This window comes from Gaoshiqia sediminis, from assembly GCF_025907915.1.
GTDB classification, from domain to species: domain Bacteria; phylum Bacteroidota; class Bacteroidia; order Bacteroidales; family Prolixibacteraceae; genus Gaoshiqia; species Gaoshiqia sediminis.
Map to the genome: position 1 here is coordinate 1 of NZ_JAPAAF010000027.1, position 57,125 is coordinate 57,125.

Genomic DNA, 57,125 nt, shown 5'->3' on the forward strand with positions numbered 1-57,125 from the left:
CAGGCGTCATTGCGAATGAAGCGCAGCGGAATGAAGCAATCTGCAATGAGGAAGGAAATTAGGACACAGACATTTGGAAGGATGAATGATGAATGTCGAATGATGAATGGGGCGCGTTGCACCGAAGAATGGGACGCAGATGACACGGATTTATTTTAATCATTATGATTTAAAACTGGCCACTGGCAATTGGCAACTGGCGACTGAAAACTGAAAACTGAATACTCCCGTTGAAGCCTGATCCCCAAGGGTATTGAACCATTCATCACCCCCAATCGAATTGGGGGACGGCGTAAAATGAGAGCGCTTTCCCCAACCCCGAAGCGGGTTGAACTGATCGGAAATCGTTGATCGGCAATCAATAACCGGAAATATTTCCGCCAGAAACACATGATGGGGCTTTGCCCCAAATTATTTCTTCCGTACACTTTGCCGGAAACAGCGGAAATACCAGGGGCTTTGCCCCTTAAACCCCATTTCATTTCTTTTCCTGGATGAAAAGAAACGAAACAAAGAAAAATCAAGAAAATTTAATCCTTCCTCCCGCAAGGCCTTCGCCGGCCCGGGCCAAATTTTCGGGCCCGCCCACTTTTCGCCTCACGGCAAATTGGGGGGAAGTGACTTTGCACAGCCAACAACAACAATCCGGATCCACTTGACAATTAGCACCTTCCCTTACCGCCAGTACCACTGACGGTGATGAACGTGTAACTCCTTCGGAGTAGGTTAATGGTCACGACATGTCGTAACTGTACGGGCCGCTGCGATTCGGAAATCGGAAATCCGCGATTAAAAATCGCGGCGCCCGAGCTAAAATTCGCCGTTGATCAGCACGGAGGGGCACACGTAGTTGGGGATGATGCCCGAACTGGTGATGCGCACCTTGGCCATTTCGGGAAGGGTATTCCCCGAAAGTACCAGGGCGGTATCCATGCCAAACTTGTTACCGCCGATGATGTCGGTGAACAAGGTGTCGCCCACCATCAGGATCTCGTCGCGGCGCAGTGGTTTTACCTCGCAGGCTTTTTCGTAGGCAAACATAAACATCTGAGCATCAGGCTTCCCAAAGCGGATGAAATATTTGCCCAGGATTTCTTCCACCATATCGGAGAGTCCTCCCACAGCCACAGCAATATCGTTTTTGCTGACGGGATAGTTGATGTCGGTGTTGGCCACCACGACGGGCATGTTTCGCTTTCGCAACAGGTTGATCACCTTGTTGATATCATGGTTCCAGTCGAAACCTTCATCATCCAGGAACACGAGGCACTTGATGTGTTCCACGTCATCCAGGTTGATCTGGCTGATAGGCAAGGTATCCAGTCCGGCCGTTTCGATGTAGTGGGCTGATTGGCGGGTGCCCAGGTAGGCCACGGTGCCTTCCTTGATTTTCAAGGCCAGCCAGTCGCGCGCCAACATGCCCGAGGAAATAATCTTATCGGGGGTGATGCTTTTGATGCCGCGACTCCGGTATCCCTCGGCCAGGGCTTCCGGCCCGCGCGAAGCATCGTTGGTCAGCACAAAATAGTTGATCCCGTGATCATCCAGAAAGTCGAAGGTTTTATCAATACCGGGAATAATTCCTTTGTGGTTTTTCAAGACCCCGAAGGCATCAAAAAATACGGTTTTGTATTTGGTGACGATGTTTTTAAATTCTTTGGTTCTCATATCAGAGTTTTAAGGCTTTTAAAATTTTTTCGACCTGGTAGTTGGTATCGATGGTTGGCAGATAAGCTTCGTAGGCTTCCTTTTGCAGTTTCCGCGCATAGGCCTGCCTGAAGAAATATTGTCCGTCTTTGATGACATAGTTCAGGATAAAGAAACGGTATGCCTCCTGGATCAGGCGCACTTCGGGCTCGGTGAGCGGGTAAATACGGTGGTACTCTTTCAGGAACATCAGAAAGCGATCTTCCATCAGGTTATCAATCAGGTAACTAAATACGGTGCGGTCGCCAATATCCGACACCACGCGGCTAAAAAAGTAAAAATCCATCACCCGGGTTGACTCGCGGAACCAGTCGTAGTCCCAACGCGAATAAAACTTACCGTCGGCGGTCACCGAAAAATTGCCGATATTCCAGTCCACGAAAACGGGGATGGTTTCAATATCGGTCATGTAGTTTATCTTGTCGGCATTGTTCAGAAAGGTATCGCACTGTCGCAAAATCAGGTCGCGTTGCTCTTGGGTGGCGCAAAACTTTCCGGTCTGCATGGTCTTCATCAAGGAATGAATATCAGTCACCACACTTTTGGAGGCCCGGGGCAGCTGGTTGCTCACATTGGAACAAGCTCTATGAAAGCGGGCCAGCTCGCGCCCCATCTTCTTGATGTGCTTTTCTTCAAGCCGACGGGGCAGCTTGTGCTTCACCTTGATGGGGTTATAAAAAATGACCCAGGCGCAATGTTTTTGCTCGTAATAGCGGTAAATAAACAGCTCGTTCCGTTTCACCAGCGAGCGGGCCAGGAAGTTTTCGTAAGGCCATTCCAGGTTGTTGGCCAGGTTATTAATGATGATGTGGTCTTCCTTGAAGTCGTCAAACTTGCCGTAATCCGACAGTTTGGCAAAAACGGGCTCCCGATCGTAAAACGATACCTTGTACACCTGGTTGGTCGAAACATGGGCACTCACATCAAATATCCCTTTGATTTTATGCCGGTCGTCAAACTCCTCCCAGGCTTGTCTGATTATCTGAAAATAATCCAGCGTGTGCATAGCATTCAAATTAAGTCTGTAGTTTGCCAAAAATATCAAATGATCTCGAAGTAGCGTTTGGTTTCCCAGTCGGTGACTGCGCGGGCAAATTCGCGCCACTCCCATTCGCGGGTTTGGGTGAAGTGCCGGGTAAACGCTTCTCCGAACAGTTCGTTGGCAATTTCCGAGTTGGCCATCACACGGGTGGCATCCAGCAGGTTGGCCGGTAATTTCTGCACATCGGCCGAAGTATAGGCATTGCCAATCACCGGCGGGATATCCAGTTTCAGCTTGTTACGGATGCCGTACAGACCCGATGCCAGCGAAGCCGCCATGGCCAGGTAAGGGTTCGAGTCTGCCCCGGGCACACGCATCTCCAGGCGGGTCGATTTCTCGTCGCGGCTGATCATGCGGATGGCAGTGGTGCGGTTGTCCTTTCCCCAAGTGACGGTGGTAGGCGCCCAGGCCCCGTCGCGCAGGCGTTTGTAGCTGTTAATGGTAGGCGCGTACATGGGCAGGATTTCCGGCAGGCAGCGCAGTTGTCCGGCCAGGTAGCTTTCCATCAGTTCGCTCATCGGTTCCTCCGGGCTGCCCGAGAAGAACAGGTTCTTGCCCCCGTCGCTGCTCCAGATGCTTTGGTGGATATGGCCGCTGCTGCCCGGCAGCTGTTCGTTCCATTTGGCCATGAACGTGGCCACAAAACCATGTCGGTAGGCAATCTCCTTCACGGCGCTTTTAAATAAGACAGCCTTGTCGGCAGCCGACAGGATTTCGTCGTAAAAGATGCAGGCCTCGTACACCCCGGGGCCAGTTTCGGTGTGCATCGATTCGAGTGGAATGTTGAACTGCGCCAACAGGTCGAACAGTTCGTTGTAATAATCGGCATGCTGACTGGGGCGCAATTGTGAGTAGCCAAACATGCCGGGCGTGATGGGCTGCGGGTTGCGATAGCCGGTTTCGGCCAGCTGGTTGGGCGTTCCGCAGAAGTTGAACCACTCAAACTCTTCGGAGAAGATGGCTTTGTAGCCCATATCCGCGCCCTGCTTCCTGATTTTCTTGAGCAGACTACGCGGGCAGGCGGCCACTTCCTGGCCAGGCACATCAAAATCGGCCAAAAAGTAGGGAATGCCATTGTCCCAGGGGACCGTGCGGAAGGTGTTCAGATCGAGCGCAGCCTTTTTATCGGGATAACCGGTATGCCATCCGGTAAGTTCCACGTTGTCGTAACAACGGTCGTTGGAGTCCCAGCCAAAAACTACATCGCAGTAGCCCACCGTGTTGCCGGCCACCTCCAGGAACTTATCCACATGTATATTTTTTGCCCTTAAGATACCGTCGATGTCACAAATGGCGAACCTGACTTTCCGGTGGCCTGATTTTTCTATCTTTTTTATAATTTCTTGTTTTTCCATCACTTTCAATGCTAACGTTGCTTCTATTCAAACGGAATCCTCAAATTACGGATATTAAGCGATTTTTACCAAGTCATTTTAAAATATTGATGTAAAGAAAAATTGGAGCCCGGTGATCGCGGATCAACGATTAACGATTGCAGATTAACGAATAAGGATTTTAGATGTAGGGGTTGGCGCATTCAGCCAGTCGGGTGCCGTAATCTTATAATCGCGGATGAACGATCTCCGGCTCATACCGCCCCGTATGGTCACGGCATGCCGTGACTTTCCATCTGAAAGAGAAAAGGCACGCCCATTAAATTGCGATTCGGAACCTGCTGATCAATGATGAATCCAAAAACCTAATTGCCATATTCATGTAAACACAGTTTAAATAAGGGAATAAGGTTGGCAGGAGGTCGGGTATAGTGCTTTTTCTACTAAGGTTGGCCAGATCGATAAGGTTTTTATTAGTCGCAATCCTCCAATCCGATTGGGGGTGATGAATGGTTCTATCCCCTCGGGATCCGAGGCTGCTCGGTATGGCGTTGAGTCGTTGAAAGCTTGCCCGGCTTTGACGGAAGTTCTCTATGCACAAAAGATTGCTTCATTCCGCTGCGCTGCTTTCGCAATGACGCCTGCCTGCAGCGCCCCATTCGACATTCAACATTCATCATTTATCCTTCCAAAGGACCTCAACACCCGGGAGCGAAATTTATTCCGGATACCAAGACCATCCCCTGAAACAAGGCCATCATTTCGCCGTAGAACCAGTTGTTCCGACGAGGCCGGAAACCCGTTGCCCCCTTTACGTGCATGGTACCGATTTCATGTATTGCCAGGTATTCCTGCGACCACACTAAAACGAAAAAGGATGAAACGGACTTACATTACCGGAGAGGATGATAACACAATCAGTTTAGGAGTTAAGGTCCAGACCGCTGGTATTGCCTGTACTACGGTATATTCGGCACGGAGTGGCGGCCAGCAACTGAAGATCAATGATTCGGCCGATGACAGCGGGGCCATCCGGGAAGCGGTCATTGGGAAAGCCTCGGAGCTGAGAAACAGCTATCTGCTAATAATCACCATGATCGACCGGGCAGTGATCGACCCAACAGAATGGGACAACCTGCTGATCCGCTATCATATCAACGGTGGATATTCCGGCAGTCAGGTTTTCAACCACGATATTGATGACACCAAGCTGTTGCCCAACGGAAAGATGCTCATCATTAAGCCGATCGAGATGAAGTAGTGCCGGGCGGCCATAAAAAAAACCCCGGCTGCATGGCCAGGGTCTTTATGTTTTTAACTATCCGGTTACTTTCCTATGTGTGAATTTGTTACGGTCATTGATTGTCATTTGATTGTCATTCATTGTCTTCTGCCACTAAATGATCAAGAATGACAGCTTCCTCCTTCAACCAGGTAACATACCGTAACTCCACTAACACTTCATATACCTCTTTCCGGTAATTAATCCAGTTTCTTGATCCGTTCCATGGCTTCGATCACGTTGGCACGATCGGCAAATGCAGAGAAACGGAAATAGCCTTCACCGGCAGGGCCAAACCCGGAGCCGGGTGTTCCCACCACGTTGGCTTCGTTCAGCACCTTGTCGAAAAAGTCCCACGATTTCATGTTGTTTTTGGTTTTCACCCAAATATAGGGGGCATTTACCCCGCCAAAAACAGTGTATCCGGCAGCAGACAGGCTTTCGCGCATGATGCGGGCATTTTCCATGTAATAAGCTACCACGTCACTCACTTCTTTCTGACCTTGCGCGGTGTAAACGGCAGCAGCTGCTTTTTGTACCGGGTACGACACGCCATTGAACTTGGTGGTGTGACGGCGCAGCCACAATTTTTTCACCGAATGGGCATTGCCATTGCTATCGTAGGCTTTCAGTTCCTCGGGAATGACCGTAAAGGCGCAACGAGTACCGGTAAAACCAGCTGTTTTGGAAAAACTGCGGAATTCGATGGCCACTTCCTTGGCGCCTTCAATTTCGTAAATCGAACGCGGAATGCCGGGTTCGGTGATAAATGCCTCGTAGGCAGCATCAAACAGGATGATGCTCTTGTTATCGCGGGCGTATTTTACCCACTTGGCCAACTCTTCTTTGCTGGCCACGGTCCCGGTAGGATTGTTCGGGTAGCAAAGAAAAATCAAGTCGGGGCGCTCGGCCGGCAATTCGGGGATAAAGCCATTTTCGTCGGTACAAGGCATGTAAATGATGCCGGCATAATAGCCGTTGGCAGCACATTCGCCGGTTTTTCCGCTCATCACGGTGGTGTCGGCATAAACAGGGTACACCGGGTCGCAGATGGCAATCTTATTCTCACTGCCGAAGATTTCCTGAATGTTGCCGGTGTCGCATTTCGAGCCGTCGGACACGATGATATCGTCAGCCGAAATATCGATCCCATTTGCCTGATAAGCGTTTACGGCAATAGCCTGGCGCAAAAATTCGTACCCTTGCTCGGGGCCATACCCTTTAAAACTTTCGGCTTTGCCCATTTCGTCAACGCCATCGTGAAAGGCCTTTAAAACCGAGGGAGCCAGGGGTTGTGTCACATCGCCAATCCCCATGCGGATAATATTCTTTCCGGGGTTGGCATCGGCAAATTCCTTTACCCTGCGGCCAATCTCGGGAAACAGGTATCCCGCTTTCAACTTCAAATAATGCTCGTTAATTAATGCCATGTATTGTTTTTTTATGAATGAATATTCCTTTAAAACCGTAATTTACAGGGACCACAAAGTTAAAAAATTGCCCGGATTTGCCTAAATTCAAACCGTCAGAACATCCAATTTAATACAACTGCTTATGAAAACAATTAATCGACTTTTTATCTTGCTGACTGTACTTTTTCTAAGCTCCTGTGAAGGAGAACAGGGGCCACCCGGGATTCCCGGGCAAGACGGGATAAACCTGTTGGGCAGCGTGATCGAAATTGAGGGAACTTTCAGCGCTCAGAACGATTATTCGCTGTATTACGAATTTCCGAATAACCTGGAGATTTACGACAGCGATCTGGTGCTGGTATATATCCTGTGGGACCAGACAGATGACGGAAACGGGAATGTCCTGGATATATGGCGCTTGCTGCCGCAAACAGTGGTGCTTCCTGAGGGCGTGCTGCAATACAATTTTGACTATACCGTGGCCGATGTGGAGATTTTCCTGAACTACACGTCGGATTACAGCGAGCTGTTACCGGCTGAAACCGATAACCAGGTATTTCGGATCGCTGTACTGCCGGCAGCCTACGCAGCCAACAAATCCATTGACCTGGCGGATATGAATGCGGTGATGAAGTCGTTGAAAAAGGATATCTCATCCGTTAAAAGATACGGGCTGCAATAGCCGGTAACCGGATATTTACTGCCCCGGGCCACCGAGCTTTTTCACCGTCAGGTGGTCCGAGCAGTTTTCCAGCAACTCGATAATGCTCAGTTTAAAAACGGGGTGAACCTTGTCGGCTGCCACCTCGGCCAGGGGTTCCAGCACAAAACGCCGGTCGATCATGCGGGGGTGCGGAAGCTCCAGGTTGGGTTCGTGATACACCAGGTCATCATAAAAAAGCAAGTCGATATCGATCAGGCGGGAACTGTACCGTTCGGCCTTTCGTTCGCGCCCCAGCTCCAGTTCCACACGCTTGGTAACGGCCAAAACCGCTTCGGGGTCCATCTCCGTTTCGAGTACAACTACCTGGTTCCAAAACAAATCGTCGGACTGAAAGCCCCAGGGCTCTGTTTCGTACATGGATGACAGCTGAACAATTTCGCCCAATTCTTCTGCCAACCGGGTACGTGCATGCCGAAAAATTTGTGCCTTGTCGCCCAGGTTTCCACCCAACAATAAAAAAAGCCTCGCCATCTTTTGAACAAAATTGTAATCAAATAAGTAAATTCGTACAAATAAAAAATTGAAGCTACAAAGCTAAAAACACAAAACAATAAATCACTACTATGAAAGACTTTTTAAAATTTACGCTGGCATCGGTCATAGGCGTTCTGTTGGCAGGTTTCGTGGGCATGTTGTTGCTCATTGTCACCTTCTCGGCCATCCTGTCCTTATCGGAACAGCCGGTAGATGTGAAAGATAAAACGTTGCTGATGTTGAAACTCGACCATAAGATTGTGGAGCGATCGGATAAAAATCCGCTGAACGACTTGGAACTGCCCGGCATTTCCGGTCCCCGGCAAACCGGCCTGGACGATATCCTGGCCTGTATTGAAAAAGCAAAAACCGACGACCGCATCCGGGGCATCTACCTGAACCCATCCGAAATTGATGCCGGCCTGGCGACCCTGGAAGAAATCCGCCATGCACTTGCCGACTTTAAAGAATCGGGCAAGTTTGTGTATGCCTATGGGGAAGCGTGGTCGCAAAAAGCCTTTTACCTGGTGTCGGTAGCCGACAAGGTGGTACTTAACCCCAAGGGAATGATCGACTTCAAAGGACTCAGCGCCCAACGTAGTTTTTTCAAAAAAGCCCTGGAAAAAGTTGGCGTGGAGGTGCAGGTCATCCGCCACGGAAAGTTTAAGGCAGCGGTGGAGCCCTTCATGCTCGAAAAGATGAGCCCGGAAAACCGGCTGCAAACCGAAACCTATATGGGCAGCATCTGGAACCAATTGCTGGCCGACATCTCGGCATCGCGCCAGCTGAGCATAGATGAGCTGAACGATCTGGCCGATGGCGTGACTACTTTCCAACGAGCTGACTACCTGATGGCGCAAGGGCTGGTGGACACCCTGCTATACAAGGATGAAGTGATCAACGACCTGAAAGAGCTGACCAGCATCCGAGAAAACAGCGACCTGCGGGTGATTGACGTGAAGAAATACGCGCAGGCACCCGTGAAAACAGACGGGAAAGGGCTGGCACGCGATAAAATTGCCGTGATTTATGCCAACGGCGACATTGGCATGGGCACCGATGGAAGCGGCACGGGCATCGATCCCGAAGAAATTTCGCGCACCATCCGCGAAGCCCGCCGCGATTCATCCATCAAGGCCATCGTGCTGCGTATCAATTCGCCGGGAGGCAGCGCTTACGGTTCGGAAGTGATTTGGCGCGAAGTGAAACTGGCGGCAGAAACCAAACCGGTCATCGCCTCCATGAGCGATGTGGCGGCCTCGGGCGGTTACTACATTGCCGCCGCCGCCCATACCATCATGGCCGACCGCACCACCATCACCGGCTCCATCGGTATTTTCGGGCTCATCCCCAATGCCGGGGAACTGCTCAACGATAAACTCGGGATCACGCAGGATGTGGTGAACACGAACGAACATTCCGACATCCTCTCGCTGACCCGCAAACTGACCGATTTTGAGCTGGAACTGCTCCAAAATTATATCGAGGACGGCTACGACACGTTTATCGGGCGCGTGGCTGAAGGACGGAAAATGACCAAGGAAGAGGTGGACGCCATTGGCCAGGGCCGCGTTTGGTCGGCCGAAAACGCGTTGGACAACCGGCTGATTGACTTGTACGGCGGTGTGAACGACGCCATCAAACTGGCCGCCGACATGAGCGAAACGGAACGCTACCGCGTGATTCAACTGCCCAAAATAAAAGACCCGCTCGAAGAATGGCTGAAAGAACTTTCGGGAACAGCACGTATGCGCTTGCTGAAGTCTGAGCTGGGCGACCACTACCCGATCTACAAACAATTAAAGTCCCTGACCCGGACGCGCGGCATCCTCACCCGGCTTCCGTATGATATTCAGATCAACTAAGGTCACGGACCTATTTAAATCGCTTTAATACCCTAAAAAGAAGTTGTCTTTCCCGGACAGCTTCTTTTTTTATGGTCGATTTTTGGTAACTTCGTATCTCAATTCCACTTTATGCTGAAACCATTTTTATACCTGCTTTCGCTTGGTTACGGGCTGGCAGTTTATCTGCGAAACGCCTTTTACGACTACAACCTGCTGAAATCAACCGAATTTGAGATACCGGTAATTTCAATTGGCAACATTACCGTTGGCGGAACCGGAAAAACCCCCCATACCGAATATCTGGTGGAGCTGCTGAAAAAGCATGTGCGGGTGGCCACCCTGAGCCGCGGGTACAAACGGAAAACGAAGGGGTTTCTGCTGGTGCAACCGGAATCGGATGTGGCCAGCGTGGGCGACGAACCGCTGCAAATAAAACGGAAGTTTCCGGAAGTAACCGTGGCCGTGGATGAAAAACGGGTGCATGGCATACAAACCTTACTGAACGATGAAAACCAAACCCCCGATGTTATTTTGCTGGACGACGCCTTTCAGCACCGCAGCGTCACTCCTGGCATCAACATTCTATTAATTGACTACAACCGCCCGATCGATAAGGACCACTTGCTCCCCTGGGGGCGCCTTCGCGAGCGGAAATACCAGCGACGACGGGCCAACGTAATCATCTACACCAAATGCCCCGATGAGATCACACCCATTACCCGGCGCATCATCATGAAAGATGTGAACCTTCGCCCGTATCAATCGCTGTATTTCACGACGATGATATATGGCACACCCCAGCCGGTATTTCCCGCCCTGGCCAGGCCCATGCCCGATTTTCACGAAAAACGGGTTTCCACGCTGATGCTTTCGGGTATCGCCAATCCGGACCAGTTCCGCAATTACCTGTCGTCCAAGACAAATTTGCTGGATGAACTGGTTTTTGAAGACCATCATGAATTTACCGCAAAAGACTTTGGCCTGATTGCTCAAAAATATGATCAGCTGAAAAACCGCGAAGCCTTTGTTTTGACCACGGAGAAAGACGCGGTGCGGCTGCAAAACGAGAACGCTTTGCCCGACGAGCTGAAAGCGAGCCTGTATTTTGTGCCGGTGAAGATTAAATTTTTGGACAGTGAAGGAAAAAGTTTTGACAAAAAAATAGTAGGCTATGTTAAAGACAATCGAAGCAACCGCGCGCTATATCACCGAAAAGATCAAGCAACAACCTAAGGTTGGCATTATCCTCGGTTCCGGGCTGGGTGGCCTGGTCAACGAAATTAAAATTGAACAGGAAATTCCCTACAGCACGATACCTAACTTTCCGGTTTCGACAGTTGACGGGCACAACGGCCACCTGATATTTGGCGAATTGGGCGGCAAGAAAATCCTGGCCATGCAAGGCCGGTTTCATTATTACGAAGGATATACGATGAAAGAAGTCACCTTCCCGGTGCGGGTCATGAAAATGATTGGGATCAACCACCTGTTTGTATCGAATGCGACCGGCGGGCTCAACCCCGACTTCAAAATCGGCGACCTGATGATCATCAGCGACCACATCAACATGTTCCCGGAACACCCCCTCCACGGAACCAACCAGGACGCCTTGGGGCCACGTTTCCCCGATATGAGCCAGGCTTACAATAAAGAATTGCGGCAAAAAGCCAAGTTTATTGCCCTGAAAAACAAGATCGAAATCAAGGAAGGCGTGTATGTCGGCGTGCAGGGGCCTACCTTCGAGACACCCGCCGAATACAAAATGTTCCGCATTCTGGGCGGCGATGTCGTGGGCATGTCCACCGTGCCCGAAGTGATCGTGGCCCGCCATATGGACATGAAGGTGTTTGGTATTTCCATTGTTACCGATAGCGGTGTGCCCGGCGAAATCGTTGAAATTTCGCACGAGGAAGTGCAGGAAGTGGCCATGAAATCGGAACCCCAAATGACCCTGATCCTAAAAAATTTGATTGCCGAAATTTAACCGACCATGAAACTACCGGAGTTTACCGACATTGAAAAAGCGCATGAGCTGATCAAACCGTTTATCCACCGCACCCCGGTGCTCACCTCGATTTCCATCAACGAAATGACGGGTGGTGATTTGTACTTCAAATGCGAAAACCTACAAAAGGTGGGCGCTTTCAAGTTTCGAGGGGCGTGCAATGCCGTGTTTTCGTTAACCGATGAGCAGGCGGCCCACGGAGTGTGTACCCATTCGTCGGGGAACCACGCGGCGGCGCTGGCATTGGCGGCCCGTATGCGCGGCATTCCGGCTTATATTGTGATGCCCGAAACAGCCCCCGAAATTAAGAAGAAGGCGGTGGAAGGCTACGGGGCAGAAATCACTTTTTGCCAGCCTACGTTGGAAGCCCGTGAGACTACTTTGGCCCGGGTGGCCGAAAAGACCGGCGCCATCGAGATTCACCCGTACAACAATATCCAGGTGATTTGCGGACAAGGTACAGCAGCCAAAGAGTTGATCGAAGATGCAGGCCGGTTCGACATCCTCCTGTGCCCCATTGGCGGCGGCGGCTTGCTCAGCGGGACTGCCATCACCGGACGCGCAATGAACCCGAAAGGGTTGGTGATTGCCGCCGAACCCGAAGGGGCCGACGATGCCTGCCGATCGTTTCATGCCAACAAACTGATCCCTTCTATCAACCCGAAAACCATTGCCGACGGTCTACTGACCTCGGTGGGCGAAATTAATTTCCGCATCATCCGTCGCAAGACCGACGAAATTGTCACCGTGTCGGAACGAGGCATCGTGCGAGCCATGCGACTGGTTTGGGAACGCATGAAAATCATCATCGAACCTTCATCGGCTGTCCCGCTGGCTGCCATTCTTGAAAATAAAGTGGACGTGCGCGGCAAAAAGGTAGGTATCATCCTCAGCGGCGGCAATGTGGATTTGGAGAAGCTGCCGTTTCACGAGCTGCTGTAATCTGTAAAACAAGTTGTTGCCATACCGGGCCTCCCAGTTTAATTTCGGGCCTTGACATCCGGGTGCTGGCCTCCCCGGGTATTTTTGCGGTCATTTACGGTCGTTTGATCGCCATTCCTTTCTTTTTATGCCACCCAATGACCCTGGATGACTTAATGATACATTCTACCTTCGGTTTAGTAATACACAGGGTATTCATTTTCGGTTTTTTTCAGAAAAGTCACCCTACCTTTTTCCGCATCAGCAGGGCCTTGCTGCCATTTTTATAGTAGGCGGGGCGTTCGCCAAAAACTTCAAAACCCTGCTGTTTATACAAACAAACTGCCGGTTCGTTAAACGCACTTACTTCCAACGTCAGGTAGCTAATTCCGTAGGTCTGGGCACGTTTCCCGGCTTCGGCCAATAGCAGGCGGGCCAGTCCTTTTCCCCGGTGGCGTGGCGAAACAGCCAGTGAGTAAATGCGCAAGCCGGAGCTGTTTTTTCGTTTCAGCAAAACAATAAAGGCAGTGATTTCGCCGGCTTCTTCCGTGAGCAAAAAATCAGCCTTGGCCCGGGTGGACAAATAGCGAAGTTGTTGCCGGGAAAAGCTTTCTTCGTTGAAACACAATTCTTCCAAGTGGAGAAGCTGCTCCAAATCCTGGCTGCGTGCCTGCCGTATTTGTGTTGCCCCTTCCATTACTTCCGTCCTTTCTGTTCCATGCGGGTGGCGAATTCGCGTAAAATGCGGCGGTACAGTTCATCGCCCAAAATATCATCTTCCACCCCCTGATCGATGGATGGATTATCGTTTACCTCGATGACCACCGACCGGCCGTTCACCTCTTTCAGATCAACACCATAAAGCCCTTTACCAATCAACGATGCGGCTTTTACAGCATTGCGAACCACATGTTTGGGCACCTTGCTGATCGGGACCGATTCGTACGCCCCGGATTTCGGCTTGCCGGGATCCTGATGATTATAAATCTGCCAGTGTCCGCGTGCCATATAATATTTGCAGGCATACAACGGTTCGCCATTGATGATACCGATGCGCCAATCGAAACTGGTGGGCACAAACTCCTGCGCCAGGAAAACCGAGGTTTTTTCGGAAAGCAGTTCGAGCGCCCGGACATATTCCTGTTCGTTGCCCACCTTGTGCATCCCGATGGAAAAAGAGCCATCCGGGACTTTCAGTATGATAGGCGTTCCCAGAAACCCGCTGATCTCGGCAAAGGAAGCCAGGTTATTTTTAAAAATGAGCTTCGACTTGGGCGTGGGAATTCCTTCCCGCTCCAGCAATTCTTTCAGATAAACCTTATTGGTGCAGCGGATAATCGACAGCGGATCGTCGATCACAACCATGTCGGCCTGCCAGGCCTTTTGCGAAAGGTGGTAGGTAATATGATTCAGTGCGGTGGTTTGCCTGATGAAAAGTCCATCGAACTCCAGCAGGCGCGTGGTGTCCTCTTCCGTAATCAGCTCGGCGTTGATGTTCAGCTTTTTGGCCTGGCTGATGAATTTATTGAGAGCAGCCTTGTTACTTGGCGGCAGTTGTTCGGCAGGATCGTGCAAAATAGCCAGATCGAAACGGCTGGCTTTATGATGGCGGGGTTGCCGCCAAATTTTCTGGCTGAAGTTGTCCAGCGCCTGGGCAAACAAATCCTGCCGGGCATCGTCCAGCTCGTTCAGGCTAAGTAAACGCACCGAATCAATCTGGTTGCGGGAGCGGTTGGCAAAAGTTACCCGCAGCAACGGACAGGGAAACTGCTCGAAAATAAAGCGGGCAATCTTGTTCAGTTCCGGTTCTTTGGTGGTCCCGAAATAGATGTCAACCTCATAAAAGTCGCGGTCGTTGGATTCGCGGCCTTGCATCCATTTGTAACAGATTTTTTGCAGCGAGTCGTCCATCCGGGTCAGGGCGCCACTTTCCAGCCGGTTCAGGATATCTACATCCGGCAACACCTTATGACCACGGGCCTGCGCCAGTAGTGAACAATAATAACCTTCGGAATGATAATCAAGCTTGCTGCACAAATTGATGACCAGCAGCGGGTGTTTACTCAGATGTTCATTCTGCAGGTAGTCAGCGGCAGTTGCCAGCGATTCCGTTTCGTAGTATGGTTTCCACTGTGCGAATGAATCCAGGAGGATCAGAGTTGATTGCATTACAAATTTTCGTCAAAAAAAAATAATTGATGCTCTATTTACATGATTTTCTTATTTCCGGCAGATCGCCTCCCCGTATTTCCCGGGAACAGCAATACCCGCACAGAATACTAAATTACAGCAACTTACAAAAGAACAAAACCTTGTATTTCTGCCGTACAATTGTACGCAATTTATTGAAAGGTTGTCCTGTTGCAGCATTTTTTTTCCAATAAAATGATGTATCAAAGATTCTCTGAAATTACTCCCTGAATTATTTGGTTTGCATTGCAAACCTTATTAAGTTTGTAGTACAAACCAAATAAAACCAACTTGTCATGAATACAAATCAACACACCGAGGAGAGCTTTGATGAGAAGCAATCCCTTCTCCTGATCCGGGAGATGATCCAGGTTTCTCAAAACAAACTGAAAAATGACGGTATCCTGTTTATTCTGTGGGGCTGGCTTTTGTTTTCCATCAGTTTCTTGACATTTCTGCAATCAAAAATCGACATACCATACCCGGCAAAGCAGATAATGAGTTATGTGATGGCAGCCATTTTCTTCCTGATTGTCATTTACAGCGTTTATTACATCCTGAGGCAACGTAAAAAAGTCCAGACTTACATCGGGATTTCCTTACGCTATGTATGGATAAGCCTGGTGGTTTGCCTGGTACTGATCAATGTCATCCTGTTCAACGTCCTGGGCACGTTCAATGTCAGGCTGCAACACGCGGTGTTTATGGTTTTCATGGCTTTTGCCGTGTTGGTTACCGGGGGTATCCTTCGCTACGACCCGTTGATTTTTGGCGGGGTCATCTTCGGGTTCCTGGCATTTTTTTCGTCCTACCTGAGCATAGAAAACCAACTGCTCATGGAGTCCATTGCCTGGCTTATCGCTTTTATAATCCCCGGACATGTTCTGTATTCAAAACGAAACAAAACTCCAAATCATGTTTGACGAATTGGATCCGGTATTGCATTCACAGGTCAGGCTGGCGATCATGTCGGTGTTGATCCATGTTGAATCAGCTGAATTTGCTTATCTTCTGGAAAACATCAACACGACAAAGGGGAATTTAAGTTTTCAGCTTGGCAAGCTAAAAGATGCCGGATATATTGAGGTGATAAAATCGCTCAAAGGAAACTATCCGCTCACGACCTGCAAAATCACCCAGGCAGGTGTTGATGCCTATGAAACATACGTAAGCGCCATTACTTCTTATTTTGAGAAGTTTAACCCAAAAACTGAAAATGATTAAAGCACCGGGCTGAGCAGGCGGGCAAACGATTCTTTGGCCTTGGCCGACCAGTGCCGTTTTCGCCAGTCGTCGAGCAGGATTTCCCGGCTTTGTCCCAAATCCTGAAAAAACTGTCGCTCAAGTTCGGTGGCAACCACTTCGTCATAAATCATGGCATTCACTTCGAAATTTGTTTCCAGGCTTCGGAAATCGAAGTTGGCCGTTCCTACCGACGAGAAAACGCCATCCACCACAATCAGCTTGCTGTGCATAAACCCCGGCTGGTAAAGATAGATTTTTACGCCTGCTTCCAACAGTTCGCCCACGTACGAGTCGGTGCTCCATTTGGGGGTGATGGCATCGGATTTTTGGGGCAGCAGGATACGGACATCAATGCCGCCCAGCGCAGCTACTTTCATCGCATTGGCAATTTCAGTAGTGGGGATCAGGTAAGGCGTAGCAATAAACACCCGTTCGCGGGCGGAGGCGATTGCCGAAAAATAAGCCTGTCCGATGCTTTCCCAGTCCGAATCGGGGCCACTGGCCACGATCTGTACCAATTTTCCCTCCCCGTGCGTCAGGTAGCGGAAGTATTTTCGGCCTTTCAAAATCTCCTTGGAAACAAAAAACCAGTCGGCCATAAAAATTACCTGCAAGCCGGTAGCAGCACCCCCTTTAAGCATCAGGTGGGTATCACGCCAGCTGCCCAGTTTTCTGGCGCCATGCAGGTAGCGGTCGGCAATATTGAGGCCGCCCACAAAAGCCACTTCCCCATCCACCACAATAATCTTCCGGTGATTACGGTAATTGACGCGCGAGGTCAGCATCGGGAAACGCACTTTCATGAAACAGTCGATACGGACACCCGCTTGCTCCAGCGAACGGATATATTTTTTCGGGAGCTGCCAGCTGCCCACATCATCAAAAATCACCCGCACCTCCACCCCTTCCCGGGCTTTGCGGATCAGCAAATCGCGCAACTGGTTACCAACCGTATCGTTTTCAATGATATAAAATTCGACATGGATATGATGGCGGGCCTTCTCCATGGCCTGAAACATGGCGGGGAAAGCCTGCTCCCCGTTTTTCAGGATTTTCACCTCATTGTCGTCGGTAAGCAAGGCATTGGAGTTGGACAACATCAGCTTGATCAAGTGACGCTTCCGGTAAACCGCATCGCTAAAACCCTCGTAATTTCGGGGCAACAAGTCCAGTTGATCCTGGGTAAGCTTACGGAGTTTCTCCAAGTCACCCAAGCCCTTCCTCGAGAACATTTTCTTTTTCCGGTATTCCTGCCCGAAAAACAGATAAAAGATCATCCCGGCAACAGGCAGCAGCACCAATACCAACACCCAACTAATGGTTTTTAGCGGACTGCGGTTCTCCAAGACAATCAGGACAGCAATAAAAATAACGGTCAGCAGGTACAACAAAAAAAACACCGAAGGCAGATGTTCGAGTAATTGAGGAAAAAATCCTGTCATAGCAACCAGTTAAGTTCGTTTTATTAAAATTCGCCAATTTATGGGTGATTAACAAACCAAAATGAATTTCGTAGAAAAATAAAAAATAAAAGCCATGAAGAGCTGGATCGTATGTATTTTTTATGTGTTGATTGGACTGGGTTGCAGCACGCAACAAGCAGTAACCATTCAGGAAAAAACAGCAGAAGCAGAAGAGGACAGCGTAAGCTATGAATTAGTGGTTTTTGACACTGGCTTTGAAACCTGGTTTATCACCCGAGCCAAACCGGCCAATTTCCACGAACAGCGCTACTATGAATTTTGGAACCAGCGCTATGTTCAGGCATGGAACTACCATGAAATGGGCTACCGTCACGCCCGGCTGATTGACGGGAACATCAACTATGACGCTAACACGGACTATGGGCTGGAAATCAACCACAAGCTTTTTTATTATTTCATGTATGTTGAAAACGTCCTGCGCATCCCGCTGATCCCTGACGGACCAAAGAGCTGGTAACATGAAGAATAAGAAACAAAGAGATCAAACGAGAAGATGAGGATTCATCAATTCTGCCGGTAAAAAACCTGGAGGATGGTATCGTGTAGCTGCTCGCATTTACGGGGCAGCTTTGCCAAATGAGGGGCCGGCACCCCATTGCCAAACCAGCTGTGCCCAACATAAACATGGGCTTCGTCCCACAAATCCTGATCGATGAACGATTGCAGCAACAGTTTGCCACCTTCTACCACCACCGATTGCAGCTCGCGGGCGTACAAAAAGTCCAGAAGCTGGGGAAGGATATTCCGGCTGAAATCCAGCGGAACAAATTCCAAGTTTCGCCTGTTTTCGCCTTTATTATCAGTGAACACGATTGTTGGCATAGTGCCGTCTTTCAGGTGCAGCGAATCTGGCAGGAGGTTTTGTCGGTCGATGACTAACCGGACCGGCTGTCGCCCGCTCCAGTCGCGCACGGTTAACGACGGGTTGTCCTTCATGGCCGTGTTGGTTCCGATCAGTATGGCTGCTTCTTCGGTGCGTTGGCGGTGTACCAGCCTTCGCGAAAGCTCGTTACTGATCCAAGTGGGCTGGCCGAATTCAGGCTGTGAGCGGTCGATATCCAGAAAACCGTCGAGGGTTTGCGCCCACTTCAGAATCACATAAGGACGCTGTTGCTGATGAAAAGTGAAGAAACGCCGGTTGAGCTCCAAACATTCATCTTCCAGCACACCAACCTCCACCTGGATGCCTGCCCGGCGCATTTTCTCGATTCCTTTGCCGGCCACCTTGGCAAACGGATCCACCGAACCAACCACCACACGCGGAATTCTGTGAGAAATAATCAGGTCGGAACAAGGCGGTGTTTTCCCGAAATGGGCACAGGGTTCGAGGCTGACGTAGATGGTCGATTCTTTCAGCAGTGATTTGTCCTTCACTGAGTTGATGGCATTTACTTCGGCATGCGGGCCGCCATATTGCCGGTGAAAACCTTCGCCAATAATTAAGTCGTTACAAACGATTACCGAGCCTACCATCGGGTTGGGGGCCACTTCCCCACTTCCCAGACGGGCCAGCGAGATGCACCGTTCCATATATTTTTCAGCTATCTTCACCCGGAAAAATTTACCTTTGCCAAAAATACAAATAAATGCAGGCAAGCATTGCATATATCCGCAAAGAATTGAAGGACCTTTATCCGGATCAGGAAATCGAAGGGCTGGTCCGGTTGATTTTTTCAGCCCTAAGAAATTACACGCCGACCGATCTGTTACTGAAAAAAAACGAGCGGCTCACCCCTGACGAACAGCTTCATCTGAATGAAATCGTCAGGCGTTTGAAGAAGCACGAACCTATTCAATATATTTTGGGGGAAACTGAATTTTACAGTCTTCCTTTTCAGGTAACGGAAGATGTGCTGATTCCGCGGCCCGAGACCGAAGAGTTGGTTGACTGGATATTGAAAGACCTTACCATCGCCTCGCCAGTCATCCTGGATGTGGGCACCGGAAGCGGCTGCATTCCTGTCAGCCTGAAAAAATTCCTGCCCGCTGCCAAAGTAATGGGCTGCGACATCTCCGAAAAAGCGCTGAAGGTGGCCCGCGCCAACGCAGGGATCAATCAAACCGAAGTGGCTTTTTTCCACCTCGACATCTTAAACCCCTTGCTGCCGGCTACCTTCCCCGGTCTCGATATCCTCGTCAGTAACCCACCGTACGTCACCGAAAAAGAAAAACAACTGATGCAGCCCAATGTACTCGCCCACGAACCCCACAGCGCCCTGTTTGTTCCGGACGAAGACCCGCTGGTGTTTTATGCGGCCCTGGTGCGGTTTGGCCGCCAGCACCTGAAAAAAGGCGGCAAGCTTTTTTGGGAAATCAACGAAGCGTTTGGCCCGGCATGTGTGCATCTGCTGGAGGAAAACGGCTTTGATAACGTTCAGCTGAAAAAAGACATCAACGGAAAAAACCGCATGATTGCAGCCCGGTACGTTTAAATCCCTGAAAAATATCCGTCAGTAATACTGAAAAGAAATTTCAACAAATTAATCAAAGCCATTCAGTGTGTATTTTTAAATTTGTGTAAGTTTCCAACGACATACAATTCATCAAATACCGTGAGAAAATTTTTCAGGAATATCGTTCTGCTGTTCAACCTGGCCGCGGGTTTTGCTTTACTGATTGTTTACCTGTCGGCTTATGTCAGCCCCGAAAAGTTCTGGATGCCGGCCATCATTGGTTTAGCCTACCCCTATATACTCTTTATCAATCTGTTGTTCATCCTGTACTGGTTGTTTGGCACCAGCAAATACGCACTGGTTTCGCTGGCCTTCATCCTGCTGGGGTTCAACCACCTGCAAAATTACTTCTCCTTCAGCGCAAAAAAGACAGAGGAACCCGGATTGGTGGTGGTCAGCTACAACATCAAACAATTTGAGGGGAAGCCGGATTTATCGAAATCAGAAACGGCAAATGCCATCCTGGATTTGGTGCGGAGCAAAGAGCCTGATATTGTTTGTTTTCAGGAAATGGCTTTTATGCACCGACGTGGCTTTGACGGTTTCAAAAAGGAGTTTTCACTGAAAGGATTCCCCAAGTATAGTCACCCGGCCAAGCGTGGCGGACCGGTTACTTTTTCGGCGTTCCCGATCATTAACACCGCTGAAATTCATTTCGAAGAAAGCGGCAACATGTTTATTTATACCGATGTGGTGGCAGGACAAGATACCCTGCGCATCTTTAATTGCCATCTGCAAAGCTATCAGTTCTCGCCCAAGGATATCAGCACGCTCGATTCGCTGTCGCTAAACGATCAGGAAAAAAACATGAAAGGGGCCCGGCTGTTTGGGGGCAAACTGAAAAGGGGATTTATTCAACGGGCTAAACAAGCAGAAATACTGCGCAGCGAAATTGACCAATCGCCCTACCCGGTCATTGTTTGCGGCGACTTTAACGATACCCCTATCTCATACACCTACAAGCTCGTGCGGAACAAGCTGAAGGATGCCTTCGTGGAGTCGGGCGCAGGCATTGGCAACACCTACCTGGGGCGGCTGCCCTCTTTCCGGATCGATTACATCCTGCACAGCGACCTGTTTGACGGGTATAACTTCGCTATCGATAAGGTGGACTATTCTGACCATTATCCGGTGAGCTGCAAGTTGGTGAGAAAGACGGCGAAAAAAGAGGAATAAGACGCTCCCCTTCCTTTATCAAAACAACCGCTTCCGCTTTAACAAGAAGTTCATCAGCACTTGGGTGAAATCTTGGTTGATGTCGGCCTCCACCAAATCGATGTGGTATTGCCCGCACTTCACTTTCAAATCTTCAACCGATTGGCGGATGGCTTTCCGGTAACTTTCCTTCAGCTCGTGCGGCGAAAAACGCAGGTGTTGTCCGGTTTCCAGATCGACAAAGCGGTACGGACGGTTCAGAAAATCAAAATCACGTTCCTGCTGATGGTCGGTTACATGAAAGAGGATCACCTCGTGTTTGTTGTACCGAAGATGCTGCAGCGCCGAAAATAGTTCATCATCCTTCCCATCGTCCATCATATCGCTAAAAATAATGACCAGTGAGCGTTTATGCAATTGCTCGGCAATTTGATGAAGAGCATCGGTGGCGTTGGTGGTTTTTCGCAAGTCATCCTTCCCGGCAGCAAGCAAGCCAGCGAGTTTGCCATACAGCAACTCGGCATGTACCGGCGAAAGCCGGTTCTCCGAGTGAAACTCAATGTGGTCGGAAAATAAAGTCAGACCCACCGAGTCGCGCTGGCGACGCATCAGATAGATGAGGGCCGCCGCCGAGTAAACCGAAAAAGCCAGCTTGTTGAACAATTGTCTTTTACCCTCCTCAAAAGGAAACAGCATGGACGAGGACGTATCGATGACCAACTGGCAGCGCAGGTTGGTTTCTTCCTCGTATTGTTTCACATACAAACGGTCGGAGCGGCCAAACAATTTCCAGTCGATGTGTTTGGTTGATTCCCCCTGGTTGTATTGGCGATGTTCGGCAAACTCAACCGAAAAGCCATGAAACGGACTGCGGTGCAAGCCGGTAATGAAACCTTCGACCACCTCGCGGGCAATCAATTCCAGATTATCGAATTGTTGAAATTGTTGTATGTCGAACAGGTTTTTCATCGTTTTTCGAAAAGGCAACTATTACTATTTTTAAGAAGTGCTGAAACAATCCCAGCACGACACGGTGACCGTGAAAAAATATTATTCTTCCAATAATCGATATTTCTTTAGGATGACGCCGGACGAATAACTGCTTACTTCGGCCAAATGCAGCTGCCGCTCTGCCAGCTGATCGGTAAACAAGGGGATGCCCTCACCCAGGGTGACGGGCATGGTAAACAGGTAGATTTCATCAATCAGGCCTTCGTTAAACAGCAGGGTGTTGATCTCACTGCCGCCAACCAGCCAAATATTTTTACCTTCCTCTTTCTTGATTACCCGGACAAACGAAACCAGATCGTCGCCAATAAATTTGACAAACTTGGTGTCCTGCTTGCCCTTTTGTTGCGTAAACACGTAATTTTCCTTATCGGCATACGGAAAATCAATTCCAAACGAAAGGATTTTTTCATAGGTTCGGTTTCCCATCAAGGTTACGTCAACCGACGCGTAAAAACTGGCATAGCCGTAATCTTCATCTTCCGGATTGGGGAAACGTTCCAGCCAATCTACGTCGCCATTCAGCCGGGCAATTTTGCCATCCAGGCTTTGCGCGATATACAGAATAATTTTGCGCATGGTCATCCAATTTTAGCCAAAAAAAGGGCATAACCGAAATCCTGCCCTTCTATCTGTTTTTTCAAACCTAAATTTACAAAATTGCATCCACTTTTGCAGCCAACGCTGATTTTGGTGCAGCGCCGACGTGTTTATCAACAATCTCGCCGCCCTTAAAAAACAGGATGGTGGGAATATTGCGGATACCAAATTTAACGGCCGTATCCGGATTGCTGTCCACGTCCAATTTGGTCACCAGCAGTTTTCCGTCATAATCGTGCGAAAGCTCTTCCACCACCGGAGCCACCATGCGGCAGGGGCCGCACCATTCTGCCCAAAAGTCAACCAACACCGGTTTATCTGATTTGAGGACCAGTTCCTCAAAATTTGCATCTGTTACTTCTATTGCCATAATTTCAATATTTTTTTTGGTTAATGATTCTGTATGAACTTTACAAAACTAATTAATTTTAAACGTCAGATTTTCGTGATTTCGCAGAAAACGTTCAATTTCGTGGTTCATCTCAATACGTGTGTTCCTTGAAAACAGATTGACAACCGTTTTTGTTTCCGAATCCCACAGATTAAACTTCAGCAAAGCCGTGCCCCTGTTTCTTCGGCTGATATCCTCAATTTCCTGCACCAGTTCGGGGGTTACCGCCTGAATCGCTAACTGAACCGTAACACTTTTCACCTGGTTTTTGCGCACCTCTTCGAGCATTTCGATGTAGCGCACTTTAAATTCCAGCCCTCCGCGGAAGCTTTCCTGTACGACTCCTTTTACCAGGAGAAACAGGTTTGGTTTGCAAAACTTGGCGAACTCCACATAATCTTTTCCAAAGAAGGCGATCTGGTAGGAATCGCCGTAATCGGCCAGGGTCATTTTGCAGTAGGGTTTTCCATTTTTCGACATGGCTTCGAAAGCCTCGGTTACCATGCCGGCAAAGGTAATTTCGCGGCCTCTCAGCGCTTCGATATTGTTGTTCAGGTCCTTCAGCGAATGCTCTTTGCTGACGAAATTCTCAATCTCCAACTTGTATTCATCCAGTGGGTGCGAGGATAGGTAGATGCCGATCAGCGATTTCTCTTTCTCCAGCAATACAATTTTGGGCCATTCGGGAACATTAGGAATATCGGGCGTCTTCACTACCTGGGCCGACATCACCGCCCCAAAAAGGGACTGTTGCGTGTTGTTATTGTCGAGCTGGATTTGATGTCCGTATTTTATCAGTTTTTCAATAAAGCTGGCGTCGTTCAGGTCGCTGCCGGCAAAAAACTGGCTGCGTTTGAAACCGAAACTATCGAACGCTCCGGCCATAGCCAGCGCTTCGATGTTCTTTTTATTGACCGATTGCAGGTTCACCCGTTCCACAAAATTGAAAACATCCGAGAACAGGCCTTTCTTGCGGGCTTCAATGATATCGCCAACGGCACCGGCTCCAACACCTTTGATGGCAGCCATTCCGAAACGCACATCTCCCTTTTTGTTTACTGTAAATTTCAGGAAACTCTCATTCACGTCAGGGCCCAGCACATTGATTCCCATCCGCTGCGATTCTTCCATCAATTTGGTGATCTCGGCAATGTTGGTCATGTTCCGGCTCATGTTGGCCGCCATAAACTCGCCCGGAAAATGAGCCTTCAGGTAGCCGGTTTGATAGGCAATGTAGGCATAACAAACCGAGTGCGATTTGTTAAAGGCGTAACTGGCAAAGGCTTCCCAGTCTTTCCAGATTTTATCAATCAGTTTGTCTGCTTCTTTTTCTTTGCCAATCTGCTTGCAACCTTCCATAAAATCAGGATTGGCCTTACAGCCTTCCACGAATTTCACCTTCAGCTTGTCCATCATGGCTTTTATTTTTTTACCCATCGCCTTACGAAGCGAATCGGAGTCGCCGCGGGTAAAATTTCCCAGGTGGCGCGACAATAGCATCACCTGTTCCTGAAAGACCGTGATCCCGTACGTATCGCTCAGGTATTTCTCCATCATCGGATGGTCGTACTCCACCTTCTTGCGTCCATGCTTCCGGTCAATATAGTCCGGGATGTATTCCATTGGTCCCGGGCGATAGAGGGCGTTCATGGCCACCAAGTCTTCAAAACGGTTGGGTTTCAGGCTACGGAGGTGCTTTTTCATACCCGGCGATTCAAACTGAAAGATGGCAGTGGTGTCGCCGCGGCTGAACAGCTCGAATGTTTTCTCATCATCCATCGGAATTTTATCAATGTCGATTTCAATTCCTTTGGAAAGACGGACATTTTCCAGCGTTTCTTTTATGATGGAAAGGGTTTTCAGGCCCAGGAAGTCCATTTTCAGCAAACCGATAGCTTCCACAAAGCGACCGTCGTACTGGGTGGTGTAAAGCGACTCTTCCTTGGTAGGCATGATGGGGATATGATCCGAAAGCGGATCGCGACTGATCAGGATTCCGCAGGCATGCACACCGGTCTGGCGCACCGAACCTTCGAGGGTTTGCGCAAATTTCAGGGTACTGGCGATCAGCGGATCGTCGGAGTTTTTTTCGCGCAGCAATTCAGGACTTTCTTTGTACGCCTTCTCAAAGCTCATTTTGGGAGCTTCGGGCACCAATTTTGCCAGACGATCGGCTTCAGAGAGCGGCAACTTCAACACACGGGACACATCACGAATGGCCAGCTTGGTCGCCATTGTTCCAAACGTACAGATGTGGGCCACTTTGTCCTGACCGTACTTTTCGGTCACCCAGTCGAGCACCATCTGACGGCCATCATCATCGAAGTCGATATCGACATCGGGCATGGAGATCCGGTCGGGATTCAGGAAGCGCTCGAACAGCAAGTCGTATTTTATCGGGTCGATGTTGGTAATTCCCACACAATACGAAACGGCAGCCCCGGCAGCTGACCCTCGGCCCGGACCTACCAATACGCCCATCTCTCGGGCGGCATTGATAAAATCCTGGGTAATGAGGAAGTATCCGGGAAAACCCATCGTTTTGATGGTGTTCAACTCAAAATCAATCCGTTCGAGCACATCATCCGGAATAGGATCGCCATAGCGTTCTTTTGCGCCAATGTAAGTCAGGTGCTGCAAGTAGTCGGCTTCCAGCTTGATGCGGAGTACTTTGTCGTATCCCCCGAGGCGTTTGAAGGCATTTTCGCCAAATTCTTCCAGCAGTCCGGCTTCCGAAAATTTTTGCAGGTATTCCGCCTCCGTACCAAATTCCTCAGGAATGGGAAACGGGGGCATAATCGGATCGGAGTTAAGCTCAAACTCTTCCACCTTATCCACAATCTCCTGGGTGTTGGCCAAGGCCTCCGGCACGTCGGCAAACAACTCATTCATTTCGGCGGTGGTTTTAAACCACTCCTGTTTGGTGTATCGCATCCGGTTCGGATCGTCCACATCTTTGCCGGTATTCAAGCAGATCAGCAAGTCGTGCGCATCAGCATCTTCGGCATTGGTAAAGTGAACGTCGTTAGTGGCAATCACTTTCACCCGGTGCTTTTTCGCCAGGTCAAGAATCACTTCATTCACCAATACCTGGTTGTTATACACCTGCTCATTCAGTTGCGGCATCTCTGAATTGTGCCTCATCAGCTCCAGGTAATAATCATCGCCAAAAACATCCTTATACCAACGGATGGCCTCCTCCGCCTCGTCGATCGCATTGCGCATGATGCACTGGGGGATTTCTCCGCCCAAACAGGCCGATGAAACAATTAAGCCTTCGCTGTGCTTTTTCAGCAACTCCTTGTCGATACGGGGTTTGTAATAGAATCCATCCGTATTGGCTGCCGAAATTAGCTTGATGAGATTAACATAGCCGGTGCGGTTTTTGGACAGCAAGATGAGGTGGTCGCCCGAGCGGTCGATTTTGTCGTTTTTATCGTAAATGGAACGCGTGGCCACGTAAGTTTCGCAGCCCAGGATCGGCTTAATGCCTTCCCGCTTGCAGGTGTCCCAAAATTCTTTCACCCCGAACATCATCCCGTGGTCGGTTAGCGCCAGGGCGGTCATGCCATCGCCTTTGGCTTTTCCCACCAGCCCTTTTATGCTGGCTGCGCCATCCAAAATGGAATATTGCGAGTGTACGTGTAAATGCGTAAACGGAATCATTTTCAGGTGTTTTAATCGATCTTCAACTTATCCAACAGCAGGCTGTATTGGAAGCCTAAAATTAAGGTTTTCAATCAGCTTGTGAAACGGATGTTGATAAAACATGAAAAATGGAGAAATGGTTAATCCCGCTCCAGCTCATCAAAAGCAGCATAGATCAGATCCGCCTCAAATCCCCGGCTTTGGGCAAACCGGAAAAGCTTGGCTTTTCGGTCGTATTGATTCGCCGCCCGGGTGTTTTTGTTCTTCTCTTCCAGCAACCGGGCCAGGGTTTCGCGATAATTATCATCTTCAATTTCGCCCAATGCCTGCTCAATAATTGCCGGTGAAACTTTCTCTGCCCGCAAGTGATGGGCAATTTTAACCCGCCCCCACTTGTTGAAACGAAATTTGTCGCGCACATAGCTTCGGGCAAAGCGATCGTCATCCTGAAATTTCTCAGCAACCAGCCGCTCCAGGACCATTTCGGCCTCGTCCACCATCAGCCCCCAGTCGTGGAGTTTCTGCAGGATGCTCCCGGAACTTCTTTCCGAGCGGCTGCAAAGCGCTGCCGCCCGCTGATAGGCTTCTCGTTGTTTTTCGTTTAACTCTGCCATCGTTCTTTTAGTGTACCGGCAAAGGTAGGACTCTTTTACGAACCGATGAACCAAATTTTGGCAGTGGAAGACAATTACGTATAAAAAAAGGATGTTGCCACAGAAAAGCGACAACATCCTTAATACCAAACACAAAATCTTTTATTACCACTCTATAGCCTGATCTTCATCGGGTATTTGAGTGTTAATCCTACGTTCCATGGCTATCTGGCCTCGTACCGTAAAATCATAGTCCACAACATCTGAGGTTGAATAATCCCTAAAACTAAAGTCAATTCCCTCAATAATCGTCGTACGCTTCAACAGATACGGACGTGTAACATCCATTTGCTCGTCCACAGTAAACGTTGGCGTACTGTATGACTGAAACTGCATCTCCGGGTTGTCCGAGTAAAGTCTCACCTCGTTTGTCTCTTCGTCAAGCTCAGCATAAACTTTATAATTATGACGATCCATACGATTCTCATCGACCATCCCTGCGTAAAAGAAAACAGTATGATCATCAACAACATAGAGCTGAATATTGCTTTTTACGATTGGGGCGCCATTTTCGCTGCCTTTGATGTAGGTTTTGAGGTTAGCAGCACCATATTTTCCGGAGTAATCGTTGAATGGCATTACACGGAGTAAAGCTTTCTTGTAATGTTTCCGCGGGTGTGGTGTGTAAGTTCCATTTTCCGTATCGGGTACAATCGTCAACGGTAGTATCCATTTGTCAGCCAAATCAATATCCTTGAAGTTAAAATCGATATTCAGCAGGCCAACATCCTCTCCAGCTTTAATATCCACAGTTCCGGGCATCGTAAAGTATGTGTCACTTAGCTGTTCATAATACAGGTCAACTCTACTCTGAAATCTCTCATAATTAAGAACTTCTAAAGTATCCGGATCAAGAGCCACCTTAACTGTCAGATTTTGCGGATTCGTTGTCGAACCGCTGACTACTACAGGTAGTTTGTAGTTCGAAACCTCATCCGCCTTATAGCTGACATAAATTTCGGTTACACCCAGGTCATTTAACGGAGCTTTAAAGGAAACGTAATGCTCATATTGCTCCTCTTTCCACTCTTCATTGCAGGCACTGAAAAAAAACAGCGCAACCGCCAGAAACAATAATATGTGATATATCTTTTTCATACGTTTTTTTGTTTAATTTTTCGGACAGACAGAACGCCGAAATGTTTCAAATAACATCTATCTGTATGTCCTTAATTCTTCTTTGCCTTGTCTTTAGTCGTTAGAAGTCCATCCCGGGTTTTGGGTGAGGCGTTTATTACGCTTTAGCTCACTATGGCTGATTGGCCAAAACCACATTTTATCAGAAAAGGTTGATTGAAGTCCCCATGAATTCACAGGCGTATGGAATAATTCCCTGTTTGCTTCATCCATCAGAACATTGCAGCCATAAATGGGAAGCGACTCTTCAGCGGGGGCATCCTTCCAGCGACGCAAGTCGTAGTAACGTTTCCCTTCGCCCATCAATTCAATTTGACGTTCGCGCTTCAACGTAGCACGAAACAAATCCTTATCACCATATACATCCTCCGTGTAATCCGGTACTCCTGCACGGATGCGAACCGGACGAATACCCTTTTTCATTTCGTTGACGTCACGACTAATCGTATAGGTCGTGCTTCCATCCCACGATGGGATCTGATAGGTGCCGTCCAATTCATTCAAGGCCTCCGCATACATCAACAAAATATCGGCATAACGTATAGCCGGTTCCAGCTTACGAACAACCAATGGTCCACCACCAGGAACACCTCCTTCATTAGTATCTCCCGGATGTACAAATTTTTTCATCCCAATGCCGGTGCGAAGCCATGCCAGCGTATTGGTGTACCCATTACCACCTCCCCGGTAATAAAACACCTGTTTTTCACGGTCTTGTGGCAGAGTTGCATTTTGCATATGCCAAATGCTGCCACTATAAGCCACCGAGGCATAAAAGCGTGGCTCCCGATTCGCATACTGTAACGAAACGCCTGTGGGCAGTGGTTTATACATCCCAGCATCCACATCGGCCTGGGTAACAAAACCTGTTAGCCTGTTACTACCGTCCCCCCTGCCTATTTCACGATCTTTACCAGGGCTGTCCGTTCCATCGTTCATATAATAGGCATCAACTTGCTTTTGGGTTACACCATTATTCGACCAACCATCAGCTATAATGGGTAGCTGATTTGCTACCATACCCGCAACTTGCTCATCTCCATTATCTCCACGCGTAAAAATTAACTCGGGGTTATCACCTGTAGCGGTGCCATTGAACAACGAACGGTAAGATTCGAAACAATCGATATTTTTCCAACCATTGGGCCAATCCTTATCCGAGAACTCGGGATCATACGGAGGATCAATCGTTGCCGGGTAAGCAATATTACCGGATGTTTTGTAATTCACTGTGAATAACTCATATACGCCGAGCTCCATCACGTCTCTGGCGGCAGCTGCAGCTTTGGCCCACTTCTCTTCGTCATAGGTTGTTGATAACAACTGGTTTCCTTCATCGTCCACCAATGCCATGGCATAGTCATCCGTATTTCCGTTCATCAACGGACTGGCGGCAAATAAAAGCGCTTTTGCCCGGGCGGCCAGAGCTGCCCCCTTTGTAGGACGTGCCACCTCCGAATAAGGATCACGAGTCAATTTTAAATCCTTCGCGGCCAATAGCATTTCACTACTGATGTAGTCGGCACATTTTTCATACGAACTGCGGGGAGTGGCGATATCATCGTAGCTGTCGTTATAATCAATACCTTCTTCCGGTAATAAAGGAATAGGACCGTATTTGCGCAACAGAATCCAATAGTAATAAGCTCTTGCAAAACGCGCCTGCGCCCGGTAATCAGCAATTTCCGTTTCTGTCAACTCCGTATTCATATGAATGTTCTGAATGAAAGTTGTCGCATTACGGATTCCCCGGTAAGCCTGCGTCCAGGTTGCTTGTTTGGCGTTTTCGGAGTAGGAGCCGGTGTGAAATATATTATAGGAGAAAGTTGCTCCGGATCCGGTAACACCAAAGTCGGCATCATCGCCACCGTAGTACATATCATCGGCAAAACAGTGGGGTGTATTACGCTTATTGGCTACGTCAGCACACTGTCCCGTCATATCTGAGTAAACATGGGCTAACCATTCTTCGGAATAGGGTTTGCTCGCGAATACCTTTTCAATGGTCATACGGTCTTTAAAATACTGGTCAGATTCCAGATAATCCGAACAGGAGGAGAGAATACCCGTTCCGAATACCAAGCCTAACAGAAGATATATTGTTCTTCTCATGTTGCTTTTCATTTCAATTAGATTTTACAGATTAATGGTTAGTCCAAGTGTAACAGATTTTGTCAAAGGATACTGTTCCCCGTTTCTGGAGCCCAGTTCAGGATCCCAAAGTTTAAAATTCGACCAAGTCAGCAAATTTGTCCCCATTAAATAGATGCGAAGATTGTTGAAATGGTATTTATTGACGATTTTTTTAGGAAGCGTATAACCAATGTCAATCGTTTTAAGACGCAGATAAGCCCCATTTCTCAACCAGAACGTAGAACTTCTGTAGTTATTCGCATTTCCGCCATAACTCAACCGGGGATAGGAGGCATTGGGATTTTCGGTTGCGGGATCACCAGATATATCTGCTGAAATCCACCGATCGGATTCCATCATCGCTTTCAACGGAACTCCCCATTCCCCTTCGCTGAAGGCAAACGCAGTTTTACCGGTGAGCGTAAAGGTAGATTTTCCTGCTCCCTGAAATAGAACATTAATATCAAGACCTTTCCAACCTGCAGAAGCTCCAGCGCCATAAATCAGATTCGGCCGGCGGGTTGCACCAATTGCCACCACGTCACCATCATTTATAACTCCGTCGCCATTAACATCTTTATATTTGATGTCGCCCGGCTGATATTCGCCAAAGGTTTGTTCAGGACTGTTACGAATATCATCATAATCTTCAAATAATCCCAGCGCAATCAATCCACGGGATTGGTCAACCCGGTAACCTCTTTCCATTTGATAGGGATAGACATTATTCTCTTCATCTCTCTCCAGAATCTCGTTTTTACTGTAAGTTAAGTTACCCCGAACTGTCATATTTACCGATCCAACCTTTTCTTTGTATGCAAAACGGCCATCAAAGCCTTCCGAACTAACCGCTCCGACATTCGCCTTGGGAACACTCTCAAGGCCAACCATGGCCGGAAGATAGTTTCGGGCCATGTAGATCCCCTCGCGCTTTTCTTCAAAGTAGTCCAGGTTAGCACTAAATTTATTATTAAACAGTGATAAGTCCAGCCCAAGGTCGTTTTTGGTCGCCACCTCCCAAGTTACATATGTCGAAGCTACCTGCGAAAACCGCATACCGTCAAACGATCTGTCGAAATTGTAGTCAGCCCACTGGTATCCCGCAACTCCACTCTCTATTGTATAAAGGTATGGAAAACGTTCTCCCATATTATCGTTACCTACTTTACCGTGCGAATAACGAATTTTAAACATGTTTACCCACTTCATGCTAGATTTGACCAAACCTTCTTCCGCCAGGTTCCAGGCCAAAGAATATGCGGGAAAATACCCGAATTGATGGCCAATAGCAAAGTTTTCTGAACCCGTATATCCGAAGTTGAAGTCTGCAAAGTACTTAAGCTTCCAGTTGTAAGCCACGCGACCTGCAAGTCCCTGGTTTCTTTTGGAGACTCCGTTCTTGATGTCACCACCCAGGTTTTGTGTTTGGATGTAGGCATCCTGCGTATATTTTACCGTTCCACTGAAGTGATGTTCCTTCAATGTTCGATCGTAGTTGAACATCAAATCAAGAAATTCCCTGCGATCACCGGATGAACTGCTTTCCTGGTGCATTTCCGAAGGGTCCGATATGTGTGTGAATACAAGATCTCCATCGGCATTGCGGGCTCTTTCGGCTTTCCATTGTTCAGGCCATTTTAACCGCCGTATGTCATTGTTATTATTGGTATCGTATCCAAAACGCCCTGTAAACTGAAGTCCTTTTGCAATAAAATCTAAATTTTGCTCTAACGAAACATTGGTTTGGATTCGGTTAGTCCAGTTCTCATTATAGCCGGTTTGTGTAGCCGACACCCACGGGTTTGTCTGATTACCGGTTCCTAAGGCAGGAATATAGCCGTTGGAGTATATAATTGGAGTGCTAATGGGCGAATATCCAAAAATCTGTCCCCAAACATCTCCATCTCCCAGACCAGGACTGTTGCGTCTGCCCAACGTTCCCGAAACCCCTACTTTCAGCACAGTTGTTTTGGTAATGTCCATGTCCGTATTCAAACGGTAAGTCCAGCGGCTGTAGTTTGCATTCGTGTTGTAATCGTCACGCAGCGATTGATCAGTATTATACATCCCTTGCTCCTCCAGATAACTGGCCGAAACATAATAACGTGCTGTCGATCCTCCGCCACTAATGTTTAAGTTGGCGCGATAGTTTGATGCGCCGTCTTTTAACAGCAGGTTTTTCCAATCTACATTCGGATATAAATCCGGATCGAGTCCCAAACGCAGAATCTCGAGCTCTTCAGGCTGGTAAACCGGCTCCTGATTTCTTGTAATGCGAGACTCATTTAGTAAATTGGCATAAGTAAAGCCATCAACAAATTCAGGGGTAATGGTCCGCGTGTTGTAAGAAGTCTCCACTTTAGCATCAATATTGACTTTACCAGCCTTACCTCTTTTTGTTGTAATTAGGATAACACCGTTGGCCCCTTTCGAACCGTAAATAGCAGTTGCCGAAGCATCTTTCAGCACAGTAAACGATTCAATGTCCTCGATATTCAGGTCATTCAAATCGCGTTCAAATCCATCGACCAACACATATGCGCTGGAACCGGCTCCAAAAGTTGAAATACCGCGAATCCAGAATTCTGACCTGTTTTTACCAGGCTGTCCGGATGTTGTCCAAGCCATAACTCCTGGCACATTTCCTGCCAGAGCATTTGAAACATTGGAAGCAGAGGTTGCTTGGAGTTCTTTTACATCTACGGTTGTGATGGCTCCGGTAACCGAAACTTTTTTCTGGGTACCGGTACCAGTTACTACAACCTCATCCAGCAAACTATTTTCTGATTCATTCAACGTGACGTTAACAACACGTTGTTCCTTGATTAACACTTCAACTTTATCGTACCCGATGTATGAGAAGGTCAATCGTTGATATTTGGGAACTTTAATTTTATATTTCCCTTCCCCGTCGGTAATGGTACCCAGCCCCGCAATTTCCGCGACATAGATGCTGACACCTACCAGGGTTTCCTTGTTTTGATCGGTTACGATACCCGTTATTTCAACAGTCTCTTTATCCTCCTGAGCCAATACACTCAATGAGAAGCCGAAGAATAACAGACATACGATTATAATCTTAGTCATAATATTCAGTGTGTGTTTAGTTATTGCTTAAAATTACTCTGCTTCAATTTTCCGGATACAGCGGTTCTGTAAATCAGCGATATAAAATGCACCTTCAGACTCATTGTAGGCGATCCCGGTCGGTTGGTTGAAACGGGCTTCCAGACGTACGTCCCCTTCAACATAGCCGTAGGGATTTGAATCAAGACTTGAGCTGCCTCGTCCGGCAAAGGTGTCAACCCTTCCATCGGGTTTTAGCACACGAACCGCATGATTATGTCGATCGGCAATATAGAAATCGTATTCGTCCTCTCTACCTGCATAATCAGGATTCTTAACAAACACACCACCATAAGGGGTATTAAAACGGGCACTTGTTCCTACACCGTCAGCATATGCGGCTACCCTCGGCTCACCAGCAACACGATAGGGGGTCTTGAACCTTTTATTTTCCCAGTCGTAATCAGTTCTAAGGATATAATGCTGGTTGAGAACCATGATATAGGCGTAGTTCCCTGTTGGATGACAGACCAGGTAAAATTCCCAGTTGATATCTTGAATTGAGAACAGGTCCTCATAATCTGTTACGCCAAGTGTACCGCCCAACCTTTGGGAATTCTCGATATCATAGCGCCGAAGAGTACCTGTCTGGAATTCGCAGAAATACAATTGTCCATCCTGGGGATGTATTGCTACCCCCTGGTTACCCCTGGCCCGGATGAGAACTTGGGGATCGGTAAAACCGTTAGCTCTTGACATAATCGAAACGGCAGGATTATTCACATTTCCCTGAGAGTGACCCACAACCATGTATTGCCCATCTCTGGTGAAACTCACACCTCGCAGACGCGATTGATTACTTACAGCCGATCCGTCTATAACCTTATTGACTGTACTGTCGCTAAAATCAATAGTGTATATTCCTGGCCCGTTATCGTAGCTAATAAAAAGACGTTTAGGATCCAAGGGATCGTAATTCATAATACAGGCTTGTGCAAAACCGGTAGCTTCGTCAAATTTCCCCGGATTCCAACCTTGGTCATCTCTTTCGTTCTTGTATCCAACCAGCGTACTAACAATTGTTTTTCGCTGATATTTAAACAGCTTTTCAGACGAGGCTAAGGGTTCCTGGTCGGGCTGCTTTTTTCCCATGTATATTTCAACGGCGCCACTAAATGCCTTTCTTGGCACAAGACAATAGATGCTTTCTCCTTGAACACCAATAACTTTAGCCTTCTGCCCTCCAATATACACTTGAATAGAATCTGGATTGTTCCCAAAATTTTTTCCATAGATCACCATACGCTGGCCTAAGCCCCCGGAGTCGGGTGTAAAATTCGTTATTTCAATAGGCTGTGACGGGTCATAAGGTGCCGCGTTTATTAAAATCGCGCTTGGTGAGATACCATCGTCACTACAGCTCATATAGAAAAGAGCCAAAAACAACGACGTCATCCAATAAATGGTCCTGCGACCTTTAATATTGAAATTTTTCATATTCAAACAATAATTTAGATTTAATACTTCCGGAAACTCATAATTGTCGAAGTGCCCGATAAGCCCCAATTCAAGTGGCGACACCTGACAATCAACTGGTTATCTACCAGACAAAATACAGCATTCCTTTCAACCGTTTTAGTTGAAATACTACACATCTCATTTTTCCTCATAGCTTTTTTTTAGGTTTTTAGTTAAACTTAGTATTCATATTTTCAAATACATCCTTCATCCGCTTTGGCATAAATACAATCTGCTTGTACCAATTACTCACCAATTCTTTTTAAATAGTTCCATTTTTTTTTGGAACAAGCATGAGCACCATGCTTACAATTCTATTATCCTGATAGTTGAACACCATTTCCTGCAAATAAAATCAACCACGCTCTTAACCGAACTATTAAATCTATTTGAGATTGTTTATCGGGATATATTCAAAATTAACTCGCAAAGTCCTACTCCTTTAGATTTTTGCTTATATTGCGACCTCATATTTTGGATTTTGATTTCCCGGAGCAGCCCCGTAACAAGAACACGATATCATGTCGCAAAAGGCAGCACCACAAACAGATAACGAAATACAAATCAAGATCTGAAATACATCAAAGTCTTTCCTTCCGCTCATAACACATTACCAATCAAAGTCAAAATTGCTACGAAAGGCGACTATCTGTGATATAATCGCCGAGGTTAGCTCAATTAATTAATTTTATGAAACGAATAGTAGTTCTGCTATTTTTTTATACCTTCTTGTGTCCTCTTTTTGCCGGAGAGAAGGAGAGCGATAAAAGAGCAAAGAATTTTACCTCAAAGGATGCGACAGTTTCGATCGATGCCTTCAATCAGTCTTTTTACAACAAGGATACCGGGGTGTACAATGCAACTTCAGAAAATCCTGGTCGGGCTGCAATCTGGACACAAGCAATCTACTGGGACATGATCATGAACGCTTACTTGCGAACCAATGATCCGGAATATCATCAGTTAATACAAGAAATCTATCTGGGTGCATGTGGCCAGTATGACAATTTTAACTGGAACAATACAACAGAATGGTTTATCTATGACGATATCATGTGGTGGATCATTTCTCTGTGCCGGGCACATAACATCACTGGTAATGAGCATTATCTGGAACTGGCCATTTCGGGCTTTGACCGGGTTTGGTATGGTTCCGAGGGGATCGACGAGCGTGGATCGTACGATGCGGAAAAAGGTGGGATGCGCTGGGGTTGGAAGCGCGATGAATGGAAAGGCAAAATGGCCTGCATCAATTACCCCACGGTAATAGCGTCGGCACTTTTGTACCAGATTACCCGGAATGAGGACTACCTCAACAAATCAAAAGAGATTTACAATTGGGCTAGTAACAATTTATTCAATCAATCAACAGGGGCCGTCGCCGACTCTAAACATGGTGACGGCGAACCTCACTGGCGCATGCATTTATACAATCAGGCAACCTGCATTGGATCTGGGGTTATTTTGTATAAAATTACCGGGGAAGGCAGGTATTTGCAAGACGCTATCCAGACAGCAGACTATATAAAAAACGAAATGTGCGACGAAAACGGTCTTCTGCCCTATCGAAACGGAATTGAACAGGGTGTATATGCCGCAATTTTCGCACAATACATCGCGGAACTGATTGAATGCAACCAGCCTCAATACCTGGACTGGATACGGAACAATATCAATCACGCCTGGAAAAACCGGGACAAAAAAAGGAACCTGACCTTCAAGGATTTTGCCAGTCCATGCCCAACCGGAACATTGGAAGTCTATGATGCAAGCGGCTGTCCGGCCTTGATGCAGGTTATCCCTCCGGCAAAATAAATCAAGCAAAACAATAGTATTGCACTCTCTTCGCCTGAAACACGAAAACAGAAATCAGCCTGAAGAGTGCAAACAGCAAAAAAACGACACAAAAAACCAGAAAATACAAACAAACATGCTAAAAAAAACACTTTTCCTTTTATGTATATACGCCAGCTATATTTCGACACTATTCGCTCAAAGCTGGCAACCAAAGCAAGCCCGGATTATGAGCCCCTGGGCAGATCAGGTTAATCCTGAACATCCACTACCCGAATACCCCAGGCCGCAAATGACCAGAAACAACTGGATGAACCTGAACGGTATATGGGATTTCACAAAAGTGGATTTTATGGCCCATAATGCAACTCAAAGTTTCGACAAAAAAATCCTTGTCCCTTTCCCGATGGAGTCGGCCATTTCGGGAATTATGGACACAAATCACGAAGAAAATAAAGGCAAGATATTTCTCTATCGCCGCACCTTTATACTACCCGATGCCATGACCGGCAAAAAGGTTTTATTGCACTTTGGCGCGGTAGATTGGAAATGCATAGTTTACATCAACGGAATGCCGGTTGGTGAACACAAAGGCGGTTTCGATCCCTTTTACCTGAATATCAGCAAAGCACTGGACAGCACGAAAAAAGAACAGGAAATCCAAGTGTTCGTCCAGGATTATCAGGAATTTGGCGGCTACCCTCACGGAAAGCAAAAAATCGGTGAGAAGGTCATCTGGTACACTCCCGTTACCGGGATCTGGCAGACAGTTTGGTTGGAAGCTGTATCACCGATCCATATCGACAAGCTCGTCATCAATCCGGATATCGACCAAAAGAAGGTAAACATCAACGTAGTTGCTGAACTTGCAAACGCTGGCTCCAAAGCGAATATCAAAATTTTTGATGGCAAGAAACTCATTGCATCAAAAACCGATGTAATCCTTAACAAAGGTGTGGACATCGAAATTCCCAACCCAAAATTGTGGAGTCCTGAATCACCATTTCTGTATGACCTGAAGGTTGAATTATCAGACAACCGTCAAGCGGTTGACACGGTTGGCAGCTATTTCGGCATGCGTAAAATAAGCATGGGCATGCAAAACGGATATCCATGCATGATGCTCAATAACAAGTATTACTTCCACTACGGATTCCTCGATCAAGGCTATTGGCCCGATGGCATCTACACGGCACCGACCGATGAAGCGCTTCAATTCGACATTATCAAATCGAAACAGTTTGATATGAATATGGCCCGCAAGCACATCAAAGTAGAGCCGGCACGCTGGTACTATCATTGCGACAAAATGGGCATTTTGGTTTGGCAAGATATTCCAAATCCCGGATTTGGCAAAAACGGAAACATACTGGGAGAGCACACGAGTATTCGGGACAACTTTCACGACGAAATGGTCCGGATTATGGAATCGCTGCACAACCACCCTTCCGTTGTATTATGGACGGTGTACAACGAAAGCTGGGGCCAGCCAAATGAAGAAACTTCGCAACAAGGTGTCGACATCGCCCGAAAACAGGACCCTTCACGACTAATCAGCATTGCCAGCGGCTGGAACGACTCAGAATATGGTGATATAAAGGACACACATTGGTATCCCGAGCCAAACATGCTACCCAATAAAATGAACAAAAGAGCATCGGTTTGCGGCGAATACGGTGGCATCACCCTGCTGGTTGATAACCACCGGTGGATTGGAGGCAGCAACATGAAATACACACAAGTATATAGCTCCGAAGAACTGACAGAACGATTTATAAAATATATAGATATGGTAAAAGAGCTCCAGGCAACCGGGCTTTGCGCAGCCGTTTACACCCAACTAACTGATGTTGAAGACGAAGAAAACGGAATGATGACTTATGATCGGAAAGTGATCAAAGTTAATGACAAGCAGTTGGCTAAAATTCGGAACACCATCGAACAAACCAGGGAAACGGCATCACAGATCAAACCGGTAATGAAAATATCTCAAACCATCGATGTTAACAACGAATGGAAATATCTGATGAAAAACAGCCCCTTGGAATCGGACTCCTGGAAAGAACCGGCGTTTTCGGATTCATCCTGGAAAACGGGTGAAGCTGGCTTTGGGCAAGGTATCCACAAAGAATATCTGATTAATACCGAGTGGAATACATCCTATATCTATCTCCGAAAAGAAGTTGAATTTGAGAATATTACTGCCGGTGAGTTGAAAAACCTGAAACTACATCTCTTTTATGACGAAGACTGCGACATCTATATCAACGGAATTTTAGCATCATCGCTTACAGGCTATTCAACACGTTACACATATGCAGATCTGAATAACGAAGCGCTAAAGTCTATTCAACCTGGCAAAAAGAATCTGGTTGCCGTCAGATGCAAGCAAACAGCAGGCAGCCAATTTATCGATATCGGATTCTCGGTAAAAAAATAGACCATAATGGTTATCTGAAACATCGCTCAGAACCGCAACCACAAAAATTCGCGATTGCCCGCGCTGGGCAAACCAAACAAAAAAAGCCACCGATTATCAGTGGCTTTTTTTGTTGTCCTGTTAGGGCTCGAACCTAAACTCTTCTGATCCAGAATCAGACGTGTTGCCAATTACACCACAGGACAGTTATCGGAGGACAAATGTAAGCACTTTTCAGATTGATCCAAAATTTGCCGCTAGGATCAATTTATTCCCCACAAGTTTTTATAGTGATCCGATCAGAAAGCAAAACGGGGAAAAACTTTCGCTTTTCCCCGCTTGTGGTGCCACTCGGAATCGAACCAAGGACACATGGATTTTCAGTCCATTGCTCTACCAACTGAGCTATGGCACCATAGCTGCTTTGTGTTTGCGGTGGCAAATATAGCGCAAAAAAATTAACCACAAAACAAAAATCAACGCTCATCGCGTATTTTTTTGACCTCTGTAAGCAAACCAATTCTTTTTCATTTATTTATCGGTTGATAATTTCCTGTGGTTTCCTACTTTTGCACTCCAATTATGCAACACGTGAAGATAGATACACGCACATTGAACAATGGTATCCGGATCATCCATCAACAAGTAGATTCGCCTGCCGCCCATTTTGGCATCATCCTGAATACCGGTTCGCGCGATGAATTACCCGAAGAGCAGGGAATTGCCCATTTTATTGAACACGTCATCTTTAAGGGCACCAAAAATCGCAAAGCCTACCATATCATCAGCCGCATTGAGGACGTTGGCGGCGAGCTGAATGCCTATACCTCTAAAGAAGAAACTGCTGTTTACGCTACCTTCCTAAATGAGCATTACGACCGCAGCATGGAGCTCATCAGCGATATTATTTCGAACAGCACCTTCCCTGAAAGGGAGTTGGAGCGCGAAAAAGAAGTAGTAATCGAAGAAATCAACTCGTATAAGGACAGCCCCTCGGAACTGATTTTTGATGATTTTGACGAGTTACTGTTTGACGGCCACCCGATCGCCCGAAATATTTTGGGAACGCCACAGCTGGTAAAATCGTTCAACAAAAAAAGTATTCTCAATTTTATTGAAAAGAACTACCACACCAATGAAATGGTGCTCAGTTCGGTTGGAAACATTCCGTTTGAACGATTCTTGTTTCTTGCTGAAAAGTATTTTGGCAACCTTGCAGAAAAACCCCGCACGCGGCAACGGCAAATCTTCAATAATTACAAACCGGGCTTCCTGCGTGTAAAAAAGGACACGTTTCAAACGCATTGTGTGATTGGGAACATTGCCTACAATGCAAACGATGAGAAGCGCATGGGCATGGTATTGCTGAACAATATTCTGGGCGGACAATCGATGAACTCGCGGCTCAACCTGAGCCTCCGCGAACGTAATGGCATGGCCTACAATGTGGAATCAAACTATACGGCTTTTTCAGATACGGGTCAGTTTAACGTGTATTTTGGTACCGATCGCGAAAACCTCGAACGGGCCATCAAGTTGGTTAACAAAGAATTTCTGTTGCTGAAAGAAAAAAAGCTGGGCGGGCTGCAACTCAGCAAGGCAAAAAAGCAGCTGATAGGTCAAATTGCGATATCGAGCGAAAACCGAGACGATTTGATGCTCACCCTGGGTAAAAGTTTTCTCTTATATAACAAGGTGGACAGTCTTCCCGAAATCTATGAGAAAATCGAACGCATTTCCAGTGAAATACTCCTGGAAATTGCCAACGAAATCCTGGATGAAAAATCGTTGAGTACCTTAATTTACGAGTAATGACAGGAAACGATCTTGAAAAATACATCCTGGATCATACGGAAGATGAAGATCCGGTACTAAAGGAACTGGATCGGGAAACCCACCTGAACGTTCTTCGTCCCCGGATGCTTTCCGGTCATTTACAGGGAAAAATCCTGGAGATGTTCAGCCACATGATCCGGCCCGACCGCATTCTGGAAATAGGCACCTTTACCGGTTATTCGGCCATTTGCCTGGCCAAAGGATTAAATAACGGCGGCATATTGCACACCATTGAGTTAAACGACGAGCTGGAAGCCATTGCCCGCAAATACATCGGGAAAGCAGGACTGACCAATCGGATTGTTTGCCATATGGGTGATGCCTGCGAAATCATCCCGACACTCAACGAAACTTTTGACCTGGTTTTCCTGGACGGCGACAAACGGGAGTACAGCCATTATTTTGACCTGGTTTTCGACAAAGTCAGACCCGGCGGTTTTATTTTTGCGGACAACATCCTCTGGAGCGGAAAGGTAACTGAAGCGGTTGATCCTCGCGACGAACAAACCATCGGCATTTTGCAATTCAATAACAAAATGAAAAATGACCCACGAGTAAGCCAAGTCATTCTTCCGTTGAGAGATGGGTTGATGCTGATCCGGAAAATTTAAAATTTTTGCTGAATAATTCCAATTGAAGAAAAAAGGCGCGGATAAGGCGCCTTTTTTATCGTTTTGCATTTCCTTTTATTTCTGATGAACTAACATACCGCTGACTACCTCTCCTTCCATCGTCAATTTATATATATAAACCTTGTTCACCTGGCTGACCGGGCTAAAAACTTCCCGATACGAAGTACTGGCTTTTGTCATTCCGTTGAAAACGGTTTTTATCAAGCGTCCGGATTCATCAAAAATATCGATGCGTGTATGAGTGTCCATTGGTGGCACAAACTCAAATACCACCTGATCTTCAAACGGATTGGGATAAACCAATACAACTTCGCACTCTTCCTCAACCGCCAATATTTCTGCTGATTTTTTCTTGTTATTAGTATGAATTACAATAGATCCCCCTCCAATAGCTGTACTTGGATCTTCGTTATCGTCAAGCCCTAAATTGCTATCGTAAACAACTAAGTCCTCGTCATTTTTATCCCAGATTTTTATCCTGAACAGATCAACATCTGTACTGGGAGCCAGATCTGCATCAATAGCGCTTAGTAAAAACCCGTAATTACCGAAACCGTTAATTGTTCCCGCACCTTTGAATATTCCTTTTGAACCGGCTATAACCAACCAATCGTAAGCCGTACTTTTAAAGTTCATGTTCGCTGTGTGGAACTGAAATTCGGTATTTCCTGTTGGTATGGTTTTACCTTTCTGGTATTTCGATACAAACCCGAAGTTTGCTTTGCCGGTTAATGACGAATCTGAAGTATAAGCTCCTGCGGGAGAATTAATCCAACCGCCACCTGTTACAAAACCAGCACTGGGATCATAAATAACGACATAGTTATATACTGCAGTATCGGTCAATCCACAGACATCTGATACAGTTACCAAAATTGAATATACTCCAGGATCGATGTAGGTATACTCTGCGATAACTACACCTCCCGAAGCACTATAATCATTGTTAACTCCATCACCCCAATCTACCTTGAGTGTTGTGGCGTTTATATCCATATAACTTACATTGAGCGAAACGGTGGAGCCAAGCTGAACGGGATCAACCGGTCCAGATACGTTGGTTATTTCAGGAAGGCCGTTAACAACAGTTACTGTAGCTGTACACATATCCGTTTCCTGACCGTCACTTACTGTTAACGTAACTGTATTTTCTCCTGCATCAGCACAAGTAAAGCTAGTTTTATCAATGCTCCGGGTTATATTATCGCCGTCAGGGTCATAAGAACCTCCGTCCACTTGTGAGGCAGAAAGTATAGCCTCACCGATTGCATCAAGAGTAATGATTACACTTTGGCACACTGCTGTTGGCGGGTTATTGGGTAAGCCTAAAGCACCAATATATATACCTCCTTCACCAGCACCCAAACAGGGCGATCCCGGCTGTAAATAGTAATTTTGGTTCAGATAATCGACCATTAGGGGTTCGGCATGAATTGAATGAGGCCCAATAGGTTGCCCCCCCGCTATATCAATCATTTGAGGAGGGTAGTTAGAATAAAAACAGTTGTAATCATGATCAAAATAAGTAACATCTGGGCCTGGCCCCTCAATCCCTTCTTGACGATGATAGGCAATAATGTTATTTTTTATAACAATATGATCTCCTCTCCCTCCAACTAATATACCATCGTAAGTATATGTTCTAAGAATTGTATTATTGACAACATTGATATTACTATTTTTATATGGAAGATTAATATCACCAGTAATAGAAATTTGATGAAACTCATTATGGTCAACTATGTTATGCGCAATATCAATATTATCGCAATATAGAATAAATATTCCAAGTCCGTGAAAAGAGCTCGCCTGGTCGTTATCATGAATATAGTTTTTTATGATATCGCAATTTGAACAATGCTCCATCGTTATTCCGTGAACGAAATTTTTTATTTCAAAACCAGCGATCAAACATCCTGAAACGCTTGAAAAATGAATTCCATAATATTGACCATTTACTGTAGGTACTAAAATAGACGCATTACTACCATCCTCTTCCCGTGAGCCAATCAACGAAAGATTATTAACCGAATTATTGGTAATCGCACTACTAATATAGTAAGTGCCAGGCGCCACCTTGATAATATCTCCGTCGTTGGCTGCATTAATTGCATCCTGGATGTTGGAATAATCGGCAGGAACATGGATTTCAATAGCACTACAAATACTAATCCATCCGGAACACAAAAAGACAATTAATGTGTAGATCAATCTCGCCATGCATGATTTAGATGCTATTTGCGGATATGCTTTAAAGTATTTATTAGTCATAGTTTCCTCCCGGCATTGAAAATGCCTCATCAATAAAATCAATTCATAGTTTTACAATTTGTAGAATTAGTCTAATCCTTCTATTAAAGAATGTTTTAAAAAGATCAAACACAAATCAGAGTACTTAAAACGTACAGGCTAAAAGAGACTCAGTCCATTATGGAACAGAAGTAAGTTTTTTTCATTTGCCTCCTTTCAATAAATTATTCATCGTTACCATCGCATAAAAAGATAAAACGAACAGCACTATTTTCAGTTTGTCCACAATCTATCTTATAAAAAAAATTAATTTAATACTATCCAGAATCACATCCTATGAAAAAGCAGATAGGGGCTTATGGAGTTTTTTGCATCAAATCCCGAATCAATCAGGATAAACTTACGTCCAAAGAAACAGCACCTAAACACCACAAAACCTCAGAACCATTTGACTACCATAACGTAATAACAAATATGAATTTCCAAAAAGCTAAATTAATAGAACAAGCACTGGAAAAACTCCAAACTTCCGGGTACAGTGAAAAAACTAAGGATTTTTACTTGGATTGGATTTACCGTTTTCTCTTTTCCCTTGAAGAAGATGCTACAGAAACTTTTTGTGATGAGGAAATTGACAAATTCATTACCTTCCTCGAAACAGATTGTCTGATTGCAAAATCAACCATAAACCAAGCTAAAACGGCTATTCATTTCTTTTACAAAGAAGTTTTACAAACACCTTTTACAATATCCCACCGCCGTTCATCTAAAAAGAATACTCAATCGCCGGTTATTTTATCCAGAGAAGAAGTAAAAAATGTATTGAACCAACTACATGGCGATAAAGGACTGATGGCTGGCTTAATGTACGGTTGCGGGCTTCGGTTAACGGAATGCCTGCATCTACGGGTTAAAGACCTCAATAAAAAAAAACAAAAAATCAATGTTTGTGATGTTCGCGATGGTAGCTCGCGAAACCTCGATTTACCCAGATCATTGATTGACCCAATACACCATCAGCTAAATAAAGTTAAGCTATTGTATGACGAAAATTTATCAACCAATAACTTTATAGGTGCATTGCTGCCAGAAACTGCCCAAACAAAAGGCAACTGTCAGGCCACATCAAAAGATCTAAGTTGGCAATTTATTTTCCCTTCAAAATATCTGTATCGCATAGAGAACGAAAAACTAGTTCAACAGCCCGTTAGCGAAAGCTACCTGCAAAAAGGCATAAAAGAAGCACTGACAATATGTGGGGTTAATAAAACGGCTGGCTGCCATACTTTTCGGCACAGTTTCGCTACCCATCTGATAGAAGATGGATACGACATTCATCTGGTACAAAAAATCCTTGGGCTTAAATGTATTCAGTCAACCTTAATATACAAGAAACTGGCGAGACAGGACAAAGCTTCCATTATTTCCCCTCTTGACAAATTGTTTGGACCGAACAAATAGGTTTAAAAACAATCTGTTCGAAATGTAAACCGAAGATATAATCCCAATCCGCCGATTTTCATCCTTGTGTGACCCAGGTCACTTTACACTTCATCCGTGTCTGTTTTCTTTGCTGAAAATTTAATTGACCATGAAACAATTTCTTCTGAGACATAAATGGCGATTGGTAGGTATTGCCATTGGCGCTTTTGCCGGGTTTCTGTATTGGTTCTACATTGGCTGTAACTCGGGCACCTGCCCTATCCAGTCAAACTGGCATACCAGCTCATTGTATGGCGGTGTGATGGGCTATTTAGTGAGCGACCTCAAAAAAACGAAAAAAGATAAACCGGAAGAAAATGGAGAAGTTTGATCAGATCATCCAGGGGCAAACCCCCGTTGTGGTTGACTTCTACGCCACCTGGTGTGCCCCGTGCAACATGATGGCCCCCATTCTGCAGCAAGTAAAAGGGAGCTTGGGCGAACACGTTCGGATACTGAAAATTGATGTGGACAAAAACCCGGAGATTGCCATGAAATATCAAATCCGCGGAGTGCCCACACTGATGATTTTTCAGCACGGTCAACGAAAATGGACGGGCAGTGGAGTAATACAGGCCGATCAGCTGACATCGGTCATCCGGTCGGCAACGAGCTCTTCCCAACAGGAACGTTGAGAGGACCCCGAAGAAACAATAACCTTCTTGTTCGAACACAGCAAATAATAATCAACGATGAAGAAAGTGAAGATTGTGGCAAAACATTGCCCGCAAAACCATTTTTGCCCGGTAATGAATATTTGTCCCACTAAGGCCATCACCCAGAGATCGCCGTTCGAGGCCCCGGTTATCGATGAGTCGAAATGCACCAACTGCGGACGCTGCACTCGCTTTTGCGGTTACGGAGCTTTTCAGATAACCCCATAATCCTACCTCAACATCACAATCAGTTTCTTCAGCGCAGCAACAAATACATCAATTTCGTCAATGGTGTTGTAAACAGCAAACGATACCCGGACAGATCCGGTAATTCCGTAATGCTGCATCACGGGGTCAGCACAAAGCCTTCCGGTACGCACGGCAATACCCATTTTATCAAGCATGGTCCCCAGATCAAACGAATGGATCCCATCGATATTAAAGGTAATCACACCCGACTTTTCTGGCTGTGCGCCATAGATGATCATTCCTGGAATTTCGAGCAGCTTTTGTGTGGCATATTCCAGCAGCTGATGTTCGTAAGCAGCTACCTCAGCGACACCCAGTTGTTGCAAGTAATGGATGGCTTCCCCAAAGGCCACAACACCGGTAATGTGCGGCGTTCCCGCTTCAAATTTATAGGGAAGTTCATTAAAAGTGGTTTTTTGAAAGGTTACTTCCGAAATCATTTCACCACCACCCTGATAGGGCGGCATCTGCTCCAGCAGTTCCTTTTTGCCAAACAGAACCCCTACCCCATTGGGACCATACATTTTATGAGATGAAAAAACATAAAAATCGGCATCCATTTCCTGCACGTCCACCGGCAGGTGTTTAACTGCCTGTGCCCCGTCAACCAGCACTTTGACCCCGAATTTATGGGCTTTTGCAATAATCTGTTTCACCGGGTTTATCGTCCCCAGTGTGTTCGAAACATGGGCTACGGCAATAAGTTTCGTTTTTTCATTGATCAGCCCTTCCAGCCTTTCAATTTCAAGCCGTCCATCATCGGAAAACGGGAGGACGACAATGTTGGCACCTTTTCGTTCTGCCATCATCTGCCAGGGAACAATATTGGCATGGTGCTCCATTTCGGTAAGAATAATTTCATCACCAGCCTGAATAAATGCCTCTCCAAAAGAGAAAGCAACCAGATTAATGCTCTCGGTTGTCCCTTTGGTGAAAATGATTTCCTCGCGCGAACCGGCATGGATGAAACCGACAACCTGATCACGGACGGCTTCAAACTCAATGGTAGCCCGGTCGGCTAAAAAATGAGCCCCCCGGTGGATATTACCATAATACTCCAGGTGAAGTTGTTCCTCTTTACGAAGTACTTGCACTGGTTTTTGCGACGAGGCGGCGCTATCGAGATAAATCAGCGGTTTATTGTAAACCTTCTGTTCAAGTATCGGAAAATCTTTTCGAATACGGGCTATATCGAGTGTCGTCATATCTCATTGTTTAAGAGGGCCATCCTTCTTGAAAAATAGCCCTATGGGATTACAAAACTAATGTTTTTTCACGAAGCGCCCATCCGGTGCGGGCAGGTTCACCGAAATCAGCAATTCCATTTAATATATAAACAATGCGGAGAGGCAATTTGATTACGACACCGGGAAACTGACCAATTGGCAAGACAAAAAAAGCGGCCTCATCATGAAGCCGCTTTCCTATATCCAAATTATTTTAGTTCTTATTGTACAATTGCTTTGAATTTAGCTTCGTCGAAATATTTCGCGAATTCCATGTCAGTAGCAACTTTTGCTTTCAGCTCAGGTTTCATTTTAACCGCAGCTTCCAGACTTTCGTACATCAAGTTTTCTTTTGCAGTACGGGCGCCAACAACGGCTTTGAAATATTCTTTCATGTAGCAACCTTCCCAAGTACAGTTTTCCAATGATTTCAAAGCACCATTGTAATCGCCGGCCAAAATCTTAGCCAAACCTACGTTGGGAGAATCTGAGTCGCCAAATAATTTAACGGCTTTGTCATATTCACCTTTCTTGATGGCAACAATACCCAAGTTGTAGTTTACTTCGTCGCCAGCGCCAGAAGCAGCACCAAACAAAGTTTCAGCTTTGGCTAAATCGCCTTCAACCAGTGCAACAGCACCCAGGTTGTTTTTGATGATGGGTTCATTGTTGTTCAGGCCTTCAGCTTTTTCAAACAATGGTTTTGCATCGGCAAATTTGCCTTGTTCTGCCAATACCATACCAGCATTGTTAAATCCTCTCCAATCTTGTGGGTACACTTTCATGAATGAATTATAGATAGCCAGTTGTTTGTTTTTGTCAGAAGTTAATGTTGCGGCATACAACAATTCTGCAGGGTTCAGCGAAGCCGGATCAGAATCGGCCAGAGCAGCAAGTTCTTCATCCGTTTTACCAATCAGGTCAACGCTGGCTGTAATTTTTGCACGGCGCAGTTTAGGAAGAATTTCATCTGCAACCGAAGTGAAAGCTTCAGACAGGTTTTTGATTTCACGTTCGCGAACTTCAGGATCTGAGTACATGGAAAGAACGCGCAGGATCAGTTCTTTGTCCTGGATGTTCGATTTCTCCATCATTTCTTTGAAACCATCCCAGTCTTCCGGAGTGAATTTTGATTTCAGTTCGGCTTCAATTTCTTCCTTCTTCAATTGGTCAGCAACATATTTACTGGAAGTACCTTCGCGTTTTTCGGATAGTTTAGTGTTCCAATCCAGCTCACCGTCGGGGGAAGCATAAGCAGAAACTTCAACACCTTTCAATTCTTTACGTTCAGCTTCAAACGCGTCTTTGGTGTATTCTTTCAGTTTCACAATATCTTCGGCTTTCAGCTCGGTGTTGCGCAACACAGCGCTGTTAATCACATAATGAATGTCAGCCGTGTATTCATCCGGCACAATACGCTGAAATTTGTCGATGTTAGGATCGTAAATTCCAGTTGTATTTTTTTCGCGTTGCACACCAAGGATGGGATCTGGATAATTGATCACCATAGACGAAGTAGCGATGACACCATCAGCCACTTTGATCGGATCAAAGTCAAGGCTTTTCAGGCCTTTAGATGCTGTGATGCGGATTTCAAGATCAGACAGACGCATTTCATCGGTGTAATCAACAGCATCTTTGTAGTTAAAGTTACCACCGTTGGTGTAGCTGATTACTTTGTTGTTGGCATCTACCTTTTCGCCTTGCACGGTTACAGGGGCAAAAGCGGTTTCGCCGCCTTCATACTTCAGCACAGGTGTGGCCACCAAAGTCACTTTCTTATTGAAGTATTGTGAAGGGAAACGGCCGTCGATGGCTACATCAACATCGCCGCCATGAGTCTCAAGGAGTTCAGGAGTAACTTTAAAGTTAATCTGATCCGCATTCTTCTTCATTTTTTTTAGGCTGGAACAGCTTGAGAGAACCACAGCTGCCAACACAACAGAGGCAAGAGGTTTAAAGTTAAATCTTTTCATTTTGACAGTGTTAAAAATATTGATTTCGTAATAATCCCGGTTAATACTTACAAAAATAGCAATGTTTTAGTGATTTAAAAGATTTGAAGGGCTTTTTTAGTCGATCAAAACACGGCTCATCCCGGGCGGCCATGCCTTATCAAAAATAATACCAATCAACGATCGATAATGGGTCGTGTTGGTCACAAAATCGATATTATTGGTATCAATCACCAAAACCGGAAAATCCTGCTGCTGCCGGAAAAAACTAAAATATCCCTTACTGATCTTTTCAAGATACTCCGAATCAATACCTTTCTCATAATTCCGCCCGCGCTTTCGGATATTCCGGAGCAATTTTTCTACATCTGCGTGTAAATACACATACAGATCGGGCTTGGGAAGCTTGTCATATACAATTTTGAAAAAACGATTATATAAATGATACTCCTCGGCCGACAAGGTGTTTTGGGCAAAAATGAGTGACTTCATAAAATAATAATCCGAAACCAGGAAAGAACTGAACAGTTCAAGCTCGCGGATATTCTTGCTCAACTGGTTGTAGCGGTCGGCCAAAAACGACATTTCCAGCGGGAAAGCGTATTTTTCCGGTTCTTTATAAAACTTAGGCAAAAAGGGATTATCATCGAAGCCCTCCAGAAGTGTCCGGGCACCATAATCGCGGGCAATCAGGTTGGTCAGGGTTGTTTTCCCCGAGCCGATATTCCCTTCAATAACTAAATAATTAATTTTCATACGCAAAAAAAATCCCGGAAGCACTGCCTTCCGGGAAATAAATTTACAACAATTCGGTGGAATCGTTTGTCTTACCTACATTTTAATGCCCAGGTGATAAAACACGAACGACCACACATCCGTGTATTCGTCAATGACTTTTGCGGTAGGCTTTCCGCTACCATGTCCAGCTTTCGTGTCAATACGGATCAAAACGGGCAGTTTGCCGGTATTATATTCCTGCAAACGGGCAATATATTTGAAAGAATGCGCAGGAACTACACGGTCGTCATGATCGGCGGTGGTTACCAACACGGCCGGATAATTGCCACCTTGCCGGATGTTGTGATAGGGCGAATAGCCATACAGATAGTCGAACATTTCCTTACTGTCGGCGCTCGTGCCGTAATCGCCTGCCCAAGCCCAGCCAATGGTAAACTGGTGGAAACGAAGCATGTCCATTACGCCTACGGCCGGGAGGGCAACTTTTATCAGGTCAGGACGCTGATTGGTAACCGCTCCTACCAGCAAGCCTCCGTTCGATCCGCCCATAATTGCGAGCTTATCGCTATTTGTATAGTTTTCGGCTATCAGGTATTCTGCGGCTGCAATAAAATCGTCAAACACGTTCTGTTTTTGCAACTTGGTGCCGGCTTTGTGCCATTCTTCGCCATACTCGCCACCACCGCGCAGATTGGCCACTGCCAACACGCCGCCATTTTCAAGAAAAACCATTCGCGTAGAGGAAAACGAAGGGGTCAGACTTATATTGAACCCGCCATAACCGTATAATAAGGCAGGGTTTTGGCCATTCAGTTCTATCCCCTTTTTATGCACAATAAACAGGGGCACCCTGGTTCCATCCTTCGACTGGTAGAATTCTTGCTTCACCTGATAATCATCGGGATTGAACTTTACTTCGGGACGAAAGTACAGGCTGCTTTCCTTTTTAGCGAAATCGTATTGATAAATTTCACCGGGAGTATTGAAAGAGGTATAGCTGTAAAAGGCCAGATTCTCATCTTTTTTACCCGAAAAAGCGCCGGCACTGCCAACCCCGGGCAACTGAATGGTGTACTCAAATGTGCCATCGTAGGCATAAACTTCTACCTCGCTCCGGGCATCTTTCATGTAGTCCACCACAATTTTACCGGCCACAAAGCTCACCGATTGCAACACATTTTCCTTTTCCGGGATGATTTCGGTCCAGTCTTTTTCCTGCGGACGGTTAATATTGATTTTTACCAGTCGGTATTTGGGCGCCTGATAATTCGTGAGAATAAACAAATCATCACCAACATTGTCCACCACATTGAACTCATAATCAAAGCTTTCCATAAACGGGACAAATTCAGCTCCGGCCTTCGACAAATCTTTCACCGAAAGTGCATTCCCGTGGGTTGTTTCGCTCATGGTCAGCGTGAGAAAGCGTTTATCATCGGTTACCCCGGCGCCAAACATACGCTTGGGACGGGTCGAATCTTCCGCAATCAACTGGTCTTCAACCTGAGGCGTTCCCAACTTGTGGTAAAACACTTTCTGATATTCGTTCGATTTCGAGAGCTCACTGCCAGCTTCGGGCGCATCGTAGGCACTGTAGAAAAAGCCACCATCGTACCAGCTCAGGCCCGAGAACTTCACCCAAACAATGTGGTCGGGCAGCATTTCGCCGGTTTCAATATTTTTCACAAAAACCTCGTTCCAGTCCGACCCGCTGCGGGCTATTGAATAGACCAGGTATTTGCCGTCCTCCGAAATTTCGATGGATGAGAGTGCCACAGTACCGTCTTCCGACAAGGTGTTCGGATCGAGCAGCACGCTGGGTTCGCCTTCCAGCGTTTCGGTCATGTACAAAACGCTTTGGTTCTGCAAACCGTCATTCTTAAAAAAGAAATATTTCCCGGCCTCTTTAAATGGCGTGCCGTACTTGGGGTAATCCAGCAAATCAGTCAACCGCTGTTTTATTTGGCTACGAAAGGGCAGCTGCTCCAGGTAGCCGAAGGTTACTGCATTTTGCGCCTCCACCCAAGCCGCGGTTTCGACCGAAGTATCGTTTTCGAGCCAGCGGTACGGATCTTCCACCTCAGTACCAAAATAATTATCAACTACATCCACTTTTCTGGTTTGCGGATATTGAAGGGATTGTTCTGCACAAGAAACCATAAATAATACGGATAAGAAATAAGTCAAATTCTTCATTCCTGAAAATTTTAAAAATCAATTCGGATAAACAGTTTTATGTGTATCTGTTTTCATAAAATGATTACAACAATTTATTTTCATCGCGAACCCGCCGGTCTTTTTTTCCGCCCACGATTTGCCCCGTTACAACACCAATGGCAAATGCAGGAGCTAAAAACACAAAGATATCGGCGGCACGAAACAACCACCACAATAAAACAGCAAGGGCCAACAGGGCGGCCGACCAGCCAGCTGCATGCAAATACGTGTGGTAGAATGGCGGATAGAAACCATGTTCCTTTTTCATGTGTTCACTCAAACCGGACTGCAACCGGTCGAAGGCCCGTCGTTCCCGTCCGGGCTCGTTTACTGCCCGGGCAACCGTATCTCTATGTTTCTCAATTTCGTGCCGAAACGACTGGCATTCGCGGCAAGAAGAAGAAAACGCGTCAACCCGCCTGACATTTCGCAGGTATTCTTCCACACGGAAAAACCGCAGATCACGGGGCTTGGCATCCTTCAACTGCAGGAAGAGGTCATTTTCGAATTCGGCGTACCATTCACTCATAATCAATTTTTTACTAGTGATTAACTACCCAACCGGTTTGCCGCCTGCAAAACAGTGTCCTCAGTTCAACACAAACACGGCAGCGAAAGTTTACAAGAAAAAAAATGCCCGCAAAACGGGCATTTTATGATTTGGTTTTCGATCTTTCTATCGTCTTGAACGATCGTCCCGGTTGTCCCGGCGATCGCGATTATCGCGGCGGTCCCGGTTGTCCCGGCGATCGTCATCACGACGCGGCGGACGGTTTTCGCGTTCCGGACGTTCAACATAGCCTTCCGGTTTAGGAAGCAGTACCCTGCGGGAGAGTTTCAGTTTATTGTCGCGGTCAATATCGAGCAACTTCACTTCAACTTCTTCACCCACTTTTAATACATCTTCAACATTCTGAACCCGTTCCCAGGCAATTTCAGAAATATGGAGCAAACCCTCTTTTCCTGGAATGATTTCGATAAATGCGCCAAAAGTGGTAATCGATTTTACCTTGCCTTTATAAATCTCACCTTTTTCAGGAAGGGCAACAATTCGCTTGATGCGTTCTTTAGCTGCCTCCAGCGCTTCTTTGTTCAGGCCCGAAATTTCAACATAGCCAAAGTCATCTCTTTCTTCGATAACGATGGTGGTTTTGGTTTCTTCCTGCAACTTCTGGATGTTTTTACCGCCAGGGCCAATGATTGGACCGATCATATCTTTCGGGATCTGAACGGTTTCTACGCGCGGTACATTCGGTTTGTATTCGGCACGCGGTTCTGAAATCACTTCCAGAATTTTGCCCAGGATGTGTTCGCGGCCTTGTTTTGCCTGGTGCAGGGCTTGAGACAAAATTTCATACGACAGCCCATCAACCTTAATATCCATCTGTGTGGCAGTAATCCCTTTTTCAGTTCCCGTCACTTTAAAGTCCATATCACCCAAGTGGTCTTCGTCGCCCAGAATATCCGAAAGGACAGCAAATTTCGCATTGCCTTTATCGGTAATCAAACCCATGGCGATACCCGACACCGGCCGTTTCATTTTCAAACCGGCATCCAACATGGCCATTGTCCCGGCACAAACCGTCGCCATAGATGACGATCCGTTTGATTCGAGGATATCGGAAACGACACGTACAACGTACGGGAAATCTGAAGGAATCATGCGTTTAAGCGCACGATAAGCCAAGTTGCCATGGCCAATTTCGCGGCGGCTCAATCCACGGGGAGTTTTTGCCTCGCCCACACAGAAGGGCGGGAAGTTGTAGTGCAACAGGAATTTTTCGGTTCCCTGCACAGTAACGCCATCGATGATTTTCTCATCCATTTTTGTCCCAAGGGTAATGGATGACAACGATTGTGTTTCGCCACGGGTAAAGATGGAAGAACCATGAGAACCCGGCAGGTAATCCACTTCACCCCAAATCGGACGGATTTGCGTGGTGGTACGGCCATCCAACCGGATGCCTTCATCGAGGATCATGCGGCGCATGGCCTCTTTTTCCACATCGTGGTAATATTTTTTGATCAGCTTTTCATGCTGACCCAGGTCGATTTCTTCGTTATCGGCATTGGCTTCTTTGTATTCCACAAGATATTCGTCCACCAACGCTTTAAAAGATGCCATACGAAGCTGTTTGTCAGCAATACGCTGCGTAGCAATGGCATAACATTTTCCATACAAATCAGCGTGTACTTTTTCGCGAAGCACTTCGTCGTTTACTTCGTGGCAGTATTCACGTTTTACGACACCCACTTCAGCAGCCAGCTCTTCCTGTACTTTACAGTGAACGCGAATGGCATCGTGGGCTACCTTAATAGCTTCGAGCATATCTTCTTCGGAAACTTCATCCATCTCGCCTTCCACCATCATGATGTTGTCGTACGAAGCGCCAACCATGATGTCAATATCCGAGTTTTTCAGTTGGGCAGCACTTGGGTTGACGATAAACTCGCCATTGATACGGCCAACGCGCACTTCAGAAATTGGGCATTCGAAAGGAACATCCGAAACCGCAATAGCAGCCGAGGCAGCCAACCCGGCCAGTGAATCAGGCATTACATTTTCGTCGGAAGAGATCAGCATGATCATCACAGCTGTTTCAGCGTGGTAATCAGCCGGAAACAGGGGGCGCAACGCACGGTCAACCAACCGGGCAATCAGAATTTCATCGTCGCTGGGACGCGCTTCGCGTTTCAGAAATCCACCAGGGAAACGGCCTGCTGCCGAGAATTTCTCCCGGTAATCGACCGAAACAGGCATGAAATCAACATCTTCTTTAGCTTCTCTGGCGGACACCACTGTTGCGAGCAACATGGTTCCACCCATTTTTACTACAACTGCCCCGTCGGCTTGTCTGGCCAGGCGTCCGGTTTCAATGGTAATTGTCCGTCCGTCACCAAGGTCAATTGTCTTAATAATTGCTTGACTCATAAAAAATAGAACTAATAATTAAATAATACAAACTGTTTCAATCCGTGGTGGGGATTTCAAAAATAATAAAAGGCAATAAATTTATTGCCTTTTATTATGAATAATTTTATCGACGCAGGCCGAGTTCTTTAATGATCTGGCGATATCTTTCGATATCTTTTTTAGCAAGATAATCCAACAAACTGCGGCGTTTACCTACCAAGCTAACCAAAGCACGCTGGGTGCTGAAGTCCTTTCTGTTTTTCTTCAGGTGCTCAGTAAGGTGAGCAATCCGGTACGAAAACATGGCAATCTGACCCTCGGCCGAACCGGTATCTGTTGCACCTTTACCAAACTTTTCAAAAAACTCTGCTTTCTTTTCAGAAGTCAAATACATAACTTTTTATTTTAAAAATGATACAATGTTTAAGCCGCAGCATCGCGTCCAATAACAACAGCTTAAAATTAATTACTCAAAAATCTGCGCAAAAATAACTAAAATTCTTTGTATTTCAAGTTTTTATCTGTCTAAATTGGACGCACACCGTAATTTTAGATCAAGGAAGTTGGCCCGGCAGGACTCCTCTTTCATTTATTGAGTTTAAAAAAAAAAGGAAGAACCGTTTATAAATTTTTCTCCCAGAAATACATTGGAGGGAGGCACTCGCTGTAACCCGCCTTTTGGTAGAGCTTTTGTGCCGAAATGTTATCGTGCCGAACTTCGAGGTTAATGCGGCAAAAGCCATTCTCGCGGGCATACCCGGCAATGGCATCCAGCAGAAACCGGCCAACACCCTTTCCCCGGTAGTCAGGATGAACCACAAAGTCGTGAATATTGAGCAGGGGTTTTGCCTTGAAGGTCGAAAAATTCTTATTGCAATTGGCGAGGGCCGCATAATGACCATCGGCAAGGGCAAAAAATCCCAAATAGCTCGGGTAGCCCTTCAGCCCATCAATAATTTTGGGGGCTAGTTCCTCAGACATCGGGGCGCCGTTCCCCATTTCATCGCGCATATAGATATCCAGCAAACGGATTAATTGGTGGCGATGAACTTCGTTTGTCAGATCGATGGGCAAAAAAGTAAACTCCATAACGCTTTTGGCTCAAAAATAATTAAAATCGGCCAAGGTGACCACACACTGGCAGCCTTAAACAGGGAAATCGCCTCTAAAATATAGTCACCGGTTCAATGCGCACATGCTCAAAAACTCCAAATATGGGCGTTCCACGGGGCAATGGCATGTTGAGGCCGTCTCAAAACAAAATTTGGGACGGTCTTTCTTTTTCTGGATTTTGGAGATTTTAGATTTTGTAGTTGGTTTGTTTATGG

The 57,125-nt window shown here is 46.5% G+C and carries 47 protein-coding genes and 2 tRNA genes; 19 read left to right on the plus strand and 30 right to left on the minus strand.

The window, feature by feature from the left end; translation table 11 throughout:
• Nucleotides 1-810: 810 nt before the first annotated feature.
• From N2K84_RS14720 to N2K84_RS14730, 3 genes are read right to left on the minus strand one after another with little or no spacing between them, the layout of a single operon-like run.
• Nucleotides 811-1,668 carry an HAD-IIA family hydrolase gene (locus N2K84_RS14720; RefSeq protein WP_282592586.1) on the minus strand — a complete coding sequence of 286 codons (858 nt, stop codon included), beginning with the start codon at nt 1,666-1,668 and terminating at the stop codon, nt 811-813.
• A gap of 1 nt (nt 1,669) precedes the next feature.
• Nucleotides 1,670-2,713: an aminoglycoside phosphotransferase/kinase family protein gene (locus tag N2K84_RS14725; protein WP_282592587.1), complete on the minus strand. Its 1,044-nt coding sequence runs from the start codon at nt 2,711-2,713 to the stop codon at nt 1,670-1,672.
• A gap of 35 nt (nt 2,714-2,748) precedes the next feature.
• Nucleotides 2,749-4,104 carry a glutamine synthetase family protein gene (locus N2K84_RS14730; RefSeq protein ID WP_282592588.1) on the minus strand — a complete coding sequence of 452 codons (1,356 nt, stop codon included), beginning with the start codon at nt 4,102-4,104 and terminating at the stop codon, nt 2,749-2,751.
• An 856-nt stretch (nt 4,105-4,960) separates the two neighbouring features.
• Between N2K84_RS14730 and N2K84_RS14735 the strand changes: the two genes are divergently transcribed.
• The gene (locus N2K84_RS14735; RefSeq protein WP_282592589.1) at nt 4,961-5,344 is read left to right on the plus strand and encodes a hypothetical protein; all 384 of its coding nucleotides are present in this window, start codon (nt 4,961-4,963) and stop codon (nt 5,342-5,344) included.
• A gap of 221 nt (nt 5,345-5,565) precedes the next feature.
• Here N2K84_RS14735 and N2K84_RS14740 read toward each other — a convergent pair whose 3' ends face one another.
• Nucleotides 5,566-6,795: an LL-diaminopimelate aminotransferase gene (locus N2K84_RS14740; RefSeq protein WP_282592590.1), complete on the minus strand. Its 1,230-nt coding sequence runs from the start codon at nt 6,793-6,795 to the stop codon at nt 5,566-5,568.
• A 124-nt stretch (nt 6,796-6,919) separates the two neighbouring features.
• Between N2K84_RS14740 and N2K84_RS14745 the strand changes: the two genes are divergently transcribed.
• Nucleotides 6,920-7,459, plus strand: coding sequence for a hypothetical protein (locus N2K84_RS14745; RefSeq protein ID WP_282592591.1), 540 nt, complete (start codon nt 6,920-6,922; stop codon nt 7,457-7,459).
• A gap of 15 nt (nt 7,460-7,474) precedes the next feature.
• On the opposite strand, the gene folK is transcribed toward N2K84_RS14745, so the two are convergent.
• Nucleotides 7,475-7,972, minus strand: a complete 498-nt coding sequence (gene folK, locus N2K84_RS14750; RefSeq protein WP_282592592.1) for a 2-amino-4-hydroxy-6-hydroxymethyldihydropteridine diphosphokinase — start codon at nt 7,970-7,972, stop codon at nt 7,475-7,477.
• 92 nt (nt 7,973-8,064) lie between these two features.
• On the opposite strand from folK, the gene sppA reads away from it, so the two are divergent.
• From sppA to N2K84_RS14770, 4 genes are all read left to right on the plus strand, one after another.
• Complete coding sequence (gene sppA / locus N2K84_RS14755; RefSeq protein ID WP_282592593.1) at nt 8,065-9,840, plus strand: signal peptide peptidase SppA; 1,776 nt, start codon at nt 8,065-8,067, stop codon at nt 9,838-9,840.
• 111 nt (nt 9,841-9,951) lie between these two features.
• Nucleotides 9,952-11,055, plus strand: a complete 1,104-nt coding sequence (lpxK, locus tag N2K84_RS14760; RefSeq protein WP_282592594.1) for a tetraacyldisaccharide 4'-kinase — start codon at nt 9,952-9,954, stop codon at nt 11,053-11,055.
• Nucleotides 10,994-11,806, plus strand: coding sequence for a purine-nucleoside phosphorylase (locus tag N2K84_RS14765; RefSeq protein WP_282592595.1), 813 nt, complete (start codon nt 10,994-10,996; stop codon nt 11,804-11,806). The genes lpxK and N2K84_RS14765 overlap by 62 nt, the downstream gene beginning before the upstream one ends.
• Nucleotides 11,807-11,812: 6 nt before the next feature.
• Entirely contained in the window at nt 11,813-12,769 is a 957-nt protein-coding gene (locus N2K84_RS14770; RefSeq protein WP_282592596.1) for a pyridoxal-phosphate dependent enzyme, read from the plus strand.
• A gap of 220 nt (nt 12,770-12,989) precedes the next feature.
• Here N2K84_RS14770 and N2K84_RS14775 read toward each other — a convergent pair whose 3' ends face one another.
• Together N2K84_RS14775 and N2K84_RS14780 are read right to left on the minus strand one after the other, a co-directional pair.
• Nucleotides 12,990-13,445, minus strand: coding sequence for a GNAT family N-acetyltransferase (locus tag N2K84_RS14775; protein ID WP_282592597.1), 456 nt, complete (start codon nt 13,443-13,445; stop codon nt 12,990-12,992).
• Entirely contained in the window at nt 13,445-14,917 is a 1,473-nt protein-coding gene (locus N2K84_RS14780; RefSeq protein WP_282592598.1) for a RimK family protein, read from the minus strand. The genes N2K84_RS14775 and N2K84_RS14780 overlap by 1 nt, the downstream gene beginning before the upstream one ends.
• Before the next feature lie 317 nt (nt 14,918-15,234).
• Here N2K84_RS14780 and N2K84_RS14785 point away from each other — a divergent pair, with 317 nt between their 5' ends.
• Nucleotides 15,235-15,861, plus strand: a complete 627-nt coding sequence (locus N2K84_RS14785) for a hypothetical protein (RefSeq protein WP_282592599.1) — start codon at nt 15,235-15,237, stop codon at nt 15,859-15,861.
• Nucleotides 15,854-16,162 carry a winged helix-turn-helix domain-containing protein gene (locus N2K84_RS14790; RefSeq protein WP_282592600.1) on the plus strand — a complete coding sequence of 103 codons (309 nt, stop codon included), beginning with the start codon at nt 15,854-15,856 and terminating at the stop codon, nt 16,160-16,162. The genes N2K84_RS14785 and N2K84_RS14790 overlap by 8 nt, the downstream gene beginning before the upstream one ends.
• Here N2K84_RS14790 and cls read toward each other — a convergent pair.
• Nucleotides 16,159-17,625 carry a cardiolipin synthase gene (cls, locus tag N2K84_RS14795; RefSeq protein WP_282592601.1) on the minus strand — a complete coding sequence of 489 codons (1,467 nt, stop codon included), beginning with the start codon at nt 17,623-17,625 and terminating at the stop codon, nt 16,159-16,161. The genes N2K84_RS14790 and cls overlap by 4 nt on opposite strands.
• 94 nt (nt 17,626-17,719) lie before the next feature.
• On the opposite strand from cls, the gene N2K84_RS14800 reads away from it, so the two are divergent.
• A complete protein-coding gene (locus tag N2K84_RS14800; protein ID WP_282592602.1) occupies nt 17,720-18,124 on the plus strand; it encodes a DUF6146 family protein in 405 nt (134 codons plus the stop codon).
• 47 nt (nt 18,125-18,171) lie between these two features.
• Here N2K84_RS14800 and ribD read toward each other — a convergent pair whose 3' ends face one another.
• Entirely contained in the window at nt 18,172-19,218 is a 1,047-nt protein-coding gene (gene ribD / locus N2K84_RS14805) for a bifunctional diaminohydroxyphosphoribosylaminopyrimidine deaminase/5-amino-6-(5-phosphoribosylamino)uracil reductase RibD (RefSeq protein WP_282592603.1), read from the minus strand.
• A 35-nt stretch (nt 19,219-19,253) separates the two neighbouring features.
• Here ribD and prmC point away from each other — a divergent pair, with 35 nt between their 5' ends.
• Both prmC and N2K84_RS14815 read left to right on the plus strand, forming a co-directional pair.
• Nucleotides 19,254-20,099, plus strand: coding sequence for a peptide chain release factor N(5)-glutamine methyltransferase (gene prmC / locus N2K84_RS14810; RefSeq protein WP_282592604.1), 846 nt, complete (start codon nt 19,254-19,256; stop codon nt 20,097-20,099).
• 120 nt (nt 20,100-20,219) lie between these two features.
• Nucleotides 20,220-21,296, plus strand: a complete 1,077-nt coding sequence (locus N2K84_RS14815) for an endonuclease/exonuclease/phosphatase family protein (RefSeq protein WP_282592605.1) — start codon at nt 20,220-20,222, stop codon at nt 21,294-21,296.
• Between the two features lie 18 nt (nt 21,297-21,314).
• Here the strand turns inward: N2K84_RS14815 and N2K84_RS14820 are convergent, their stop codons facing one another.
• The 9 genes from N2K84_RS14820 to N2K84_RS14860 all read right to left on the minus strand — a co-directional run bounded on the left by N2K84_RS14820 (nt 21,315) and on the right by N2K84_RS14860 (nt 35,408).
• A complete protein-coding gene (locus N2K84_RS14820) occupies nt 21,315-22,244 on the minus strand; it encodes a DUF58 domain-containing protein (RefSeq protein WP_282592606.1) in 930 nt (309 codons plus the stop codon).
• Between the two features lie 81 nt (nt 22,245-22,325).
• Nucleotides 22,326-22,862 carry a dihydrofolate reductase family protein gene (locus tag N2K84_RS14825; RefSeq protein ID WP_282592607.1) on the minus strand — a complete coding sequence of 179 codons (537 nt, stop codon included), beginning with the start codon at nt 22,860-22,862 and terminating at the stop codon, nt 22,326-22,328.
• A 73-nt stretch (nt 22,863-22,935) separates the two neighbouring features.
• The gene (gene trxA, locus N2K84_RS14830; RefSeq protein ID WP_282592608.1) at nt 22,936-23,253 is read right to left on the minus strand and encodes a thioredoxin; all 318 of its coding nucleotides are present in this window, start codon (nt 23,251-23,253) and stop codon (nt 22,936-22,938) included.
• 48 nt (nt 23,254-23,301) lie between these two features.
• Nucleotides 23,302-26,940, minus strand: a complete 3,639-nt coding sequence (dnaE, locus tag N2K84_RS14835; protein ID WP_282592609.1) for a DNA polymerase III subunit alpha — start codon at nt 26,938-26,940, stop codon at nt 23,302-23,304.
• 122 nt (nt 26,941-27,062) lie between these two features.
• The gene (locus N2K84_RS14840) at nt 27,063-27,536 is read right to left on the minus strand and encodes a regulatory protein RecX (protein ID WP_282592610.1); all 474 of its coding nucleotides are present in this window, start codon (nt 27,534-27,536) and stop codon (nt 27,063-27,065) included.
• A gap of 144 nt (nt 27,537-27,680) precedes the next feature.
• Nucleotides 27,681-28,673: a DUF4973 domain-containing protein gene (locus N2K84_RS14845; protein WP_282592611.1), complete on the minus strand. Its 993-nt coding sequence runs from the start codon at nt 28,671-28,673 to the stop codon at nt 27,681-27,683.
• Between the two features lie 93 nt (nt 28,674-28,766).
• Nucleotides 28,767-30,824 (minus strand): RagB/SusD family nutrient uptake outer membrane protein, encoded by a 2,058-nt coding sequence (locus N2K84_RS14850; protein WP_282592612.1) that lies wholly within the window; start codon nt 30,822-30,824, stop codon nt 28,767-28,769.
• 24 nt (nt 30,825-30,848) lie between these two features.
• Nucleotides 30,849-33,932: a SusC/RagA family TonB-linked outer membrane protein gene (locus N2K84_RS14855; RefSeq protein ID WP_282592613.1), complete on the minus strand. Its 3,084-nt coding sequence runs from the start codon at nt 33,930-33,932 to the stop codon at nt 30,849-30,851.
• A 33-nt stretch (nt 33,933-33,965) separates the two neighbouring features.
• The gene (locus N2K84_RS14860) at nt 33,966-35,408 is read right to left on the minus strand and encodes an IPT/TIG domain-containing protein (protein ID WP_282592614.1); all 1,443 of its coding nucleotides are present in this window, start codon (nt 35,406-35,408) and stop codon (nt 33,966-33,968) included.
• A gap of 711 nt (nt 35,409-36,119) precedes the next feature.
• Between N2K84_RS14860 and N2K84_RS14865 the strand changes: the two genes are divergently transcribed.
• Both N2K84_RS14865 and N2K84_RS14870 read left to right on the plus strand, forming a co-directional pair.
• On the plus strand, nt 36,120-37,244 hold the full coding sequence (locus tag N2K84_RS14865) for a glycoside hydrolase family 76 protein (RefSeq protein ID WP_282592615.1): 1,125 nt from the start codon (nt 36,120-36,122) through the stop codon (nt 37,242-37,244).
• 271 nt (nt 37,245-37,515) lie between these two features.
• Nucleotides 37,516-39,663 (plus strand): glycoside hydrolase family 2 protein, encoded by a 2,148-nt coding sequence (locus N2K84_RS14870; RefSeq protein ID WP_282592616.1) that lies wholly within the window; start codon nt 37,516-37,518, stop codon nt 39,661-39,663.
• A 112-nt stretch (nt 39,664-39,775) separates the two neighbouring features.
• Here the strand turns inward: N2K84_RS14870 and N2K84_RS14875 are convergent.
• Together N2K84_RS14875 and N2K84_RS14880 are read right to left on the minus strand one after the other, a co-directional pair.
• Nucleotides 39,776-39,848 (minus strand) — tRNA-Gln (locus N2K84_RS14875).
• A gap of 136 nt (nt 39,849-39,984) precedes the next feature.
• Nucleotides 39,985-40,057, minus strand: a tRNA-Phe gene (locus N2K84_RS14880).
• A 167-nt stretch (nt 40,058-40,224) separates the two neighbouring features.
• On the opposite strand from N2K84_RS14880, the gene N2K84_RS14885 reads away from it, so the two are divergent.
• Together N2K84_RS14885 and N2K84_RS14890 are read left to right on the plus strand one after the other, a co-directional pair.
• Nucleotides 40,225-41,454: a M16 family metallopeptidase gene (locus N2K84_RS14885; protein WP_282592617.1), complete on the plus strand. Its 1,230-nt coding sequence runs from the start codon at nt 40,225-40,227 to the stop codon at nt 41,452-41,454.
• Entirely contained in the window at nt 41,454-42,089 is a 636-nt protein-coding gene (locus N2K84_RS14890; RefSeq protein ID WP_282592618.1) for an O-methyltransferase, read from the plus strand. The genes N2K84_RS14885 and N2K84_RS14890 overlap by 1 nt, the downstream gene beginning before the upstream one ends.
• Before the next feature lie 75 nt (nt 42,090-42,164).
• Here N2K84_RS14890 and N2K84_RS14895 read toward each other — a convergent pair whose 3' ends face one another.
• Complete coding sequence (locus N2K84_RS14895) at nt 42,165-44,381, minus strand: right-handed parallel beta-helix repeat-containing protein (RefSeq protein WP_282592619.1); 2,217 nt, start codon at nt 44,379-44,381, stop codon at nt 42,165-42,167.
• A 315-nt stretch (nt 44,382-44,696) separates the two neighbouring features.
• Between N2K84_RS14895 and N2K84_RS14900 the strand changes: the two genes are divergently transcribed.
• From N2K84_RS14900 to N2K84_RS14915, 4 genes are all read left to right on the plus strand, one after another.
• Entirely contained in the window at nt 44,697-45,821 is a 1,125-nt protein-coding gene (locus N2K84_RS14900; RefSeq protein ID WP_282592620.1) for an integron integrase, read from the plus strand.
• A gap of 130 nt (nt 45,822-45,951) precedes the next feature.
• Nucleotides 45,952-46,173, plus strand: coding sequence for a DUF6132 family protein (locus tag N2K84_RS14905; RefSeq protein ID WP_282592621.1), 222 nt, complete (start codon nt 45,952-45,954; stop codon nt 46,171-46,173).
• Nucleotides 46,160-46,477: a thioredoxin gene (trxA, locus tag N2K84_RS14910; protein ID WP_282592622.1), complete on the plus strand. Its 318-nt coding sequence runs from the start codon at nt 46,160-46,162 to the stop codon at nt 46,475-46,477. The genes N2K84_RS14905 and trxA (N2K84_RS14910) overlap by 14 nt, the downstream gene beginning before the upstream one ends.
• 57 nt (nt 46,478-46,534) lie before the next feature.
• Nucleotides 46,535-46,726 (plus strand): 4Fe-4S binding protein, encoded by a 192-nt coding sequence (locus N2K84_RS14915; protein ID WP_282592623.1) that lies wholly within the window; start codon nt 46,535-46,537, stop codon nt 46,724-46,726.
• Between the two features lie 2 nt (nt 46,727-46,728).
• On the opposite strand, the gene N2K84_RS14920 is transcribed toward N2K84_RS14915, so the two are convergent.
• The 9 genes from N2K84_RS14920 to N2K84_RS14960 all read right to left on the minus strand — a co-directional run bounded on the left by N2K84_RS14920 (nt 46,729) and on the right by N2K84_RS14960 (nt 56,886).
• Nucleotides 46,729-47,952, minus strand: a complete 1,224-nt coding sequence (locus tag N2K84_RS14920; RefSeq protein ID WP_282592624.1) for an aminotransferase class V-fold PLP-dependent enzyme — start codon at nt 47,950-47,952, stop codon at nt 46,729-46,731.
• A gap of 49 nt (nt 47,953-48,001) precedes the next feature.
• The gene (locus tag N2K84_RS14925) at nt 48,002-48,181 is read right to left on the minus strand and encodes a hypothetical protein (RefSeq protein ID WP_282592625.1); all 180 of its coding nucleotides are present in this window, start codon (nt 48,179-48,181) and stop codon (nt 48,002-48,004) included.
• Between the two features lie 13 nt (nt 48,182-48,194).
• A complete protein-coding gene (locus N2K84_RS14930) occupies nt 48,195-49,868 on the minus strand; it encodes a tetratricopeptide repeat protein (RefSeq protein ID WP_282592626.1) in 1,674 nt (557 codons plus the stop codon).
• A gap of 177 nt (nt 49,869-50,045) precedes the next feature.
• Entirely contained in the window at nt 50,046-50,684 is a 639-nt protein-coding gene (locus tag N2K84_RS14935) for a deoxynucleoside kinase (protein ID WP_282592627.1), read from the minus strand.
• Between the two features lie 75 nt (nt 50,685-50,759).
• The gene (locus tag N2K84_RS14940; RefSeq protein WP_282592628.1) at nt 50,760-52,862 is read right to left on the minus strand and encodes a prolyl oligopeptidase family serine peptidase; all 2,103 of its coding nucleotides are present in this window, start codon (nt 52,860-52,862) and stop codon (nt 50,760-50,762) included.
• Nucleotides 52,863-52,926: 64 nt separating this feature from the next.
• Nucleotides 52,927-53,412, minus strand: coding sequence for a hypothetical protein (locus N2K84_RS14945; protein WP_282592629.1), 486 nt, complete (start codon nt 53,410-53,412; stop codon nt 52,927-52,929).
• Between the two features lie 147 nt (nt 53,413-53,559).
• The gene (gene pnp, locus N2K84_RS14950; RefSeq protein WP_282592630.1) at nt 53,560-55,815 is read right to left on the minus strand and encodes a polyribonucleotide nucleotidyltransferase; all 2,256 of its coding nucleotides are present in this window, start codon (nt 55,813-55,815) and stop codon (nt 53,560-53,562) included.
• Between the two features lie 106 nt (nt 55,816-55,921).
• The gene (rpsO, locus tag N2K84_RS14955; protein ID WP_282592631.1) at nt 55,922-56,191 is read right to left on the minus strand and encodes a 30S ribosomal protein S15; all 270 of its coding nucleotides are present in this window, start codon (nt 56,189-56,191) and stop codon (nt 55,922-55,924) included.
• Nucleotides 56,192-56,418: 227 nt separating this feature from the next.
• On the minus strand, nt 56,419-56,886 hold the full coding sequence (locus N2K84_RS14960; protein ID WP_282592632.1) for a GNAT family N-acetyltransferase: 468 nt from the start codon (nt 56,884-56,886) through the stop codon (nt 56,419-56,421).
• Nucleotides 56,887-57,125 lie beyond the last annotated feature (239 nt).

What these genes read in the sequence shown, in the direction of transcription:
- N2K84_RS14720 (WP_282592586.1), bottom strand. Translation starts at nt 1,668, where the DNA reads ATGAGAACCAAAGAATTTAAAAACATCGTCACCAAATACAAAACCGTA.
- N2K84_RS14725 (WP_282592587.1), bottom strand. Translation starts at nt 2,713, where the DNA reads ATGCACACGCTGGATTATTTTCAGATAATCAGACAAGCCTGGGAGGAG.
- N2K84_RS14730 (WP_282592588.1), bottom strand. Translation starts at nt 4,104, where the DNA reads ATGGAAAAACAAGAAATTATAAAAAAGATAGAAAAATCAGGCCACCGG.
- N2K84_RS14735 (WP_282592589.1), top strand. Translation starts at nt 4,961, where the DNA reads ATGAAACGGACTTACATTACCGGAGAGGATGATAACACAATCAGTTTA.
- N2K84_RS14740 (WP_282592590.1), bottom strand. Translation starts at nt 6,795, where the DNA reads ATGGCATTAATTAACGAGCATTATTTGAAGTTGAAAGCGGGATACCTG.
- N2K84_RS14745 (WP_282592591.1), top strand. Translation starts at nt 6,920, where the DNA reads ATGAAAACAATTAATCGACTTTTTATCTTGCTGACTGTACTTTTTCTA.
- folK (WP_282592592.1), bottom strand. Translation starts at nt 7,972, where the DNA reads ATGGCGAGGCTTTTTTTATTGTTGGGTGGAAACCTGGGCGACAAGGCA.
- sppA (WP_282592593.1), top strand. Translation starts at nt 8,065, where the DNA reads ATGAAAGACTTTTTAAAATTTACGCTGGCATCGGTCATAGGCGTTCTG.
- lpxK (WP_282592594.1), top strand. Translation starts at nt 9,952, where the DNA reads ATGCTGAAACCATTTTTATACCTGCTTTCGCTTGGTTACGGGCTGGCA.
- N2K84_RS14765 (WP_282592595.1), top strand. Translation starts at nt 10,994, where the DNA reads ATGTTAAAGACAATCGAAGCAACCGCGCGCTATATCACCGAAAAGATC.
- N2K84_RS14770 (WP_282592596.1), top strand. Translation starts at nt 11,813, where the DNA reads ATGAAACTACCGGAGTTTACCGACATTGAAAAAGCGCATGAGCTGATC.
- N2K84_RS14775 (WP_282592597.1), bottom strand. Translation starts at nt 13,445, where the DNA reads ATGGAAGGGGCAACACAAATACGGCAGGCACGCAGCCAGGATTTGGAG.
- N2K84_RS14780 (WP_282592598.1), bottom strand. Translation starts at nt 14,917, where the DNA reads ATGCAATCAACTCTGATCCTCCTGGATTCATTCGCACAGTGGAAACCA.
- N2K84_RS14785 (WP_282592599.1), top strand. Translation starts at nt 15,235, where the DNA reads ATGAATACAAATCAACACACCGAGGAGAGCTTTGATGAGAAGCAATCC.
- N2K84_RS14790 (WP_282592600.1), top strand. Translation starts at nt 15,854, where the DNA reads ATGTTTGACGAATTGGATCCGGTATTGCATTCACAGGTCAGGCTGGCG.
- cls (WP_282592601.1), bottom strand. Translation starts at nt 17,625, where the DNA reads ATGACAGGATTTTTTCCTCAATTACTCGAACATCTGCCTTCGGTGTTT.
- N2K84_RS14800 (WP_282592602.1), top strand. Translation starts at nt 17,720, where the DNA reads ATGAAGAGCTGGATCGTATGTATTTTTTATGTGTTGATTGGACTGGGT.
- prmC (WP_282592604.1), top strand. Translation starts at nt 19,254, where the DNA reads ATGCAGGCAAGCATTGCATATATCCGCAAAGAATTGAAGGACCTTTAT.
- N2K84_RS14820 (WP_282592606.1), bottom strand. Translation starts at nt 22,244, where the DNA reads ATGAAAAACCTGTTCGACATACAACAATTTCAACAATTCGATAATCTG.
- N2K84_RS14825 (WP_282592607.1), bottom strand. Translation starts at nt 22,862, where the DNA reads ATGCGCAAAATTATTCTGTATATCGCGCAAAGCCTGGATGGCAAAATT.
- trxA (WP_282592608.1), bottom strand. Translation starts at nt 23,253, where the DNA reads ATGGCAATAGAAGTAACAGATGCAAATTTTGAGGAACTGGTCCTCAAA.
- dnaE (WP_282592609.1), bottom strand. Translation starts at nt 26,940, where the DNA reads ATGATTCCGTTTACGCATTTACACGTACACTCGCAATATTCCATTTTG.
- N2K84_RS14840 (WP_282592610.1), bottom strand. Translation starts at nt 27,536, where the DNA reads ATGGCAGAGTTAAACGAAAAACAACGAGAAGCCTATCAGCGGGCGGCA.
- N2K84_RS14845 (WP_282592611.1), bottom strand. Translation starts at nt 28,673, where the DNA reads ATGAAAAAGATATATCACATATTATTGTTTCTGGCGGTTGCGCTGTTT.
- N2K84_RS14850 (WP_282592612.1), bottom strand. Translation starts at nt 30,824, where the DNA reads ATGAGAAGAACAATATATCTTCTGTTAGGCTTGGTATTCGGAACGGGT.
- N2K84_RS14855 (WP_282592613.1), bottom strand. Translation starts at nt 33,932, where the DNA reads ATGACTAAGATTATAATCGTATGTCTGTTATTCTTCGGCTTCTCATTG.
- N2K84_RS14860 (WP_282592614.1), bottom strand. Translation starts at nt 35,408, where the DNA reads ATGAAAAATTTCAATATTAAAGGTCGCAGGACCATTTATTGGATGACG.
- N2K84_RS14865 (WP_282592615.1), top strand. Translation starts at nt 36,120, where the DNA reads ATGAAACGAATAGTAGTTCTGCTATTTTTTTATACCTTCTTGTGTCCT.
- N2K84_RS14870 (WP_282592616.1), top strand. Translation starts at nt 37,516, where the DNA reads ATGACCAGAAACAACTGGATGAACCTGAACGGTATATGGGATTTCACA.
- N2K84_RS14885 (WP_282592617.1), top strand. Translation starts at nt 40,225, where the DNA reads ATGCAACACGTGAAGATAGATACACGCACATTGAACAATGGTATCCGG.
- N2K84_RS14890 (WP_282592618.1), top strand. Translation starts at nt 41,454, where the DNA reads ATGACAGGAAACGATCTTGAAAAATACATCCTGGATCATACGGAAGAT.
- N2K84_RS14895 (WP_282592619.1), bottom strand. Translation starts at nt 44,381, where the DNA reads ATGACTAATAAATACTTTAAAGCATATCCGCAAATAGCATCTAAATCA.
- N2K84_RS14900 (WP_282592620.1), top strand. Translation starts at nt 44,697, where the DNA reads ATGAAAAAGCAGATAGGGGCTTATGGAGTTTTTTGCATCAAATCCCGA.
- N2K84_RS14905 (WP_282592621.1), top strand. Translation starts at nt 45,952, where the DNA reads ATGAAACAATTTCTTCTGAGACATAAATGGCGATTGGTAGGTATTGCC.
- trxA (WP_282592622.1), top strand. Translation starts at nt 46,160, where the DNA reads ATGGAGAAGTTTGATCAGATCATCCAGGGGCAAACCCCCGTTGTGGTT.
- N2K84_RS14915 (WP_282592623.1), top strand. Translation starts at nt 46,535, where the DNA reads ATGAAGAAAGTGAAGATTGTGGCAAAACATTGCCCGCAAAACCATTTT.
- N2K84_RS14920 (WP_282592624.1), bottom strand. Translation starts at nt 47,952, where the DNA reads ATGACGACACTCGATATAGCCCGTATTCGAAAAGATTTTCCGATACTT.
- N2K84_RS14930 (WP_282592626.1), bottom strand. Translation starts at nt 49,868, where the DNA reads ATGAAGAAGAATGCGGATCAGATTAACTTTAAAGTTACTCCTGAACTC.
- N2K84_RS14935 (WP_282592627.1), bottom strand. Translation starts at nt 50,684, where the DNA reads ATGAAAATTAATTATTTAGTTATTGAAGGGAATATCGGCTCGGGGAAA.
- N2K84_RS14940 (WP_282592628.1), bottom strand. Translation starts at nt 52,862, where the DNA reads ATGAAGAATTTGACTTATTTCTTATCCGTATTATTTATGGTTTCTTGT.
- N2K84_RS14945 (WP_282592629.1), bottom strand. Translation starts at nt 53,412, where the DNA reads ATGAGTGAATGGTACGCCGAATTCGAAAATGACCTCTTCCTGCAGTTG.
- pnp (WP_282592630.1), bottom strand. Translation starts at nt 55,815, where the DNA reads ATGAGTCAAGCAATTATTAAGACAATTGACCTTGGTGACGGACGGACA.
- rpsO (WP_282592631.1), bottom strand. Translation starts at nt 56,191, where the DNA reads ATGTATTTGACTTCTGAAAAGAAAGCAGAGTTTTTTGAAAAGTTTGGT.
- N2K84_RS14960 (WP_282592632.1), bottom strand. Translation starts at nt 56,886, where the DNA reads ATGGAGTTTACTTTTTTGCCCATCGATCTGACAAACGAAGTTCATCGC.